Here is a 51,528-nt window from a genome sequence, read left to right on the forward strand (position 1 = left end):
CAGCGCACACGAGCAAGCGGCGACCGAGCTTGCATGGGTGAGGGCGCTTTGCTTGCGAAGCACTGCTTCGCAAGCGCCCGAACGCACAGCCGCCAGCGGCTGCGCCGGGCCCCGGAGGGGGACTTGCAGCGTCCCCCGAAACCGGACCCACCCCGCCATCCCACGGAATGCACGCTGTTGCTGTTGCGTCTGATGTTGCCGGCCAGCGGCCGGCACTACCGCGGGTGCAGGGCGCAGCCCTGCCGATGCCCCTACCGTACCGGGACGTCGTACGCGGTGCCGGGATCCGGTTCGGGCTGCAGGGTGTAGTGCCACCACTCCTGCGGGTAGTTCGCGAAACCGCGCCGTGCCATTGCCTGCACCAGTTGCCGCCGGTTTGCCTGCTGCGTTTCACTCAGCCCGCTCGTCTGCGTATGCGCACGTGGCCCGAAGAAGTCGAAGTCAGTGCCCATGTCCAACGGCGCACATGCACCGCTGCGACAATCCAGCAGGCCCAGATCCACCGTGGCACCGCGGCTGTGGCCGGAGCGCTCGGCGATGTAGCCATCGGCCAGCAGGCGCGGCTTGTCCAGGTCCGGATACTGCTGTGCCTTGCGCGAGAGCTCGCGCGGATCGTTCACCCAGGCCATGAAGGCCTGCACCGAACGCACCGGCCGGTAGCAGTCGTAGAGGCGCAGGCCGAAACCATCGGCGCGCAGGTCCTGTTCCACCTCGGCCAGCGCCTTCGCCACCGGCGCCAGCAGGTAGCACGAAGGCGCCTCGTAGCCGGGCACGCGCGCGCCGGTGAAGTTGTTGGCACCCGCATAGCGGATGTCCAGGTCGATGCGCGGCGACAACGTACGGATCTCCACCAGCCCGGCGCTGGCCGCGTCGGTGGCCGGTAAAACGCGCGGCGGCTCAGCGGCGCCGGTGGTCGCCGCCAGGGCAATCGCCAGTACGAGTGAAATGCAGGTCCTGGAAGTCATAGCTGAAGTCGATGTCCGGATCGATGGCGCGCAGGTCCAGTGCCGGTGCCGGGCCCTCGCCCGGCCGCAGCCACGCCTGTGCATCGTCACCCAGCGTATCCCAGCGCAGCAGCCAGCGCCCCTGCAGCTGCAGCACGGCCCCCTGCAGGCGGGGCGACTTGTCCACGCTGAAGCGCAGGCCGTCCTTGCCTGGGCACAGCGATGCGGGCCCCAGCCAGGGATCGCTGTAGCGTCCCTGCCAACGCGGCAGATCGGAAGCCGACGCCTGCCGCGCATCCGACGTCGGCGGCCGCTGGTGCCCGGTTGCCGCACGAGCGGCCTGGTCCGCCTTCAGTTCGGCCAGGTATTCCATCGCCGGGCGCGCATCATCGGGGGCGGTGAAGCGTTTCAGTGCGGCCTGCATCAATGCGGTGCGCGCATCCTCGCCTTCACCGTTGATCAGCATCACCACGCCCACCTTGCGGTCAGGCAACAGCGCCAGCGACGAGTACATGCCCGACAGGGTGCCGGTGTGCGCCACCTTCCACTGCCCATCCATGTCCGACACCCGCCAGCCATAGCCGTAGCCATGGAAATGCGCGTTGTCCCAACGCCGCTGGCGTTCACCCAGCGCCATCGGCATGTGCAGGGTCCACAGCGTACGGCGCTGCTCAGCGTCCAACCAGCCAGGTGCCAGGGCGGGATCGAGCAGCACCTGCATCCAGCGCGTCATGTCGCGCAGCGAACAGCGGATGCCGCCGGCGGCCATCGAGGGCAGGTCCGGGCTGATCGCCCCATCCGCGTTCACTACCGCGTTGCGATCACCGCGCCAGGCATGCGGCTGCGCCACGTTGCCCACGCGCTTCACCGACCACGTCCCCACCTGGCAGCGGGTCATGCCAAGTGGTTCGAACACCTGCTCGCGCATCAGCTGGTCATACGGCTTGCCACCGGCTGCCGCCGCCACTTCGCCGGCCACCACGTACATCAGGTTGTCGTAGGCGTAGCGGCTGCGGAAACTGCTGACCGGCTTCAGGTGCGCCAGCCCCGCGATGATGTCGGCACGGGTGAACGCGTTCGGCTCCGGCCACAGCATCAGGTCACCGGCGCCCAGGCCCAGGCCGCTGTTGTGGATCAGCAGGTCGCGCACCTGCATCTGCTGGCCAACCCATGCATCGTGCATGCGGAAGCCCGGCAGATATTGCTGCACCGGATCCTCCCAGCGCAGCTTGCCCTGCTGCACCAGCCGCGCCAGCAGCGCGGCGGTCATCGCCTTGCTGTTGGAGGCGATCTTGAACAGCGTGTCCTGGTCGATGCGGCCGCCGTCGCCACGCGCGCCTTCGGCGTGGCGATAGACCACCTGCCCGTTGTCGACCACCGCCATGGCCAGCCCGGGCAGGTGCTCGTGCTGGACCACGGCGGCGACGTCGGCATCGAGGGAGGCGATATCGGTCGGCGAAGCGGACGGTGCGGCCAGTGCCGCCGCGACGATCAGCAGGTGGTACATGCGCGCAGCCCCTCCATTGCCCGCGCCGTCACGGTGGGCGGCGCGGATCGTGGCCTCAGAAGTTCCAGGTCACCACCAGCTGTGTATAGCGAGGGGCCTGCCAGCGCGTCCCGGTGGCGAACGTCGCTTCGCGGTACTGGCCGGGCTGCGCTTCATAGCGCTGGTGCACGTTGATGGTCTTCTGGTTGTTGAACAGGTTGTACACCGACAGCCGTGCACTGAGATCGATGCCCTCCACCGGCAAACGCCAGGTCACGTTGGCGCCCATGGTCCAGGTCCACGGCAGGCGACCGAACGCACCGCGTGGGCTGTACTCGAACTGCCGCTGGTTGTACGGGCCGGAACAGTTGGCCACGCACAGCCAGCCGGTACCACCGCCGCTACCCTCGCTGGAAGTACTGCCACCGGCGATGGAATCGTTTGGCCACATCACGCCGTAGGCAGTGATCGGACCACCGGACTGCACCTGCAGCGTGGTACCGAACGACCATTGCTTGTTCAGCGCGTAAGCGGCACGCAGCTTGAACTGGTGGCGGAAGTCGTTGAACAGCACGCCATAGCGCTCGTTGGTGGCCGGATGGTCCCAGAACTGGACCATGCCGGTGTCGCCGTAGTTGGTATCGGAATTCACCGGGCCTTCGAAATTGCCCTCGCTCTTCGACCACAGGTAGGACGCGTTGAACATCCACTTCTCGTCCCAGGCACGGTCGATCTGGAACTCCAATGCCTTGTAGGTGCGCTTGGGCTTGGAGTAACCGATCACCTCGCCGCTGCCGCCCTTCCGATAGCCGCTGTTGGCGGTGTCAATGGTGATCCAGCCTTCGTTGGCGCAGCCGATGCTCTTGTCGCCCCAGATCGTCAGGCTCTCGCCCGGGTTGGCGATCGGCCACAGCGTGCTGGGGGTCGGGCCGCATGGGGTGTAATTGATGCGGATGTCGTCCAGCGCACGGGTCATACGTCGATAGGTGGCGTTGACGCCCCACGACCATGCCTGGTTGATCATGTTCTGGAAGCCCAGGATGTACTCGTCCTGGTAGACCGCCTTAAGGTCGCGATCCACACTCTGGCGCAGGTCGGCACCGCCGGTGTTCATGCGGGTGTCGGTCGGCCCGATCTGCTGGCCGACGACCGGTGCCATGTACGGTGAGCCGGTCGGCGAGGTTTTCCGCTCCCAGCCATTGAGCACGTAGTAGCTGTACTCGTCGGTCAGGCCACCTGCGAAATTCACGTTGATGTTGTTGGTGACAGGCAGGTAGTAGCGGCCGGCGTTGCCGAACAGCTTGGTGCTGCCATCACCGCGCATGTCCCACGAGAAGCCGACGCGAGGTGCGATCAGGTCATCCATCTTGATGAACGCCTTGCCGGCGGCGGTACGGTTCTCGAAACGGTCCCAGCGCACGCCCAGGTTCAGCATCAGGTTCGGGGTGATGTTCCAGATGTCTTCCACGTACAGCGCATTGGCTTCGGTCTCGAACGTGCCGCCCGACTTGCGGTTGCGCGCACGCAGCATTTCGGTAACGCCAGCCGGTACGTAGGCATTGGCACCGTCCCAGACTTCATCGCCGGGGCGCGCCACGTAGGCGGTGTAGCTCAGTTCGGTCGGGCCGGGGTAGCGGGTGGACTGCTTTGTGGTCATCAGCTCACGGTCGACACCGAAGCGCAGCAGGTGGTCACCCAGCTGCCATTCGAAGTCCAGTCGCGCCACGTCACGGGTATCGTCACGCTCGGCCACTGCCGTGCCCGTGGGGTGGCAGCCTGCGCGCAGGCCCTGCAGCTTGCCCAGGCGCGGGCCGTAGGTACTGTCGGTGAACACGGGGCTGCAGGCCTGATCCAGCGATGAATTGGTGAACGCACGCTGGTTGTTCTGGCCGACCATGGCGCGTGCGGTGAAGTTCTGTCCGAAGTGGCCGGTGTAGGTGGCCGACCAGTTGCGTCCCCCCGTCTCGGTGACCGAATCACCGCCCCATGCACCGAGCTCGTCGGCGTTCCAGTTGTAGCCGTACGACGCATTGGTGACATCGCCCTCATCCGAGAACGCCAGCAGCGCCAGGCTGTGGTTGTCGTTGATGTTCCAGTCCAGCTTGGTGCCCCAGAAGCCGTTGCCGGAATCGTTCTTGAACCAGGTACTGCCATCGGACGAGGTGTTGTGTCCCTTGTCGCTGCGGTCTTCGTACATCGCGAACAGGAACAGCTTGTCCTTGACGATCGGGCCGGAGCCCCACACGTTGGTCTTCAGGAAGGAGTTGTTGTCGCGGCTGCCGTAGGAATGCGGGGTGCCGTCGCGGTGGAAATGATCGCCGCCACTGGCGCGCCACGCACTGGGCTCGGCGGTGACTTCAACACCGCCCTCGAATTCGTTGCTGCCCGAACGGGTCACCGCATTGATCACGCCACCGGTGGAGCGGCCGAACTCGACCGAATAGCCACCGGTCTTGACCTGGAACTCCTTGAAGAAGGCGAACGGCGCGGTGCTGAAGCCGCGACGGGTATACATGTCGGTGACATTCAGGCCATTGATGAAGACCGCATTCTCGGCCACCGATGAACCAGCGAATGACAGACCGCCGAATGACGAGTTGCCGCCGACCACGCCCGGCGCCATCAGCGCGACCGCAGACAGGTCCTGTGCCACCGGCAGCCGCGAGATCTCCTGGCGGTTGATGTTGAAGGATGTCTCGGTGGAGTAGACATCCACGCGGTTGACCACGCGGGTGCCGACCACCTGCAGCGCATCGAGATTGGTGACGCCGCCGCCACTGGCCAGGTTGACCGTGGTGGTTCCGCCTACTGCCACACTGACAGCAATCTGATCGCCCAGCTTCTGGCCATCGCGGCTGAGCTGCAGCTGGTAGTCACCTACCGGCAGCTGGCCGAGGCGGTAGCTGCCGTCGGCGCCGACGGTGACGGTACGGGTCAGACCCGTACTGTTGCTGACCACGGTCACCTGGTCGCCTGCGGTTGCACGGCCAGCAACTGCGCCGCTCACGTTCTGTGCCATCGCGATGCCGGGCAGCACTACGCCCAGACACGCCCCAAGGGCGACGCACAATGCCGCCCGCTTGATGCTGTGAGCCTTCATCCCCTGCTCTCTCCTGCAAGAATTGAATGGTGTGGAATGCGGTGTGTCGCGCTAGCGTTGCCTGGCTGGCAGTACCCGCCACTGGAAGTCGTAGCTCCATTGGTCGAAGTACAGGTTGCCGCCTGCCCACTCGGCCTCGCCGCGCTGCGAGTCGACCGTTTCCGAGCGGAAGTGCTGCTTGGCCGGCACGAAGGGCTGGCCGAAATCATCGTTGAAGGCGATGCGGTAGCCGTCGAGGCCACCCAGGTAGAAGTTGCGCAGGGCCGGCACATCGCTGGCCAGTGCGCCGGTGGTCACGTCCATCGGCAGCCAGCCATACGGCGCCAGGTAGACCTGCCCCCAGTCATGCAGGTTGTTGTAGCCGCTGCCATCGCCGGAGAACACCATGCCCGACTGCCAGCGCGCGGGAATGCCGTTCATGCGCAGCAGCGCGATCAGCAGCAGGGTCTGTTGGCCGCAGTCGGCATGGCCGGCATGCAGCGCGTAATCGCTGATGTTGCTGAGCGTGGAGTATTCGCGCGCACCGGCCCAGGGAATGCGATCCACGGCAGCAAACAGCTTGCGCAGCACTTCATACGGACGTGTCTCGCCCTGCAGTACCTGGTCGGAGAACAGCTTCAGCGCCGGAGTGAAACGCACATGCGGCAGCTGCTCGGCCAGATACGGCTTCAGTGCCGGGTCGGTCGGAGTCGGCTGTACCTTGGCCGGGTCGATCGCGGTATGCCGGGCGAGGATCGTGACCGCGTAGCGGATCTCGAAGCGCGTCGGCTGCCCAGCCACTGCCTTGGCTTCCAGGTAGGCGGTGCGCTGCAGGGTACTGGCCGGTGCCACCCGCGCCTTGCCCGGGGTGCTGCCCAGCCACTGCACCTGTTCCTGCTGCCCGGGGATTTCGCGCGGGTACGGAATCCAGGCCCGTACAGTTTCGCCGGCCGGGACGGCGTCGGCCTTTACCGTGAGCGACTGGGTGAATTCGTAGCGCTGCGGCAGTACCGACGCCTGGCCACTCTGTTCGGCCGCGGCAACCACGCCTGCGTGGTGGGCGTTGAGCACTTCGTTGGGGCCCGGAGGCGGCATCGGTGCATCCGTGCGGCGGCGCGCGCGTGCTTCGTCGCTGAGCAGGAACAGGTTCGAGGGTGCGCGCTTGAAGTACCAACGCTCGCCATCGATATCGAGATGCTCGATCAGGCCGAGCTGGTCCCAGCGCGCGAATTCCTCGTCGGTCAGATCGGGAATCCAGCGGCGCACGGCCGCCTTGGCAGCGGCCTCGTCGAGGGAAAAATCCAGGCGGATGCGGCGCATGCGCTCGCGCTGGAAGGACCCCTCGGTGGTATCGCCTGCCGTTCCCAGCAGCGCTTCGGTATCGCTGAAGCGACCGCTGTCGATCAGGTCGATCACCTGCGTCTGGCGCGCCCGCTGCTGGCTGCTATGCCCATCCGTCGCCTGCGTGGCCGACACCCACAGCAGCAGCACGGCACACAGGCCGGCGGCAGGCAGACGCGGTTTGCGAACGGCAGGATCCACAGCGACACTTCCCCAGCGCGGGTGGTAATGGCTGTGTAACACGGGCCGGGATGTCGGTCAATAATTTATTCTTGCTTTCGTAGCCAAAAGGAATAAATATTCCAACAGGCATTCGAGGAGGGTGTGCACCGCATGAGCCTGGCTTCCCGCGAACGGCACCGGCATTGGCCGCGCCGCTTGACCCTGGCCCTGTGCCTGCTGGCCGCTCCGGCCTTTGCACAGGCGGCCCCACCGCCCGACCCGGGTGCGCCGCTGCCCTATGTGATCGGCCTGCACGAGGCCTACCTCACCCCGCAGTACTGGGCCGCGCGCCTGGACAACGCCGATGCGCCGATTCTGGACCGCGCGCAGATCGAGGCACAGAACGCACGGATGCGGGCGCAGGACAGCCACATCCAGGACATCGCGGCGTTGCCCGCCCAGCTTGATGCGGCGACGGTGCGTACCAGCATCACCGCGCTGTCGAGCTGGCCCACGCGCACCCTCTACAGCGACAAGGGCACGCCCATCGCGCCGGCCCTGCGCAGCGCGATCGAAGCCAACCTCGGCCTTGATGCGATTCCCGCCCAGGTGGCACCGGCCTACGGGCTGGTGGTGAAGCGTGCCGCACTGCGCACCTTCCCCACCCGCGAGCGCGTCTTCAGCACCGTCGGTGACACCGACATCGACCGCTTCCAGGAATCGGCGCTGTTCCCCGGCGACAAGGTCGCGGTGGTTCACCGCAGTGCGGACGGCCGCTGGCTGTTCGTGCACAGCGAGCGCTACAGCGCATGGATCGAAGCCGACGCCATCGCCAGCGGCGACAAGGCCACGGTGCTCGGCTATGGCACGAAGGGCCCGTACCGGATCGTCACCGGCGCCACCGCGCAGACCGCCTACACCCCGGAGGAACCGCGCGTATCGCGCCTGCAGCTGGACATGGGCGTACGCCTGCCGGTGCTGGCCGACTGGCCCGCTTCAGAACCGGTGAACGGCCAGCAGGCGCATGCCTCGTGGGTGGTGCAGCTGCCGGTGCGCGAGGTCGACGGGCGTCTGAAGCTCGTACCGGCGCTGCTGCCGCGCTCGCAGGACACCGCCGCCGACTACCTGCCGCTGACCCCGCGCCTGCTGCTGCAGCAGGCCTTCAAGTTCCTCGGCGAGCGCTACGGTTGGGGCCACGACTACGACACGCGCGACTGCAGCGGTTTCGTTTCCGAGATCTACCGCAGCTTCGGCGTGCTGCTGCCGCGCAATACCAGTGCACAGGCGGTCAGCCCGGCACTGGATCGCCTGCCGTTCACCGAGAAGGTCGGCAAGGCCGCGCGCGACCGTGCGGTCACCGAACTACAGGTCGGCGACCTGGTCTACATCCCCGGCCACGTAATGATGGCCATCGGCCACGTCGACGGCCGCACCTGGGTGATCCACGATACGGCGGGCGGCAGCTGGTTCGGTGCCGACGGCACGCGCGTGCAGGCCCATCTCAATGGTGTTTCGGTCACGCCGCTGGAGCCGATGATGGCCAGCGACACCGTCCGCTACATCGACCGCATCACCAACATCCAGCGCCTGCGGGCCCAGACTCCTGAATGAAGATCACCGCCATCGAACTGGGCATGCTGCGCGTGCCGTTGAAGACACCGTTCAAGACCGCGCTGCGCACAGTGGAAACCGTGGAAGACGTGGTCGTACTGATCCGCACCGACAGCGGCAACACCGGCTATGGTGAAGCCCCGGCCACCGCGGTGATCACCGGCGATACGCACGGCTCGATCATCGAGGCGATCCGCCACTTCATCGCCCCGCGCCTGATCGGCCAGGACGTGGTCAACCTCAACCATCTGTGCACGCTGGTGCAGACCGCGATGGAGCGCAACACCAGCGCCAAGGCGGCGGTGGAGATCGCGCTGTACGACCTGTGGGCGCAGCTGCACGGTGCGCCGCTGTACCAGATGCTCGGTGGCGGCGACCCGGTGATCACCACCGACATCACCATCAGCGTGGACTACATCGACAAGATGGTGGCCGACTCGTTGTCGGCGATCGAACGCGGCTTCGAGTCGCTGAAGATCAAGGTCGGCAAGGACATCGGCCTGGACATCGAACGGGTCAAGGCGATCCATGCCGCCGTGGAAGGCCGCGCCCTGCTGCGCCTGGACGCCAACCAGGGCTGGACCGCCAAACAGGCGGTGCATGCGATGCGTACCCTGGAAGACGCCGGAGTGGTGCTTGAACTGCTGGAGCAGCCGGTGAAAGCGGCCGACATCAGCGGCCTGAAGTACGTCACCGACCGCGTCAACACGCCGGTGATGGCCGACGAAAGCGTGTTCAGCCCCAGCCAGGTGATGGACCTGATCCAGCAGCGCGCGGCCGACATCATCAACATCAAGCTGATGAAGACCGGCGGCCTGTCCAACGCGATCCGCATCGCCGACATCGCCGGCATCTACGGCGTGCCGTGCATGATCGGCTGCATGATCGAATCGAGCATCAGCGTGGCCGCCGCCGTGCACCTGGCCGTGGCCAAGAGTGATGTGATCACCAAGGTCGACCTCGACGGTCCCTCGCTGGGCCAGTTCGACCCGGTCAGCGGCGGCGTGCATTTCAACGAATCGGAGATCAGCATCAGCGACGTGCCGGGGCTGGGCATTACTGAGGTGCGTGGGCTGGAGATGCTGGGGTGATTTCTGCCTTGCGGCTGACGTTGCGTGCCACTGACGTTGGGTCGCGCGTTACTTTTTTTTCGCGAAAAGAAAAGTAACCAAAAGAAACGCTCCGCCGGCCGCGAGCCGACGTGCTGCGCACGTCGGTGCCCTGCGCTCCTCGGTCCGCCGAGGGACGGCGCGGAACTCGCTGCGCTCGGACACCCGCGCCTCTTCGCCCTCGCCGGACCTGCGGTGCTCGGCTCGCTTGAAGGCGGACTCAACGTCAAAAGCAACAACTGCGCTCCGTAACCTCTTCGAGGCTGGAACCCGCTCGACCCATTCCATGACACGCTCTACGCTGCCAGCCGCAACGCGCCCACACATGCCCGGACACCCCGCATGCCGCCCCTGCTGAAGATCCGCACCGAGCGCGGGCAGATGTCGGCCATCGAGCGCCGCATCGCCGACTTCATCCTCGACAACGCGCACCTGCTGCGCGACTACTCGTCACAGCAGCTGGCCAGTGCGCTCGGCATCAGCCAGTCCAGCGTGGTGAAGTTCAGCCAGAAGCTCGGCTTCAAGGGCTACCCGGACCTGAAGTACTCCATCGGCCAGGATGTCGCCCGTGCTGGCGCCGATCCGCAGCAGGCCCCCAGCGAACCCGACAGTGGCGATGACTACCTGCGCCTGGGCGACGCCCTTCGCCGCAGCAAGGCGCAGGCCGAGGAGGAAACCCGCCAGGCCAACCCACGCGGGGAGATCGAGCGCATCGTGCAGCTGCTCGACGGTGCGCCCAAACTCTTTGTCTACGGCCTGGGTGACGACGGCCTGTTCGCGCGCGAGTTCGCCATGCGGCTGTCGCTGCTCGGGCTGCTGGTGGTACCCCACACCGACCCGATCCTGATGCTGGCCAACCTCTCGGCCGCGCGCCCGGGCGATGCGCTGCTGGTGTTCTCCGAATTCGGCAACCTGCCGCAGCTATCGCAGCTGTCGCGCCAGTTCCAGGACATGGGTGGCAAGATGATTTCCATCACCCGCCATACCGCCAACCCGCTGCGCGCGCATGCTGACGCAGCGCTGGTGGTGTGCGCGCACGATCGCACGCCGCAGGTCGCGCAGCTGCTGTACCGTAGCGCCATGCACGCCCTGCTCGATTTCCTGTTCGTGCTGCTCTGCCACACCAATCCGGACCGCCAGCAGCAGCTTGCGGTGAACTTGGAGCGGATCGACCACCTGCTGGATTCCTGACCGGAGCACCTGTTGATGAAATCGCTGGTTCGCCTCGCTACCGCTGCACTGCTGCTTGCTACGGCGGTGTCCGTTCACGCGGCGCCGCTGGATGGCTCGCGCCAGCTGATCGTGGTCACCGGCGAAGGCTGGGACAGCACCCAGGGGCAACTGCAGGCCTATGTGCGCGACGGCAAGGGCTGGCACGCGCATGGACAGGCGTTCCCCGTGGCGCTCGGCCGCACCGGCAGTGCGTGGGGCCTGGGCCTGCACCCGGCGCAGGCCGACGGCCCGCAGAAGCAGGAAGGCGATGGCCGCAGCCCGGCCGGCATATTCGCGCTCGGCAGTGCGTTCGGCTATGCCGTCACCCGCCGCGGCACCGCCATGCCCTACCAGCCGATGCTGGACAGCAGCTACTGCATGGACGTGCCCGCCTCGCCGTTCTACAACCGCATCGTTGATGAAAGGAAGGTCGGCAATGCAGCGGTCAAGGGCTCCACCGAGCCGATGCGGCTGGATCTGCACAACAAGGGCGACGTGCGCTACCGGGAGGGCTTCGTGATCGCCCACAACCCGGACAACCAGCCCGGCAAGGGCAGCTGCATCTTCGCCCATCTGTGGCGCCAGCCCGGCGAGGCCACCGCCGGCTGCACGGCCATGCCGCAGGAACGCATGCAGGCACTGCTGGACTGGCTGCGGCCGCAGGACGCGCCGCGTTTCGTGCTCCTGCCGCGCGCGGAGTACAAGCGCCTGCAGGCGCAGTGGCAACTGCCCGCGCTGGCCGGAGACGTCCGTTGAGCACGCAGGACGAACCGCAGCTGCAGCGCGCGGTCAGCCGCTGGCAGATCGTCGGCCTGTCGATCAACGATGTGATCGGCAGCGGCATCTACCTGCTGCCGGCCGCCACCGTCGCCCTGCTCGGCCCCTTCAGCCTGTGGGGCGTGGTCGCCGCCGGCATCGTCGTGGCCTTGCTGGTGCTGTGCTATGCGCAGGCCGCCAGCTACTTCGATGAACCCGGCGGCAGCTACCTGTATGCACGCGAAGCGTTCGGGCGCTTCGCCGGTTTCGAGATCGGCTGGATGATCTGGCTGACCCGCATCAGCTCGGCGGCCGCACTCAGCAACGCGCTGGCCGATGCCGTCGCGCGTTTCTGGCCGTGGGCCGGCGCCGGCATGGGTCGCATCGCGGTGATCGTGGTGTCGCTGGGCTTCCTGACCGGCGTCAACATCATCGGCGTGCGCTCGGCCGCGCGTACCGGCGTGGTGCTGGTGATCGGCAAGATGCTGCCGCTGCTGCTGTTCGTGGCCATCGGTGCGTTCTACATCGACCCACAGCTGGCCTTCTCCGGCCAGCGTCCGGACCCGCATGACCTGCAGCGCATGGGCGAAGCCGCCTTGCTGCTGCTTTACGCCTACGCGGGCTTCGAGAACATCCCGGCCGCTGCCGGCGAATACCGCAATCCGCGCCGCGATATTCCGTTCGCCCTGATCACCATGATCATCACCGTCACCGTCATCTACGGCGCGGTGCAGGTGGTGGCACAGGGCACGCTGGCCGGCCTGGCCAGCTCGGCCACGCCGCTGGCCGATGCCGCTGCCGGCTTCGGCGGCGAAGCACTGGCGCTGATCCTGACGGTCGGCGCCACCATCTCCATCCTCGGCACCAACAGCAACACGATGATGATGGGCCCACGCTTCCTGTTCGCACTGGCCCGCGATGGCTATGGGCCGAAGATCCTGGCGCAGGTGCATCCGCGCTTCCACACGCCGGCCGCGTCGATCCTGTGCCAAGGCCTGATCGCGCTGGGCCTGGCCCTGTCCGGTTCGTTCGTGCAGCTGGCCCTGCTGTCGATGACGACGCGCCTGTTCGCCTACATCGGCACTGCAGCAGCAGTCCTTGTACTGGCCAAGCGCTATGCGGACCGGCCGGGCGCACTGAAACTGCCGGGTGGCCCGCTGATTCCGGTACTGGCGCTGCTGCTGTGCCTGGCGCTGTTCGCCAGTGCCAGCTGGCAGAACATCGCTGCTGCGCTGGTGGCGTTCGCCATCGGCGCGGTGATCTACAAGCTGCCGCGAAAAGATGCCGACGCCGGATGACCGGTAGCGCCGGGCCATGCCCGGCGGATTGATCTGGTTATCACGCTGCCGGACCGGGCCGTTAACCGCCACGCAGGCAGGATCAGGCTTCGTCCACAACGGAGCCTTCCATGACCGAGTACCAGATTCCCGGCCGCGTACCGGACGACAGCACGCCGCGCGATGCGGTCAGCAACTACTGGCGCGAGCGCTACACGGCCGAGCCGTACTACGACGACCAGCTGTTCTTCGAGGACTACGAGCCGGCCTACCGCATCGGCCACGCCGCGCGTGCGCAGGACATGATCCGCGCCTACGAACAGGTCGAAGCTGAACTGGAGTCGCGCTGGGCCAGCGAGCGTGGCCGCAGCCGGCTGGAATGGGCGCAGGCACGCAATGCCGTGCGCCGTGGCTGGGACGAAGCGCACCTGGCGGACCCGCTGTTGAAGCGATAGCGCCATGCTTCTGTAGAGCCGATACGCTCGGCTCTCGCACCACGTCTGTAACGTCGAGCCATGCTCGACTGAGCCGAGCATGGCTCGGCTCTACACCGGATCGATCACTCCTGTTCCGGCAGCGGCGGCACGATCGCGCTGTGCTTGCTCCCGCCACCACCGGCGGCGATCAGGTCGCGGGTGTTCTTCTGCACGGCCACCGCGCCGAACAGCGACAGTGCATACGCCATGCCGTAGAAGCCCTTCTCGCTCGGTGCCAGCGTGGCATTCCACAGGCCAACCAGCAGCAGCATCAGCGCCGACAGCAACGCGAACCAGCACAGCGCGTAGTACAGGCCACTCACCGGAATGCCTTCAACGCGGTCGCGCACGCTCTTCTGCAGCGACACCGCCGCGAACAGGCCGAACAGCAGCAGGGTCAGGTAGTAGCCCTTCTCGTTGAGCGCCATCGTGGCGTTGAACAGGCCGATCAGGTAGGCCGCCGCACCCAGCATCAGGGCCACCCAAGAGGCGGCGATGAAGGCGGTGGAGGGCTTGTGGGGCATGGCAGTGTTCATTGCAGGTCCTTGGCAGGCAGACGGGCACGCTTTGCCCGGGCGTGCCCACCCTAGACGATCCCGCCGCGCTCGCACAGGGGGCGCAGGACCTTCGGGCCACGACGCTCACGCTACCAGTGGTATACAAGGGACAGCCCGGCCATCCGCATCCCCGCACTGGAGATACCCATGACCCGCACGCCCCTGCTGCTCGCCCTCGGCCTGGTGCCGATCCTTGCCACCTCCGCCTGCAATGCGGCTGACCCCGCCGCCAACGGCGCCCAGACCGCAGCGTACGCAGCCTCCAGCACTGCCGACCAGCGCCCGTTCACCGCCACCGAAATCAGCCGGTTCGACCAGCCGTGGGCGATGACCTTCCTGCCGGACGGCGGCCTGCTGGTCACCGAAAAGCGCGGCAAGCTGCAGCACCTGGACCTGGCCAGCGGCCAGAAGCATGAGATCACCGGCGTTCCGAAGGTCGCTTACGGCGGCCAGGGCGGCTTCGGTGACGTGATCCTGCACCCGCAATTCGCGAGTAATCACGTGATCTACCTCAGCTACGCCGAGGAAGGCACGCTGGACACCCGCGGTGCTGCCGTGGCCCGGGCCACGCTGGCACTGGATGCCAACGGCGGTGGCCAGCTGAAGGACCTGAAGGTGATCTGGCGGCAGAGCCCCAAGGTCAGCGGTGAGGGTCACTACGGGCATCGCCTCGCCTTCGGCCCGGACGGCAAGCTGTGGATCAGTTCCAGCGAGCGGCAGAAGTTCGGTCCGGCCCAGGACATGGGCAGCAACCTCGGCAAGATCATCCGCCTCAACGATGACGGCAGCCTGCCGGCCGACAACCCGTTCGCCTCGCAGGGCGGCGTGGCCGCGCAGGTGTGGTCGCTGGGCCACCGCAACATCCTCGGCATGGCCTTCGACGCCAACGGCAAGCTGTGGGCACACGAGATGGGCCCGGCCGGCGGCGACGAACTGAACCTGATCGTGCGCGGCGCCAACTACGGTTACCCGATCGTCTCCAACGGCGACCATTACGACGGCCGACCGATTCCTGACCACGAGACGCGTCCGGAATTCGCCGCCCCGAAGGTGACCTGGACGCCGGTGATCTCGCCGGCCGGCTTCGTGATCTACAGCGGCAACCTGTTCCCGCAGTGGAAGGGCAGCGGCTTCATCGGTGGCCTGTCGTCGACCTCGCTGGTGCGTGTGGCCTTTGATGGCGACGGCGCGCGCGAAGCTGAGCGCTTCAGCATGGGCGAGCGCATCCGCGAAGTGGAACAGGGTCCGGATGGCGCCCTGTGGCTGCTGGAAGACGGCAGCAAGGCGCGCCTGCTGAGGCTCACCCCGAAGACCTGATGCCCCGGTAGTGCCGGCCGCTGGCCGGCACCTGGATCCTTCCGGCATCCGGCGGTTGCCGGCCAGCGGCCGGCACTACCCTGCCAAACGGCCCCGCACGCGGGGCCGTCTGCGTTTACTGGATGGTGATGACCTTCACCTCGGTCTTCGTGCAGGCCTGGTCCAGGCACTGGCCGCTCAACCACACCTGGCCGCTGCCGATCATCACGCCCTGCTGGTTGACGAACACCTTGCCGAAGTCCTGCCCGGACACCGCCTTGACCACCTCCGGCGTGATGATCTTCTCGTAGTTGCGCTGGAACTCTCCGGGGCCGGAGATCTTCTTTCCGCCGCTGATGTTCAACGGGAATCGCACTTCCTCGACCACCGCAGCGCGATCCCCGCCAACCACGGCGGTCTTGAACGCATTGAAGACCTTCTCGAACTGCGCGGCATCGCCAAGCAGCGACTCGATGCGCGCACGCGCATCCTCGGCGGGCGCCCCGCCTGCCGGTGCGGGCGGTGCTAAGTCGGCGGGTCCAGCAGCCGGCGCTGTCGGTTCAGCGGCAGGCGTCGCTGCCGCGCCGGCCTCCATCGGCGGCGGCGCATCCGCCGCAGGCTCGGCCGGCGGTGCCGCCGGCTGCGAACAGGCGGCCAGCATCAGGGCGGGAATCAGGTAGGCCATCCGGCGCATGCGCGCACTCCATCGAAACAGGAAGCCCGATGGTAGCGCCGCCACAGTGACGGCAACAAAAAGGGGACGGAGGGGATTAAGTCGTTTGTGCCACTAACGACTTAATCCCCTCCGTCCCCTTTTTCTTCAATCAGGCCTTCAGCAGTTCGAACTGCACCGCTTCGCCAGCCGCCGAGGACGCGCACACCCACAGGTCGAACAGGCCCGGCTCGGCACGCAGCACGCCGTCGCGGCCGGTAAACGCCAGCTGCTCGCGGGTCAGGGTGAACACCACGTCGGTCGACTCGCCCGGCTGCAGTGCCACCTTGCGGAAGTCCTTCAGTTCGCGCACCGGACGCACGCGGCTGGCCACACGGTCGTGGATGTACAGTTGCACGACTTCCTCGCCAGCAACGCTGCCGGTGTTGGTCAGCGTGGTGGTGATGGTCAGGGTGTCGTCCCAGCCGAGCTGTGCAGTGCTCAGCTGCGGCACGCCGTAGGCGAAGGTGGTGTAGCCGATGCCATGGCCGAACGGGTACAGCGGTTCGTTCGGAATCTCGCGCCAGCGGGCCTTGAACTCCGACATCGTCGGCAGTTCCGGGCGACCGGTGCGCGGGTGGTTGTAGAAGTACGGCTGCTGGCCGGACACCTGCGGGAAGCTGACCGGCAGGCGGCCGGACGGGCTGTAGTCGCCGAACAGCACATCGGCCACGGCATGGCCGGTCTGCGTGCCCAGGTACCAGGTCACCGCCACAGCCTGTGCATTGCGCACCGCGCCCTGCAGCGCCAGCGCGCGGCCATTGCGCAGCAGCACCACCAGCGGCTTGCCGGTCATCGCCACGGCCTCGGCCAGCGCCTGCTGTGCCGGCGGCAGGGTAATCTCCACGCGCGACTGTGCTTCACCGCTGTAACGCTGCGGTTCGCCCAGCGCCAACACCACCACGTCGGCGCGCAGCGCGGCAGCCACCGCCGCTTCGGTACCGCCCGGAATGGCCGCTTCCAGTTCGCAGCCCGGCACGATTTCCAGCAGCGCTTCGTCGCCGATGGCGGCACGCACGCCGGTCTCCAGGTCCACGTAACGCTGCTTGTCGCCGAACAGCGTCCAGCAGCCTTCGATGTTCTCGCGGTCCTGCACGAACGGGCCGATCAGCGCGATCTTCTGCCCGGTCTTCTGCAGCGGCAGCACGTTGTCACGGTTGTTCAGCAGCACGATCGAACGCCGCGCGGCGTCGCGCGACAGTTGGTCATGCGCGTCGAGGTACGAGGTATCGGCTTCGCGTGCCGGGTCAAGCGAACGGTACGGGTCGTCGAACAGGCCGATGGTTTCCTTCAGCCACAGGATGCGCCGCACGCCCTCATCCAGCACCGCCATCGGTACCTCGCCGCTCTCGACCAGGCCCGGCAGGTGCTCAGCATAGAAGCCGCTCTGCATGCTCAGGTCCAGGCCGGCGGTGAACGCCTTGGCGGTGGCATCGCGGTCGTCGGCGGCATAGCCGTGGGCGACCAGCTCCATGTCGGCGGTGTAGTCGGAGATCACCACGCCCGGGAACTTCCATTCGCCGCGCAGGATGTCGGTCAGCAGTTCAGCGTTGGCACTGGCCGGCACACCGTTGATGTCATTGAACGAGGACATCACGGTGATCGCGCCGGCGTCGAAGGCGGCCTTGAACGGTGGCAGGTGCACGTCGCGCAGGGTCTGCGGCGAGATGTCCACCATGTTGTATTCCATGCCGGCCATCACCGCGCCGTAGGCGGCGAAGTGCTTCGGCGTGGCCAGCAGCGAATCGGCGGCGCGCAGGTCGCTGCCCTGGAAGCCGCGCACGCGGGCGGCGGCGAACGCACAGCCCAGCACCACGTCCTCACCGGCCCCTTCGGCGCCACGGCCCCAGCGCTGGTCGCGGGCGATATCCACGGCCGGGGCGTAGGTCCAGTGCAGGCCAGCGGCCGTGGCCTCGATGGCGGTGGCGCGCGCGGTGCGCTCGGCCAGGTCCGGCTCGAAGCTGGCGGCCTCGCCCAGCGGAATCGGGAACACGGTGCGCATGCCGTGGATGACGTCGGCGGCCAGGATCACCGGGATGCCCAGGCGGCTCTCCTCGGTGGCGACCTGCTGGATGCGACGGCCCAGCTCGGCGCCCACGCCATTGAACAGCGAGCCGACCTTGCCCTCGCGCACCTGCTGCAGCACCTGGTCGGCATTGCGCACGTTGGCTTCCGGGTTCACGTCCGGGGCGAACGGGCGGACCATGTCCGCGAAGACACCCAGCTGGCCGACTTTTTCCTCGACGGTCATCTGGGCAATGAGGGATTCGATGCGATCGGAGGCCACCGGCAGTCCTTGATGAAAACGTTTACAAGCCCGGCATTCTAGCGATCCCGGGCCATTTGGCGAGAGGTTTCTTCATTCAGTTTCAGCCACCAGCGGGGTCCGTATGGCTCCGCCGGGGCCACCGCAGCTTACTCCGAGCCGGCCAGCTGGCGCTGCCCGGCCATCAACATGGCGTCGCTGGAGGCTTGGAACACCCGCAAGCCGAACGCCGGCAGGATCGCCAGCAGGTGGTCGAAGATGTCCGACTGCACGGCCTCGTACTCGCCCCAGGCGGTGCTGCGGGTGAAGCAGTACAGCTCCAGCGGCAGGCCCTCGGTGGTCGGCTGCAGCTGCCGCACCAGCAGGGTCATGTCGGTATGGATGCCCGGATGGCTGCGCAGGTAGCGCTCCACATACGCGCGGAACGTGCCCAGGTTGGTCACCCGGCGGCTGTTGACCTCGGCCATGCCCTGCTCGCGCAGGCGCCCATTCCACTGCCCCAGTTCCTGTTCCTTGTCGCGCAGGTAGTCGCGCAGCAGCGCGAACTGGCCGAGGAAGGCCAGGTCGCCCTCGTCCAGGAAGCCGACGCTGTGCTGGTCCAGGTACAGCGCGCGCTTGATCCGGCGGCCACCAGCCTCCTGCATGCCGCGCCAGTTCTTGAACGACTCGGTCACCAGCTTCTTGGTCGGGATGGTGGTGATGGTCTTGTCGAAGTTCTGCACGGTGATGCTGTGCAGCGCGATGTCGATGACGTCGCCGTCGGCGTTCTGGCTGGGCATCTCGATCCAGTCGCCGATGCGCACCCGGCCATCGCCGCTGATCTGCACGCTGGCCACCAGCGACAGGATGGTGTCCTGGAAGATCAGCATCAGCACCGCCGTGGCCGCGCCCAGGCCGGTGACCAGATAGCGCAGGTCGACGCCTGCCAGGGTGGCAACGATCGACAGGCCGGCGATCACGAAGAGGACGATCTTGGCGACCTGCAGGTAGCCCTTGATCGGCTTGTTGCATGCCTCGGGGCGGCGCTCGTACAGATCGTTGGCCGCATCCAGCGCATGCGAGATGGCCAGCACCACGGTCAGGATCGCCCACGCCTGGCAGGCGCCGATGATGAAGCTGACCAGGCCCGGCGGCAGGTCCGGCACGATGCGGATGCCCGAGGCGATCACCTGGCTGGGCACCACGTTGGACAGGCGCGAGATCACCCGCATCAGGTGGCTGCCGCGGCCGGTGTCAGCGCCGGGGAGGCGGCTGAGCAGGCGCCGCAGGCCACGTAACAGGATGCGCTTGGTCACCCAGTTGGCCAGACCAGCGGCGATCAGCAGCGCCGAGATCATCAACGCCAGGTAGGCGCCGGGATAGGGTTCCAGTGTGTTCTGCAGCCGTTCCAGCCACTGTACCGCCACCACCGCGTCCACCATCGGTTGTCTCCTGTCTGTTTCGTTGTTGCCAAGGTTGCCGGCCAGCGGCCGGCACTACCGGGGTTGTCGGCCAGCGGCCGGCACGACCGGGTCAGTCCCGCGTGCGTTCGATGATCACGCCCACCGCGCGCGCGCCGCGCACTGCGCCCGGCTTGCTCAGCTTCAGGCGCAGCCACTTCACGTCGAATTCGTCCAGCACGATCTGCGCGCAGCGCTCGGCCAGCGTCTCGACCAGGCCGAACTCCGACTCGCGCACGAACTGCTCCAGGCGCTTGCTCACCGCCTTGTAGTTCAGGGTATGGGCGATGTCGTCGGTGGCCGCGGGGCGACGGTTGTCGAAGCCCATTTCCAGGTCGAACACCAGGTCCTGGCGGATCCGTCGTTCCCAATCGTAGATACCGATCAGGGCGTCGATCGTCAGCCCCTCGATGAAAACCTTGTCCATTGCGCTTACCCGCCCGAATACAGGGGGCCATGGTAACGGCACGGCGGTGAGCCTGCCCGGAACGGGCGATGGATGGCCGGCGCGGGGCGGGCCCGGAAAAGACAAAGGGCCCCGCTAGCAGGGCCCTTTGGTACAACCGTTTGTCCCCAGGGGGAGCTGGAATCCAGCCGCGAGTCCCGGTGGCGCAGGCACGCAGATTAGGCAAGGACCAGATCGCCGGTCAAGGCCAAATCCGACAGGACAGGTCAGGTATTCGTCCGAGGCAAAACGCAGAAAATCAGCCGCGCGGACAAGGACGTTCCCTGATGGTCGCCGCCGCCCACTCTCGCGAACATCGATCCCTCCTTCACCACCGCACATGACGATGGCTCCATACGATGTACTGCGGCGCGCGTTGTCAGCGGAGCGTCTGTCTACTTACGAGAGAATCGCATCGACCTGCGGCCCCGACGTCACAGCCGAATCCCTCTACCTCTGGAACATGCGGCTGTGCAGTGCACTGATGATGCCGGTCCATCTGTGCGAGGTGGTCACCCGCAACGCCGCGGCAATGGTTCTTGTTCGGCAGCACGGTCCACGTTGGCCCTGGAATGATGCCTTCAGACGCAGGCTGCCAACTTCGTCCAGTACTTCTCCACGCACGGCACTGGAACAACTTGCCAGTCGCGCAAGCGATACACCTGAAATCGTCGCCAGCCTGCCTATGGTGTTCTGGCAGCAGCTATTCACATGTCGCTTCGATTCCACGCTGTGGATACCGGCACTCAGCGGAGTCCTGCGCCATGCGCCTTGCGCCCACCCCAGTGTCATCCGGAAAGCCATCCACGCGGATATTGGCCGCATCCGCCACCTGCGCAACCGCATCGCCCATCACGAGCCCATCCTCGAGCGCGACATCGGCGCCGACCTGGCCGCGATCGGGCGGCTGATCCATGCCCGCTGCCCACACACCCTGGGCTGGCTGCAGCGCCATGAGCGGGCGACAACCGTGCTGGCGGCGTCGCCGTTGGCAGTGCATCGGTAATGCGTCCGCCGGGCATGGCCCGACGCTATCGGTTCACACCGCCGGCAGGGTCGCCATGTCCCAGCGCGGGGTCACATCCACCTTCGGCGGGCTGTGCTGGCCAGCCTGCAGCCGCAGCGCGCCAGCGAAGGCGATCATCGCGCCGTTGTCGGTGCACAGTGCAGGCCGCGGGAAGCAGGCGCGGCCGCCGAGGCGCTCGGCCATCTGCTGCAGGCGGGCGCGCAGGCGCTTGTTGGCACCTACACCGCCGGCAACCACGATCACGTTCGTCCCGGCCGCTTCCAGCGCGCGCTCGCACTTGATCGACAGGGTCTCGACCACCGCGTCCTCAAAGCCCCGGGCAATATCGGCGCGGGTCTGCTCGCTCTGGTCGCTGTCGCGCCAGGCCATCAGGACCTGGGTCTTCAGGCCGGAGAAGCTGAAATCCAGCCCCGGGCGGTCGGTCATCGGCCGCGCGAAGCGGTACGCGCCCGGCGTGCCCTGCTCGGCCAGCCTGGCCAGCTGCGGGCCGCCCGGGTACGGCAGGCCCATCAGCTTGGCGGTCTTGTCGAAGGCCTCGCCAGCCGCATCGTCCAGGGTTTCGCCCAGCAGCCGGTACTGGCCGATCGCATCCACCGCCACCAGCTGGGTATGGCCACCGGACACCAGCAGCGCCACGAACGGGGCCTGCGGCGGGTCGTCTTCCATCAGCGGTGCCAGCAGGTGCCCTTCCATATGGTGTACGCCGACGGCCGGGACCTCCAGCGCCCAAGCCAGTGATCGGGCCACGCCCGCACCCACCAGCAGCGCGCCGACCAGGCCGGGACCGGCCGTATAGGCGACGCCATCGATATCGCCTACACCCAGACCGGCGTCGGCCAGGGTCTGGCGCACCAGCGGCAGCAGCTTGCGGACGTGGTCGCGGCTGGCCAGCTCGGGCACCACGCCACCGTATTCGGCGTGCAGGGCGATCTGGCTGTAGACCGCATGGGCGCGCAGGGCTGCGCTGCCGGCCAGGTCGGTGTCATACACCGCCACGCCGGTCTCATCACAGGAAGATTCGATGCCAAGGACTCGCATGCCTGCTATTATGACGCCCCTGCCGTCCCCTCGGGGAGCGTGCAGATCTCACTGCTTTCGAACCGCCGGCCCGTATTCAGGGTTGGCCGCTTGCAGTTTGTCGATTCGCCGCTATAATGTGCGGCTCGCCGGGCGTGACCCGGTTCTACTGTGTCCCGGAGATTCCATGCCCAGCGTCAAAGTCCGCGAGAACGAGCCCTTCGAGTTTGCTCTTCGCCGCTTCAAGCGCACTTGCGAAAAGGCCGGTGTGCTGGCCGAAACCCGCAAGCGCGAGTTCTACGAAAAGCCGACCCAGGAGCGCAAGCGCAAGGCCGCCGCTGCTGTGAAGCGTCAGCTGCGCCGCTCGTCGCGCGACGTCACCAAGCGTCAGCGCCTGTACTGATCGGACGCATCTTCATTGCGGCGGGCCTGCCCGTTGCGATGGAGCCGAAGCCGGCACGCGCGAGCGTCGCCGGCTTTTTGCGTTTCCGGGTTCGGGCATCCGCCCCGCCCCACCTACCACCACGAGGTTCCTCATGAGCATGAAGCAGCAGCTCACCGAAGACATGAAGGCCGCCATGAAGGCGGGCGAGAAGCACAAGCTGGGCGTGATCCGCCTGATCAACGCTGCCATCAAGCAGCGCGAAGTCGACGAGCGCATCGAGCTGGACGACACCGCCGTGATCGCCGTGCTCGACAAGATGGTCAAGCAGCGCAAGGACTCGGTCAGCCAGTACGAAGCCGCCAACCGCGAAGACCTCGCCGAGATCGAGCGCGCCGAGATCGTGGTCATCGAAGCCTACCTGCCGGCCAAGATGGGCGAAGCCGAGATCGTGGCCGCCATCCAGGCCGCCATCGCCGAGACCGGCGCCTCCGGCCCGGCCGATATGGGCAAGCTGATGGGCGCCCTGAAGCCCAAGCTCGCTGGCCAGGCCGACATGGGCCTGGTGTCCAAGCTGGTCAAGCAGCAGCTGGCGTAATCCGGCAACGGGGTCGGATCCCTTTCGCAACGCGAAAGGGCTCTGGCCCCATTGATGTACCCGTTTCACCGCACCTTCGTCGGTCGCCTGCTACAACCGCACACATGGTTGAACCCGAGCTCAACGTTCCCGTGTCCCTGCACAAGTATCTCAAGCGCCTGCAGGACAGCTTTCCGATGGCGGTGGCCAAGCGCTTCATCGACGTCGACGTGCTGACCCAGGCAGCCTCCGTCTCGTTCTACGCCCTGCTGTCGATGGCACCGCTGCTGGTGCTGCTGCTGTGGTTGACCGCTTCGCTGTACCCGCCGGCACAGCAGGCGCTGGTCGACCAGATCAGCTCGGTGGCCGGCAGCAGTGCTGCGATCGTGGCCGAGACCGTCCTGAAGAACGCCGACAACCAGCCCGACGTCGGCTCGTTGGCAGGGCTGTGGAGCACGCTGCTGCTGTTCGTGGGCGCCACCGCCGTGTTCGCGCAGCTGCAGAACGCACTGAACCTCATCTTCCGCACCAGCGGCGAGCGCCTGGAGGGCCTCAAGGCCTGGCTGCGCAAGCGCGTGTTCTCGTTCGGCGTGGTGCTGGCCCTGGGCTTCCTGCTGATCCTGTCGATGACTGCCACCACGGTACTGCAGGTGGCCTTCGCGCAACTGCCCTCGATCCTCCCCGCGCTGGGTTACGTCACCAGCCTGCTGCTGTACGCGGTGGGGTTCGCTTTCATGTACCACTACCTGCCCGACCGCCGCGTGGCGTGGCGCCAGGCCTTCATCGGCGGTGCCATCACCTCGGCGTTGTTCGCACTGGGCCGCTACGGCATCGGCGTCTACATCGCCACCGTGGCCCCCGGCAGTGCCTACGGCTCGATGGGTGCGCTGGTGATCTCGCTGGTCTGGATCTACTACGCCACCGTCGTGTTCTTCGTTGGCGCCCTGATGACGGCGGTGATCGATGAGCGCCTGCGCGCGCGCCATCACCTGGCCGCAGCCGGCATCGATCCGGCAACCGCCAGCCAGGTGCCCGACAGGGGGTAAACTAGGCCGACCGCCCCCGGTTCCGTCGCGTGGTCCTGCACCGCGCCCTGCCCTGTTGCCCATGGCCCGTATCCCCGACGCTTTCATCGACGACCTGCTCGCCCGCACCGACATCGTCGAGGTGGTGGGCAGCCGCGTGCCGTTGAAGCGCCAGGGCAAGGAGTACGCCGCGCGCTGCCCGTTCCATGACGAGCGCTCGGCCTCGTTCACGGTCTCGCCCACCAAGCAGTTCTATCACTGCTTCGGCTGCGGCGCGCACGGCACCGCGATCAGCTTCCTGATGAACTACGACCGCCTCGAGTTCCTCGACGCGGTGGATGAGCTGGCCAAGCGTGCCGGCATGGAAGTACCGCGCAACGAAAACCCGCGCAGCCCCCAGCAGCAGGACGACAGCCGCGAGCTGTACTCGGCGCTGGACGCCGCCACCAAGTTCTTCCAGAAGAATCTGGAAGGCAGCCAGAAGGCACGCGCGTATCTGGAAAGCCGTGGCGTGGACGAAGCGAACCGCGCGCGCTTCCAGATCGGCTACGCCCCGGATGGCTACAGCGGCCTGCGCGATGCGCTGGGCAAGGACGAGCGCCGCATGAAGCTGCTCGACCGCGCAGGCCTGTTCTCCAAGAATGATCGCGGCCACGTCTACGACAAGTTCCGCGACCGGGTGATGTTCCCGATCTTCGACCGTCGTGGCCGGGTGATCGCCTTCGGCGGGCGCGTGTTCGAGAAGGACGACGGCCCCAAGTACCTCAACTCGCCCGAAACCGCGCTCTTCCACAAGGGCCGCGAACTGTACGGCCTGTGGCAGGTGCGCCAGGCCAACCAGAAGATCGAGCGGTTGATCGTGGTCGAGGGCTACATGGACGTGGTCTCGCTGTTCCAGTTCGGGGTCACCCAGGCGGTGGCCACGCTGGGTACGGCGACCACGCCGGACCACGCCGAGCTGCTGTTCCGCAACGCACCGGACGTGTTCTTCTGCTTCGACGGCGATGCCGCCGGCCGCCGCGCCGGCTGGAAGGCGCTGGAGTCGGTACTGCCGCGCATGAAGGATGGCCGCCAGGCCTTCTTCCTGTTCCTGCCCGATGGCGAGGATCCGGACACCATCGTGCGCAAGGAAGGCGCCGAGGCCTTCAACGAGCGCCTGAAGCAGGCCACGCCGCTGTCGCAGTTCTTCTTCGATGAACTGACCCGCGAGATCAACCTGGGCACGCTGGACGGCAAGGCGCGCCTGGCCGAACGCGCAAAGCCGATGCTGGCGCAGATTCCCGACGGTGCCTTCGGCGACCTGATGAAGCAGCAGCTGGCGCAGCTGACCGGGCTCGGCGGCAACGCCCCGTCTGTGCGCGCACCGATGCCGCAACGCCAGCCACAGCGGGCGATCCAGCCGGTGGCCAAGCGCAGCCTGGTGCGAGGCGCGATCGCTGTGCTGCTGCAGCAGCCCTCACTGGCGCTGACCCTGGGCGGCCAGCACCACTTCCAGGGCCTTCGCCTGCCCGGTGTGGAACTGCTGCTGGAACTGCTGGGGCTGGTCGAACAGCGCCCGGACATCAGCACCGGCGCCCTGCTGGAACACTTCGACGGCCGCGAGGAACAGGCGTCGCTGCATACGCTGGCCGCTCAGACGCTGCCCGGCACCGAGGCCAGCTGGACCCAGGAACTGCACGATGCTGTGGCGCAGTTGGAGAAACAGCTGCTGGTGCAACGCTTGGAGGAGTTGTTGGCAAAGCAGCGCCAGCAGGGCCTGGATGATACTGACAAGTACGAACTGCGCGAGCTGCTGAAGGCGCGCGCCGGACTGCGCCTGTAGCGGCAGAACGTTTTCACGGAGAGGACCATGCTGCTGCGCCTGACCTGCCTGCTGTTGTTGTCGCTCTGCCCGCCACTGGCGGCCCTGGCCGCAGATGGCCCGCTCAATGAAGTCCGCCCGGGCCTGTATGCCGGTGGCCAACCAAGCGCCGCACAGCTGCAGGCCTTGGCCGCACGGGGCGTACGCACGGTGATCGACCTGCGCCAGCCTGGCGAGGACCGGGGTTTCGATGAAACCCGCGCGGCCGAATCGCTGGGCCTGCGCTATGTGCGCATTCCGGTGGCCGGTGCCGAGGGGCTCGATGCCGCCAACGTGCGCGCCGTACACCAGGCCCTGCGGCAGAGCCAGGGGCCTGTGCTGCTGCACTGTGCGTCCGGCAACCGCGCCGGCGCCGTGCTCGGCCTGGTCAACGCACGCTACGAACATGCCAGCCCCGAACAGGCCCTTCAGCTGGGCCAGCGTGCTGGCCTGACCTCGCTGGAAGCCGCCACCCGCCAACGCCTGGCCACGCCATCCATTTCGCCCTGACTCCACCGCACCAAGGACTCTGCCCACCATGACCCGCTGGTGGTCGCGCCTGCGACCGGACAACTTCACCCTCGCCCTGCTGTGCACCGTCGGTCTGGCCTCCCTGCTGCCGATGAAGGGCGCCGCCGCCATCGTCCTGGACGATGTCACCACGGTCGCCATCGCGGCACTGTTCTTCCTGCATGGCGCGCGCCTGCCGCGCGAGTCGATCATCGGCGGCCTGCTGCACTGGCGGCTGCACCTGACCATCCTGGCCTGCACCTTCCTCCTGTTCCCGCTGCTGGGGCTGATGTTCAAGCCACTGTCGGGCTGGCTGCTGACTCCGGAGCTGTACCTGGGCGTGCTGTTCCTGTGCACCCTGCCGTCCACCGTGCAGTCGTCCATCGCGTTCACCTCGATGGCGCATGGCAACGTGCCCGCAGCGGTGTGCAGTGCTTCGTTGTCGAGCATCCTCGGCGTATTCCTGACCCCGCTGCTGCTGACCGCGCTGGCGGGCACCTCCGGCGGCGTGCACGACCCGCTGCATGCCATCGGCGGCATCATGCTGCAGCTGCTGGTGCCGTTCGTGGCCGGCCACCTGCTGCGGCCGTGGATTGCCGGCTGGGTGGAGAAGCAGCGCGCGCTGCTGCGCTACACCGACCAGGGCACGATCCTGCTGGTGGTGTATTCGGCGTTCGGCGAAGCGGTGACCGAAGGGTTGTGGAGCAAGACACCGCTGCTCTCGTTGCTGGCCGTGGCCGTGGTGGCTGCCGTGCTGCTCGGCATCGCCATGCCGCTGATCACCTTCATCGCCCGCCGGCTGCGCTTCAACCGCGAGGACGAGATCGCCATCGTGTTCTGCGGTTCGAAGAAGAGCCTGGCCACCGGCGTGCCGATTGCCAAGGTCCTGTTCGCCGGCGGCAGCCTCGGCGCCATCGTGCTGCCGGTGATGATCTACCACCAGATCCAGCTGATCGTCTGCGGCGTGATCGCGCAGCGCTACGCGCGACGCAAGCCCTGACCCGATGGGGAGATCATCCACGCATGGCGTGGATCTACTGTAGAGCCGAGCCCACGCTCGGCTGACACCTGTGATCCGGAGTAGATCCACGCCATGCGTGGATGGCTTGCCTGACGCTACGGATCCACCAGCGTCCCGACGCTCAGTTCCGGCATCCATACCCACAGGTCGTATGGCCGTTCCGCCCCTGCAGCAACCCGCGGCCCCGTGGCAACCTGCTCTCGAAGTGGCCGCGCCATGCAACCGCCCGCGCATCCCCACGTCTGACCACGTTGCGCACCCAACCGCACGCTGTAGATATCCAGGTCCCGCAGCTGGGAGGCCATCGGCTGCCTCTGCATTTCCGGCGGCATACCTTCCGGCCGCCTCAGCATGGCGTGGACATTGCCGGTCAGCACCAGCATGCGTGCATTGTCTGGCAACCCTCGATAGAGCCGCCGCAACTCGGCTGCCATGAGGTCATCGCGTACCTGGTTGCCGCCCTTGCTGGCGTTGACGTCATAGCCAACGACGTCGATCACACGTCTCTGCGACTTCAGCACGCGCAGGCTTTCGATCATTGCCAGCATGTCGCGGCTGCGACGGCCGTCATGCTGGTCATCGCGCACGGTCCAGAACGCACGCCCGCGCAGATGCTGGCGTGCCTTCTCCCCGCCATCGGAAGCCAGGTAATCGCGCAGCGTGGGGGTTTCCCCGCGTGGCAGTTCCAGCGCCAGCAGGACCGGCCCGGCGCGGCTGTAATCGTCCACCAGCTGCCGCACCAGCAGCGGCGTCTCGCGGGTTCCATGGAATTCGCCCAGCACCAGCATGCGGTGGTCGGCAGTGTGGTGGCGGATCTGCGCGGCGGTGTCGTCGGCATGCGCGGTCACGACCATGCCCAGCGCCAGAATCAGCGCGGTGGTCCAACGGAAGATCGTATGCATCCCTGCTCGCTCCTTTCCTTTGCGGTCAGGAACAGCAATGGCGACGCCGCTGGAAGAGATCAAGTGTAGAGCCGAGCCCACGCTCGGCTGCTCTTCCAACCACCCCTCAGCCGAGCATGGGCTCGGCTCTACAGGTGGCGCTTTACAACCAGGGCAGGATCCAGTGGTCCACCAGCAGGAACGCGAACAGCGCCATCAGGTAGACGATGGAGTAATAGAACATCTTCATCGAGAACAGCTCATCCGGCGGGTTGAGCATGCGCCAGGCGTACCAGAGGAACACGGCGTTGAGCACGATCGCGCCGCCCAGGTAGAACGCACCACTCATGCCCACCAGGTATGGCAACAGGCAGACCAGCGCCAGCACCACCGAATACACCATGATCTGCTTGCGGGTGTGCACCACGCCGTGGGTCACTGGCAGCATCGGGATCTCCGCCTTGGCGTAGTCCTCGCGGCGGAAGATCGCCAGCGCCCAGAAGTGCGGCGGGGTCCAGATGAAGATGATCAGCACCAGCAGCGACGAATACGCCCAGTCCGACGAACCCTGCATGCCGGTCACCGCGGCCCAGCCCAGCATCGGTGGCATCGCGCCGGCCAGGCCACCGATGACGATGTTCTGCGAGGTCGCACGCTTGAGGTACACGGTGTAGATCACCGCGTAGCCGATCAGCGAGGCGAAGGTCAGCACCGCGGTGATCAGGTTCACCCACAGCACCAGAATGGTCATCGACAGCACGATCAGCACACCGGCAAACACCAGCACCTGCCATGGCTTGACCTTGCCCACCACCAGCGGACGCCACGAGGTGCGCGCCATCTGCGCATCGATGTGCGCGTCCAGCAGCTGGTTGATGGCGGCTGCGGCCGAGGCCGCCAGCCAGATGCCGAGGAAACCGAGCACGCCGGCGCGCACCTGCTCCCAGCTCGGCACGCCCGGAATGGCCAGGACCATGCCGACCAGCGCGGTGAACACAATCAGGGCGACGACCTTGGGCTTGGTCAGGTCCCAGTACTGGCGGTAATTGGAAAACATGGAATCAGTCCGGGGCACGCAGGCGGGCCAGCAGGCTGACCAGCACGAACAACAGGGCAACGGCCACGCCGTTATGGGCCACGGCCACTTCCAGTGGCAGCGCCAGCTTCACGTTGAGGATGCCGAGCGTGACCTGCAGCACCAGCAGCGCGATCAGCGCGCTGGCCCAGCCACGCATGCTCGGCAAGCGGAACAGGCGCACGCCCAGCCACAGCAGGTAGACGGCCACCACCACGGCGAACAGGCGGTGCGCCATCTGGATGGCAATACGCGAGGCACCATCCAGCACGCCCCCCTCGTAGTCCACGCCGATCCCGCGCCACAGGGTGAAGCCTTCGACGAAGTTGTGCTGCGGCCACCACTGGTTGGCACAGCGCGGGAAGTTGTCCAGCGAGGCGCTGCCGCCGCCGCAGGCCAGCGCCGCGTAGTTGGCACTGACCCAGCCGCCCAGTGCGATCTGGGTGACCAGCACCGCCAGGCCGATGCGCAGCAGCCACTTCAGCTTCGGTGCCTCGGCCAGGGTGATCGGCATGTGCGTGGCACGCCAGGCCATCCAGGCCAGCAGCGCGAACATCAGCATGCCGCCCAGCAGATGGCCCATCACCACGATGGGTTTGAGCAGCAGGGTCACCGTCCACATGCCCAGCAGGGCCTGGAAGATCACCACCGCCAGGGTCAGCAGTGCAGCTCGTGCCAGGTCGATGTTGCTCCAGCGCAGCGCGGCGATCAGCAGGATCGCCTCGCCGATCAGGGCCAATGCGCTGGCGGTGCCATGCCAGCCCATCATGTACAACGGTATGCCAGCGGCCACCAGCACGCAGGCGGTCACCACCGCCGTGCTTCCGAATCGCCGCTTGCGCGTGGCCAGCAGCGCCAGGGTCAGGATCTCGATGCCCAGTGCGCCGGCCAGGAAGCGGTGCACCTGTTCACGCCAGGCCTTGTGGGTCTCGAGCGGGCGGATCTCCGCCGCCGGGTGGCCGATGGTCTCTTCCACGTGCTGCGGCCAGGTGGCCTGGCCATAGCAGGTCGGCCAGTCCGGGCAGCTCAGGCCGGCATCGGACAGGCGCACGAAGGCGCCGAACATGATCGTGCTCGCCGTCATGATCATGGCGAACCACGCCAGGCGGTGGAAATTGCGGTGCAGCGCCGGACGCGCGGAAAGGCTCATCAAACGGGACTCACTTCAGTTTCAGCAACGTGGCCATGTCCTTGCGCAGGCCACCCAGGTCGGTGCCCGGGGCATGACGCATGATCACGAAGCCGTTCGGATCGATCACGTAGACCGGCAATCCCGCCGGATCATCGACGCCAGGCAGCGCCGCGCGCAGGGCTGGCGACGGAGCCAACGGCCGCAACGCGGGCAGCGAGGCGATCGACGCCGGTGGCGTTCCCAGCCACAGAATCTCGACATTATCGGCGTTATGGCCGAACAGCTGCCACACCTTGCCCAGTCCCTGCGACAAAGTGACGCACTGCGCGTCGCAGGCGCCGGACGGGGCCACCAGCAGGCGCCAGGTCCGGGCCTCGGGATTCCACGGATAAGGCTGGCCGCTGGCCAGGGTGGGCGCCTGCTGGCGCAGGTCCACCGGCGGCTTCAGCAGCTGGCCGGCATTGCGGTGCCCGGTCGGCCCCCAGCCGGTGAAGCGCAGCACGGCGGCCAGCGCCATCGCCCCGAAGAACACGGCAAACAGCAGCACCAGGGTCCGGCGGCCGGAACCGCGCGCCTGCGGGGACGTAGCAGTGTTCATGTGGGGCATTTTCTCATGGTTGGGTAAACGATGCCGGTAGTGCCGGCCGCTGGCCGGCATCCAGGAATCCGAGTGCGTGCCGGCCAGCGGCCGACACTACCCGGCGATGGGCCGTCTCCTGCGCCGCTCCAGCACCAGCGCCACCACCAGCACGGTCAGGGCCAGGCCGAACCACTGCACGGCGTAGCCCAGGTGGCGTTGCGGCGGCAGCGTGTTCGGCAGCAGGTCCAGGTCGCGTTCGTCGCCGAAGGGCAGCGCCGGGTCCAGCCGCAGGACGCGATCGGGCAATGCCGGCAGGCCAAGCGCCACCGCCAGGCCCTCGGCGGGCAAGCGGCTGGCCAGCCAACGCCCGGCCTCATCGGTAGCGGAGAACGCCGGGCCCAGGGCCAGCCCCGCTGACGGCGGCGGCGCGAGCAGCCCGCGCACGGCCACCGGCGAAGGCGGCGACGGCACCTCCGGAAGCGTGCGATCCGGCGGCAGCGCGCGCCAGCCCAGATCGACCAGCAGCACGCTGCCCTCGTCACTGCGGAACGGGCGATAGATCTTCACGCCCGCGCGGCCGTGCCGGGTCTGGTTGTCCAGCAGCACCACGCCGGGCAGGAAGCGGCCATGGTCGGCCACGCCGTGCAAGGCGCCGGGGGCTGCCAGGGCCTGCGCCAGCGGCAGCGCTTGGGCCACAGCGGGGCCCTGCGCATCCAACATTGCCTGTTTGGCATGCATGCGTTGCAGCTGCCACAGCCCCAATGCGGTGAAAGCGGCCATCGCCAGCACGGCCAGCAACCATCCGAGCACGCGCGTGTGCTGGCGCATCATGACAAGTCCGCGCAAACGCGGTCAGATAGGCGCATCCACCCTGCCCTCGAGCCGCGCATGAGTGATTCGCTGAAGACCCTGCTGGTAATCGCGTTTCTGATCGTCATCGTCTGGAATCTGGGCGCCGGCCTGTACTACCTGCTGGTCGACCGCGGCCAGACCAAGCGCACGGTCAACGCGCTGACACGTCGCATCGCGGTGTCGGTGGCATTGATCGTACTGGTGATCGTGAGCATCTACATGGGCTGGATCAAGCCGCACGGCGTCGGCGGCTGAGGCCACCGATGCGTGCGCGGTCAAAGCACGTAGACGAACAGGAACAGCATCAGCCACACCACGTCGACGAAGTGCCAGTACCACGCGGCGGCTTCGAAACCGAAATGGTTGTCGCGGGTGAAGTGTCCCTTGGCCGAACGCAGCCACATCACGATCAGCATGATCGTGCCCAGCAGCACGTGCGCGCCGTGGAAGCCGGTCAACATGAAGAATGTCGACCCGTAGATGCCGGAGCCGAGCGTCAGGTTCAGTTCCTTGTAGGCATGGATGTACTCCTCCGCCTGCAGGGTCAGGAAGCCTAGCCCGAGCACCACGGTCAGGCCCAGCCAGATCAGCAGCTGGCGGCGGTTGCCGGCCTTCAGCGCGTGGTGGGCGATGGTCAGGGTCACGCCGGAGGTCAGCAGGATCAGCGTGTTGATCAGCGGCAGGCCCCAGGCCGGGATGGTCTGGAAGGCACCACCGATCGCCGCCGGGCCGTTGGTCGGCCATCCGGCGGAATAACCCTGCCAGAGCAGCTCGTTGGTCATCACCCCGCGGCCTTCGCCACTGAGCCACGACAGGCCCAGGTTGCGGGTGTAGAACAGCGCGCCGAAGAAGGCGCCGAAGAACATCACCTCGGAGAAGATGAACCAGATCATCCCCATCCGGAACGAGCCATCGACCTGGTGGTTGTAGTTGCCGGCCTGCGATTCGCGCACCACGTCGCTGAACCACCAGAACAGGGTCAACACCAGCATCGCGATGCCGATGTAGAACGTCCAGCGCCCCCAGCTGGCATCGTTGAGCCAGCTGGCCACGCCCACCATGGTCACCATCATCGCGATGGACCCCACGAAGGGCCATTTGCTCTGGGCCGGGACGAAGTACACGTTGGCGTCGGTCGGTGTCTGGGCCATGTCGGTATCCGGGTCAGGGTGCGGCGTGCGCGCCGTCCGAGGTGGCGGCCGGGCCCAGCCGATCGGACAGCGCGTCGTTGCGGTAGAAGGTGTAGGACAAGGTGATCGTCTTGATCTCCGGCGGCAGGTCCGGATCGACGATGAAACGCACCGGCATGTCGCGCTTCTCGCCGGCCTGCAGCGTCTGCGCGGTGAAACAGAAACACTCGGTCTTGCTGAAGAAGCCAGACGCACGCGCCGGCGCCACCGAAGGCACCGCACTGCCGACCACCGCCTGCTGGCTGTCATTGCGGGCGAAGTACAGCGCCTCGTTGAGTTCGCCGGGCACCACGTCCATGGTCAACTGCTCGGGATGGAACGACCAGGGCAGGCGCGAATTGACGCCGCCATCGAATTCCACGCGCACGGTGCGCTTGCCGGCCGCCGCGCCTGCACTGGCTTCGCCACCGGGGCCGCGTTCCAGGCGCACACCGAACACCTTCTCGCAGGCAATGCGGTACAGCGGCACCAGCGAGAAGGTCAGCAGGAACACCGCCACCGCCACACCGATCAGGCGCGGCAGCCCCGCACTGCGAGACGGTGTGCTGGCTGGCGCCTCGCTCATCGGCCGATCACCCCGCTGAGGATGAAGCCGACGTAGACCAGCACCGCGATGGCGCCGACCCACATCGCCGTGCGCCTGGCGCGCTGGCGTTGCTGTTCGATGACTTGGCGTTGGGCTTCGCTCTGGCTTTGGCTTTGGCTTTGGCTTTGGCTTTGGCTTTGGCTTTGGCTTTGGCTTTGGTAGAGCCGACTGTTAGTCGGCTGCACTTCGCGAGTCGACTGACAGTCGACTCTACCGATCGGCAGCGGGCTCTCGTTATGCATGCCCCACCTCAATGCGTGATGTCGTCATGCGCCAGATCCCCCGGGCGGATGGTCGGCGGCGTGGTGAAGGTGTGCGCCGGTGCCGGCGACGGCAGCGTCCACTCCAGCCCGCGTGCACCTTCCCAGCTGCGTGCTTCGGCCTTCTCACCGTTGCGCAGCGACGACAGCAGGATCGCGGCCATCATGAACGGGGTGACGAACATGCCGAACGCACCGATCGAGCTGATCAGGTTCCAGTCGGCAAACGCCACGCTGTAGTCGGGAATGCGGCGCGGCATGCCGGCCAGGCCGAGGAAATGCTGCGGGAAGAACAACAGGTTGACGAATATGATCGACCACCAGAAGTGCACCTTGGCCCACTTCTCGCTGTACATCCGCCCGGTCCACTTCGGCCACCAGTAGTACACCGCGGCGATCAGCGCGAACACCGCACCGGTCACCAGCACGTAGTGGAAGTGGGCGACCACGAAGTAGGTGTCGTGGTACTGGAAGTCGGCGGCGACGATCGCCAGCATCAGGCCGGAGAAGCCACCGATGGTGAACAGGATGACGAAGGCCACCGACCACAGCATCGGTGCCTCGAACGTCAGCGAGCCACGCCACATGGTGCTGACCCAGTTGAACACCTTCACGCCGGTCGGGATCGAGATCAGCATGGTGGCGAACATGAAGTAGATCTCGCCGCCCAGCGGCATGCCCACGGTGAACATGTGGTGGGCCCAGACGATGAACGACAGGAACGCGATCGCGGCGGTGGCGTACACCATCGCCTGGTAGCCGAACAGCGGCTTGCGGCTGAAGGTCGGGATGATCTCGCTGACCACGCCGAAGGCGGGCAGGATCATGATGTAGACCTCGGGATGGCCGAAGAACCAGAAGATGTGCTGGTACATCACCGGGTCACCGCCACCGGCGGCATTGAAGAAGCTGGTGCCGAAGAACTTGTCGGTCAGCAGCATGGTCACCGCACCGGCCAGCACCGGCATCACCGCGATCAGCAGGAAGGCGGTGATCAGCCACGCCCAGCAGAAGATCGGCATCTTCAGCAGGTCGATGCCCGGCGCGCGCATGTTCAGCACAGTGGCGATGATGTTGATCGCACCCATGATCGAACTGATGCCGGCCACGTGGATGGCGAACACGCTGAAGGCCACGTTGTAGCCGCCCTGCAGCGACAGCGGCGGATACAGCGTCCAGCCACCCGCCGGCGCACCACCGGGCAGGAACAGGGTCAGCAGCAGCAGGCTGAAAGCCACCGGCAGCAACCAGAACGACCAGTTGTTCATGCGCGGCAGCGCCATGTCCGGCGCGCCGATCTGCAGCGGGATCATCCAGTTGGCCAGGCCGACGAAGGCCGGCATCACGCCACCGAAGATCATCACCAGCGCATGCACGGTGGTCATCTGGTTGAAGAACTCGGGCTTGACGAACTGCAGGCCCGGCTGCGCCAGCTCGGCGCGGATCACCACGCTCATCGCCGCGCCGATGATGAACATGATGAAGCTGAAACCGAGGTACAGCGTGCCGATGTCCTTGTGGTTGGTCGAGAAGAACCAACGCTCGAAGAAGCTCTGGTGGTGATGGTGATCGTCGTGCCCAACTGCCGAGTGCGCCATTGCAAAACACCTCTCAGAATCGGTTGTCACCACGGCCGCGAGCGGCCGCGGGCTTTACATCACGCGCCGCTGGCCGCGCTGGCAGGCGCGCTGCCCGCTTCGGCAGCAGCAGGCGCAGCCGGTGCCCCCCCCGCCGGTGCAGCCGGTCCGGCAGGTGCCGCAGGCGTGGCAGGCTCGGCGGGCGGCGCCGGCTTGCGCTGCGCCAGCCACTTCCTGAAGTCCTCCTTGGACACCGCCTCGACCACGATCGGCATGAAGCCGTGGTCCTTGCCGCACAGCTCGGCGCACTGGCCGCGGTAGACACCGGGCTGCTCGATGCGGGTCCAGGCTTCGTTGATGAAGCCGGGGATGGCGTCCTGCTTCCAGCCCAGCGCCGGCACCCACCAGGCGTGGATCACGTCGTCGGAGGTGATGACGAAACGCACCTTGGTATCGACCGGCAACACCAGGCGGTTGTCGACATCCAGCAGGTAGTGCGGATGGCTTTCGCGGGTCGGCACGATGCCGCTCTGCCGCACGCGGTCGGACTCGCGGTCCAGGCGGCTGGTGAAGGTGACGTTCTCGCCGAGGTATTCGTATTTCCACATCCACTGGTAGCCGGTGACCTTCACCGTCATCTCGGCATCGCGGGTGTCGTACATCTTGATCAGGTTGGCGGTGGCCGGCCAGGCCATCACGATCAGGATGATCACCGGGATCACCGTCCAGATTACTTCGGCCTTGGTGTTGTGGCTGAAGGTGGCGGCGACCGCGCCCTTGGATTTGCGGAACTTGAAGATGGCATAGGCCATCGCGCCGAACACGATGACGCCGATCACCGTGCAGATGATCAACGAGAGATTGTTCGATTCCCAGGCCAGGCGCGAGGTCTGGGTCACCCCCTTGCCCATGTTCAGCTGCCACGGCTTCGGATCGGCCGCCTGGGCCCAGGCCAACGCCGGCATCAGTCCCCCGGTCGCCAGCACTGCGGCAACCGCGTTCACGCACTTCGTGCCCCACCTGCTGCTTTGCTTCATTGCCTAGACCCTTAGCGTCGTCGGTTGCCGCCATCGCTGGCGGCGAGCAAGCTTTCAAGTGTCTCTGCAAGCGTCTGACGTTCGGCCGGCGCGAGGAAACTCCCCACCTCCACCTGCCGGCCGCTGGACGCCAGCCGGACCCTCTCATCGTCGGTGAGCAGGCGCACCCAATGGGGGTGGGCCCGGAACACCGGCGATCCACCGGGTACGGGGATGACCTCCACGTACGCCGGCACTACCCGGATCTCCTCCTGCCGTTCACCGCTGCGCCACAAGGCACGCAGCGCCGCCGCCAGCACCAGGCTGTACAGCAGCGCGAACAGGGGGGCGAACGCATTGCCGGCCAACCACCCGAGGGCGGACACCAGCCACATCGCACCCGACAACACGGTGAACAACAGGACGAACTGCCGGGCATCGAGCGCCCGTGGGGGACGCAGCCGCAGCTGCGTACCTGACCCATCCGGAGCTGGAAGCACCTCGATCATGTCGCAACCGCGTTCCTGCCGCGGGAAACGTCCCGATGGTAGCCCCGCCCTCTCGCCGGTAGCAAGGGTGCATTCACACATTTTCCGATGCTGCAACACAGCATGAGGTCGGCGGCACGGATGACGAATTCAGCACAAATATTGCCGAGCTTGCTGAACACGCTGAATGCACCGCAGCTAGGGACTATCAGCGCGTCATGAAGGTGTCTCCGCGGCACTTCCGATGAGCTCAAAAATGATTAAAATCGCCAAGTTTTCCATTGGCCGGACCGGCATGAACGCACCTTCCTCCTCCCCTGCCGCCCACGACGCTCCGCGTCCCGGCGCGCTGCTGTCGCCGGAACTGCCGGCGCCCCCCAACCCGTTCCGCCAGGCCATCACCGATGCCTGGTTGAAGGACGAGGCGAGCCACGTGCGTGAACTGCTGGCGCAGGCCCGCCTGCCCGCCGAGGAACAGGCCAGGGTGCAGGCGCTGGCCGCCGACCTGGTCGGCCGCGTGCGCGTGCGTGCCAAGGACCAGGGCGCCATCGAAGCCTTCATGCGCCAGTACGACCTGGGCAGCGAGGAAGGCGTGCTGCTGATGTGCGTGGCCGAGGCACTGCTGCGCATTCCGGACCAGGACACCGCCGACAAGCTGATCCGCGACAAGCTGGCCGATGCCGACTGGGAAAAGCACCTGGGCGGCAGCGACTCGGTGCTGGTCAACGCCTCCACCTGGGGCCTGATGCTGACCGGCAAGCTGGTGCAGATGAACGACGCCACCCGCGCCGATGCCCCCAGCGCGTTCAAGCGCCTGGTCGGCCGCGTCGGTGAGCCGGTGGTGCGTCTGGCCGTGCGCCAGGCGATGAAGATCATGGGCCACCAGTTCGTCATGGGCCGCACCATCAGCGAAGCGCTGTCGCGCTCGCACAAGGGCGACAACGCGAGCTACCGCTATTCTTTCGACATGCTGGGCGAAGGCGCGCTGACCATGAAGGACGCGCTGCGCTACCTGGAAGACTACCGTCGTGCGATCCACGCCATCGGTGGCGATCACAAGGCACGCGGCGGCCGACCGGACGGCGACGTCAACAACGCCCCGGGCATTTCGATCAAGCTGTCGGCACTGTACCCGCGCTACGAGCACGCCAAGCGCGAGCGCGTGCTGAAGGACCTGGTGCCGGGCGTGCTGGAACTGGCACAGCTGGCCAAGAGCTACGGTATCGGCTGCACCGTCGACGCCGAAGAGTCCGACCGCCTGGAACTGTCGCTGGACATCATCGAGCAGGTGTTCTCCGACGCCTCGCTGTCCGGCTGGGATGGCTTCGGCGTGGTCGTGCAGGCCTACCAGAAGCGCACGCCGTACACGATCGACCACTTGGCCGACATGGCGCGCCGCGCCGGTCGCCGCCTGCAGGTGCGCCTGGTCAAGGGCGCCTACTGGGATGCCGAGATCAAGCGCGCGCAGATCGAAGGCTATCCGGGCTACCCGGTGTTCACCCGCAAGCAGAACACCGACGTGTCCTACCTGGCCTGCGCCAAGCGGCTGTTCACCCATGCCGACGCGATCTACCCGATGTTCGCCACGCACAACGCGCACACCATCGCCGCGGTGCGCAGCATCGCCAACGGCGGCGTGTACGAGCACCAGAAGCTGCACGGCATGGGCGATGACCTGTACGCCGAAGTGGTGCCGGCCGACCGCCTGGGCCTGCCGTGCCGCGTATATGCGCCGGTCGGTTCGCATGAAGACCTGCTGCCGTACCTGGTGCGCCGCCTGCTGGAAAACGGCGCCAACTCCAGCTTCGTCAACCGCATCACCGACGAGCGCGTGCCGATCGCCGACCTGATCCGCGATCCGGTCGAGATGGTCGCCTCGTTCGAATCGATTCCGCATCCCAAGATCCCGCTGCCGGTTGACCTGCTGCGCAGCCAGAACCACGACAGGAAGAACTCCATGGGCGCCAACCTCGCCAACGACAACGAACTGCGCGCCCTGGCCGAGCAGATCAACGCGGCCGTCAAGCCGTGGCAGGCCGCTCCACTGGTACCGGGTGCCAACCCGGCCGGCGCCGCGCTGCCGGTGACCAACCCGGCCGACACCCGCGAAGTGGTCGGCCAGTGGCTGGCCGCCGATGCCGCCACCGTGCAGAAGGCCCTGGCCAACGCCGTGGCCGCACAGCCGGCCTGGAACCGCACCCCGGCCGCCAGCCGCGCCGCCATCCTCGAACACGCCGCCGACCAGCTGGAAGCGCGCATGCCGGAGTTCATGGCGCTGTGCGTGAAGGAAGCCGGCAAGAGCCTGCCCGACAGCATCGCCGAAGTGCGCGAAGCCGTGGATTTCCTGCGCTACTACGCCAAGCAGGCGCGCGAGCAGTTCAGCCACGCCGAGAAGCTGCCGAGCCCGACCGGTGAATCCAACGAGCTGCAGCTGCACGGCCGCGGCGTGTTCGTCTGCATCAGCCCGTGGAACTTCCCGCTGGCGATCTTCCTGGGCCAGGTGGCCGCTGCACTGGCCGCCGGCAACAGCGTCATCGCCAAGCCGGCCGAGCAGACCAACCTGATCGGCTACTACGCGGTGAAGCTGCTGCACGACGCCGGCGTGCCGGCCGAGGTGGTGCAGTTCCTGCCGGGCGACGGTGCCACCGTCGGTGCCGCGCTGACCGCCGACCCGCGCGTGGCCGGCGTGGCCTTCACCGGCTCCACCGACACCGCCCGTGCGATCAACCGCGCGATGGCCGCGCGTGACGCCGCCATCGGTGTGCTGATTGCCGAGACCGGCGGCCAGAACGCCTTCATCGCCGATTCGTCGGCGCTGCCGGAACAGCTGGTCAAGGACGCGATCGGTTCGGCCTTCACCTCCGCCGGCCAGCGCTGCTCGGCCGCGCGCGTGCTGTTCGTGCAGGACGACATCGCCGACAAGGTGATGACCATGCTGGCCGGTGCGATGAAGGAACTGAAGGTCGGCAACCCCGGCCTGCTGTCCACCGACGTCGGCCCGGTGATCGACGCAGATGCGCTGAAGATCCTGCAGGACCACGCTGAGCGCATGGACCGCGAAGCGCGCCTGATCGCCGCCGCCGAGCTGTCCGCCGAAACCGCCAACGGCACCTTCTTCGCACCGCGCGCGTATGAACTGAAGGACCTGGGCCAGCTGCAGAAGGAAGTCTTCGGTCCGGTCCTGCACGTGATCCGCTGGAAGGGCGACCAGCTCGACGCGGTGATCGACCAGATCAACGCTACCGGCTACGGCCTGACCCTGGGCGTGCATTCGCGCATCGACGAAACCGTTGACCGCATCAGCAACGGCGTCCACGTCGGCAACGTGTACGTCAACCGCAACCAGATCGGTGCAGTGGTCGGCGTGCAGCCGTTCGGCGGCCAGGGCCTGTCCGGCACCGGCCCGAAGGCCGGCGGCCCGCACTACCTGCTGCGCTTTGCCACCGAAAAGACGGTGACGGTGAACACCACCGCCGCCGGCGGTAACGCCTCGCTGCTGACCCTGGGCGACTGATCGCCCGGTTGATGCAGTGAACGAAAAACCCCGCGAAAGCGGGGTTTTTTATGCCTTGCTTCCTGTAGAGCCGGGCCCACGCTCGGTTTTTCCGGCTGTAGCGCCGAGCCCACGCTCGGCTTTTCCGGCTGTAGCGCCGAGCCCATGCTCGGCTTTTCCGGCTGTAGAGCCGAGCCAATGCTCGGCTTTTCTGGCGCAGCCGAGCGTGGGCTCGGCTCTACAGAGGCAAGGCGACACTGAACCGATTGTCCGCCCGCTTCGCCAGCTCGCCCTGCACGCGCGCGATGCGCGCTTCCAGATCGCCCTCCAGCAGCACGTGTTCGACGCCCCGCGCCTGCAGCTCGCGCACGTACCACGCATGCTGCTGCGCCCGGAAGGCTTCGCCCACCCGAGTGCCGTCCTGGTCGAACGGGATATCTGGCGCACACAGGAACAGCAGGTCATACGGCCGCAATGCAGCCTGCCGCAGTGCCTCCGGCGCCGTACCAGACATCCAGCCGCTGTAGCCCAGCGTCACCAGCGGCGTGGTATCGCAGAACAGCCAGCGATGCGCCCGCCGCGCAACCTTGTCTTCATGCTGCGGCTGGGCCATTGCGATGCGAAGCAGATCCTCGGGCTGCAGTTTGCCGCCCTGCTGCTCCCACAGCGTGCGGCCGAACTCCGGCACCCAGGCGGTGTGCAGGCGCTCGGCCATCACCCGCGCCAGCGTGGTCTTGCCACTGGACTCGCCACCAATGAAGGCCACGCGCTGCACGTATCCGGCGTACACCTCCGGTGCGAGACCATGGCGGTGCGCGTGCGGATCGGCGCGCAGCTGGGTGCCGCACGCCTGCCCGACGTCCAATGCGCGTTCGAGCCGCTCATGGCGTACCGGCGCACCGAAGTGCGTGGCCAGCGCCTGCGCGAAGCCGTCACCGTAGTCCTCGCCGGTGAATACGGCCTGCACCGGGCCACCGAACAGGTGCTGGCACAGCCAGGCGGTGAACATGCGCTGCACTTGCTCGCTGTCGCTGTCGTGCGGCAACGCGCGTGGCGGCACGCCATGTTCGGCACACAGGGCTGCCAGCCGCGCATCATCCAGCACCGCTACCGTTGCCCGGGGGAAGCGCGCACGCAACCAGCGTTCGCGGCGAGCAGCGCTGTAGCCGGCAAAGCCCGGCTGCGACCAGCCGATCACCAGCAGCTGCTGGCAGCGCGTGGCGGCGAAGTCGATCAGTCGTTCATGGCCGAGATGCATCGGGCAGAACTTGCCCACCACCAGGCCGCGTGCAACGCGCTCAGGCAGCGGCATTGGCCGCCCTGGCCTCGTCCCGCATCAGGTGCCGCCAATGGCGCAGTGCCACCAGCGCGTTGATCCAGAAACCCACGTACAGGATCGAGGTCAGATGCAGGCCACGGCTGTAGTACAGCGGCACCGCCACGGTGTTCACCAGCAGCCACACCCACCACGATTCCAGCTTGCGCCGCATCATCAGGATCTGCGCGATCACACTCAGCACCAGCACCGCCGAATCGATGTATGGCGCGTAGGCATTGGTCAAGCGGGTCAGCATCCAGCCGTAGCCGAACGTGGCCACCACCGCCAGCGGCGCCAGCCAGGCCCAGGCACGCGGTCGCAGGGAAGTGATCGGCAACGGCGCACCATGATCGCCGCGCAGCCACTGCCACCAGCCCAGCACGCTGATCGCGATGAAGAAGAACTGCAGCACCATGTCCGCGTACAGGTGCGAGCGTTCGAACACGGCAGCAAACAATGCACAGCCGACGATGCCCAGCCACCAGGTGTGCACGTTGTTGCGGCCGGCCAACAGGATCGAGCCGGCGACGGCGATGTTGGCGGCCAGCTCCAGCTGGAAGTTCGGGTCGGACAGGTTCATCGCGCCATTGTCGCGTAGATCCGCGCCCTGCGTCGTCGGTCCAATAGATCCACAGCACGCGTGGATGGAATCAAGGCCGCGCGCGCACCAACAACCGCTGTCTCTCCCCGCTTCCCCAACGTCCTGGCTGCAGGCCGGCTGAAGAGAGCAACGGCGCAAGCCAGTCAGGCGGAACGATGTCCCAGATCACGCCATCGAACGGATGCGGCCATGGGGTTCCCTGAGGATTCGGCGAATGCAGGAACAACGCACTCTGAGCGGTATCCGGCGCCAGCGTCACCCAACACTGCACATGCTCCCGCTCGCTCGACGCAACCCGTTCAAGCAGCCGCAGGAGCCCTGCGGCAACGGCGAAGCGATCACTGATATGGCGATTGCCGCGCCCCATCCAGTCAAGATGCGTGTGCCAGTAGTCGAACCATTCCGACTCCAGCACGCGATCCAGAGTCGCGTTCGCCTTGGCCTCTTCCCGAGCCCAGTATCGGATCATCCGCTTCTGGTAGCGACGATCAACCATTTTGTATTCGCCTGCACTGCGTAAATCCCGGCAAGGTGGCAGGCAACCCCAATAAAGTCACGAGCCGGAAGCGTCATCCATGCATAAAAAAAGGCCCCGCCTGCGCGGGGCCTCCTTCGTACTGCTTCAGGCAATCGCCCGAATCAGAACTTGTACTGCATCGACGCCGCCAGCACGTCGCCGCTGACCTTGTACTTGCCGGTCACGGTGTTGGCAGTGGCCGAGGTCGAGGTGATGTTCGGATCCTTGGTGAACAGGTGGGTGTAGCCCACGCTGTATTCCATCTTGTCCGAAGCGGCGTAGGTCAGGCCCAGCGACAGCCACTTGCGGGTGGTGTCCGGCACGCGCACGTCGCGGTGGGCGTCGGTGGTCGGAGTCTGGTCGTAGGCCAGGCCGCCACGCAGGGTCAGCTTGTCGTTCACGCGGAAATCGGTACCGATCGACGCGAAGGTGGTGTCGCGGTAGTGGAACGGCAGCACGCTGTCCGGCTGGTTGGAGTCATAGTCGACGGTGACCTGGTCGAACTTGCTCCACGCCGTGCGCGTGACCTCGGCCATGATCTGCCACTGGTCGTTCACGCGATGGGTGAAGCCCATGGTGGCGCTGGCCGGCAGGGTGATGGTGGCGCGGCCGTTGCTGTCGATGAAGGTACCCGGGGCGGCAGTGGCCAGGAAGGCGGCAGCGTTCTGCGGGATGGTGAAGTCGGCCTTGCCGTCGGTGATCTTGTGCTCGACCTTCGAGCGGTAGCTGAAGGCGATGTTGGTGCCTTCCACCGGGGTGACCGTCATGCCCAGGGTGTAGCCGACCGACACTTCGTCGCCCTTGATGCGCAGGTAGCCATCGGCGGTGCCCGGGGCGAAGCCCTGTTGGGCCATGGCCACGGCAGCCTGGCGCGAGGCAGCAGCGGCCTGCGCAGCGGTGCCGCCGGCAGCCAGGACGCGCGCCGCAGCCGTGCGCTGGGCGCTGGCGTTGATCGCGGTGCCGGTGTCGACAGCGCTGGTCAGGTCGACGTTCAGGCGCTCAGCGAACACCGAAGCACCGAACGACAGGTACGGGTTGACGTCATAGGAGAACGCCACGCCCAGGTCGATCGCCTGCAGCTCGGTCTTGACGCCATTGTAGCGGCCGACCCAGTCGCGGTCGTATTCGGTCTTGAAGCCGAACGGCACGGTCAGCGACGCACCGAAGTGCATGTTGTCGTTCTCGCCGAACGGCACGTGGAAGTACGCGGCCGGAACCGGGGCGATCATGCCGGCGTCGCCGCCGTTGCCACCGGAAATCGGCGCGCCGTTGCCGTACTGGCCCTGGCCGCGGAACTTGGCGCCGAAGCTGATGGCGCTGACGTCGCCCTGGACCAGGGTGCCGTCGAGCAGGCGCATGGAGGCCGGGTTGGTGGCGATGACCGAGGCGTCACCTTCGGTCGAGGTGGAGCCGGCGAACGCGCGGCCCAGGCCCTTGGCGCTGTTTTCCTTCAGCTGGAAGGCGGCAGCATTGGCATCGGCGGCGGCCAGCGCACCGGCAACGCCGACGGCCAGCAGGGTCAGTCGGGCAATGGTGGAAGCGGTTTGCATCGTAGTTCTCTCTCTCCGGTAAGCGGTGATGGTGCTCTGAGTGCGCCTGCGCCCGCCAGGTCCTGGGACCCATCGGAGCGCGCCGGATTCCCCTCCCGACATACGACGCCGTATGCGAGTATTACCCAGAGCCGTTAATGAAACAATAACGGTGCGGTCGGTTTTCCCGTCTCGAAAGCTGAACAGGACAATCCCCGCCGCAAGCGCCCGCACGCTAGGCTAGTGCCATGTTCGTCTCCCTCCCGTCCCGCAAGAAGGCGGCCCTGCGCTGGGCCACGCCCGTGCTGTTTGCGGCACTGTGGTTGGCGTTCCTGTGGTCGATCTCGCGGCCGGACGATGCCCGCGGCAGCCTCTGGCTGGACTGGGGCGCCCTGTCCACCGGCCTGACCCACCCGCTGGACTGGTGGGCGACCCTGCAGGACGGCAGCGTGCTGCGCCTGTTCACCGCGCTGTTCCTGCACGCCGACTGGTCACACCTGCTGGGCAACCTGGTGTTCCTGCTGATCTTCGGCCTGCCCGCCGAGCGGGTGCTGGGGCCGTGGCGGCTGCTGCTGCTCTTCCTGGTCGGCGGCGCAGTGTCGAACCTGGTGGCGATCTACACCATGGGCAGCCCGGACCAGATCATCATCGGCGCCAGTGGCGCGGTGTCGGCCCTGATCGGTGCGTATCTGGCCCTGTTCCCTGGCGCGCGGCTGGGCGTGGTGATCCCGCTCGGCCTGTTCCTGGAGTTCGTGCGCGCGCCGGCCTATCTGTTGATCGGCGTCTGGGCGGCACTGCAGGTGGTGTTCGCCCACATCGGCCCCAGCTTCGGCATGGTGGCCTGGTGGGCGCACATCGGCGGCTTCGTGTTCGGCGTGGTGTACGGGGTCTACGTGCGGGCGGCCATCGCCCGCCGACTGCGCAAGCGCCACGGCTTCTGACCGCCCGGGTAGTGCCGGCCGCTGGCCGGCATTTGTTTTCTTCTTCCGCCCTTGAGCCGACGCCGGGCATGGCCCGGCGCTACCTCACGGCTTCGCTGGGGCCGGTGCGGGCTTTGCTTCCGGCTTTGCTTCCGGCTTAGGTTCGACCTTCGCTTCCGGCTTCGCCGCAGCGGCCTTCGCGGCCTTGGCCGCATCCGCCTTCTCGGCCTCGGCCTTCAACCGTGCGGCCACCGAACCGGGGTTCTTGAGCTCAGCCAGCGCGTCGTTGATCGGGCCATCGCCCGGCAGCACCGCACCGGCGAGGTAGCCCTCGGTGCCTTCGTCGTCGCCGCGCAGATGGCCTGGCAGGGTGGCTTCGCTGTAATCGCTCAGGCTGGCCGGCAGGGCATCCTCCGCCGACGTAGCGGCGGGCTTCAACTCAACATCCGGCACGATGCCGGTGGCCTGGATCGACTTGCCGCTGGGCGTGTAATAGCGCGCGGTGGTCAGCTTCACCGAATCGCCGTTGTCCAGCGGCAGCACGGTCTGCACCGAGCCCTTGCCAAAGGTGCGGCTGCCAACCACGCGGGCGCGCTTGTTGTCGCGCAGCGCGCCGGCGAGCACTTCCGAGGCACTGGCCGAACCGGCATCGGCCAGTACCACCACCGGTGCACCCTTCAGCAGGTCGCCTGGGGTCGCGTCGAATCGGGCATCGCTGATGCTGATGCGGCCACGGGTGCTGACGATGTTGCCCTTGTCGAGCAGATCGTCGGCTACCTGCACGGCGGCCGTCAGCAGGCCACCCGGATTGCTGCGCAGATCCAGCACCAGGCCCTTGAGCTGGCCACCGGACTGCTTCTGCAGCTGCTGCACGTGCTTCTGAAAGTCCGAGCCGGTATCGGCCTGGAAGGTGCTCAGGCGGATGTAGCCATACCCGGGTTCCAGCAGGCGGCTGCGCACGCTGGTCACGCGGATGGTCTGGCGGGTGAGGCTGACATCGAACGGCTTCGGCTTGCCTTCGCGCACGATGGTCAGCACCACCTTGCTGCCGGCTGGGCCGCGCAGCGGTTCACTCGCATCGATGGCGCTGATCGGCTTGCCGTCGATGGCGATGATCAAATCGCCGGCAAGGATGCCGGCCTTGGCTGCCGGCGTGTCGTCGATCGGCGCGATCACCTTCATGCTGGCGTTGTCCGGCTGCTGCTGCAGCTCCACGCCGATGCCCTCGTAGGCACCGTTGGCCTGCTCGTCGAAAGCCTGCGCGTCTTCCTTGTTGAAGTAGGTGCTGTGCGGATCAAGGTCGAGCAGCAGGCCACGCACGGCTGACTGCATCAGCTTCTTGTCATCGACCGGGTCGACATAGGCGGCGCGCACCGCGTTGTACACGGCCACGAACCGGCGGATGTCCTCCAGCGGCACCTTCGAGGTCACCGCCTCTTCGCTGTTCGCTGCCTGCCCGCTGGTTTCCTGGCTTGGGGCGGGCGCGGTCTGCTGCGCCCAGGACAGCGCTGGCAACAGGGCCAGCAAGAGGGTGGCGGTACGGGCTGCGCGCATGGATCACTCCTGTCGACGGTGGCATGGTGCCCAAGGCACATGCGCCGATTATGCGCGAAGCACAGCTAAATTCCCGTTGAATCCGGCCCGTGCGTAACGAGCCGGATTCAGCGCCGCTGCAGCCAGCTATCCGGGTTGACCGGCTGCCCGCCACGACGCAGCTCGAAGTACAGCGCGGTGACACCCTGGCCGCCGGAATTGCCGACCTTGGCCACTGCATCACCGCGGCTGACCCGCGCGCCAGCATCCTTCAGCAGGGTGTCGTTGTGCGCGTACAGGCTCATGTAGCCGTTGCCGTGGTCGACGATCAGGATCATGCCGTAGCCGGTCATCCAGTCGGAGAACACCACGGTGCCATCGGCCACGGCGGTGACCGTGCTGCCAGCCGGTGCGCCGATCAGCACGCCACTGCTGGTGCGGCCATCGGGCAGCTTGCCGCCATACCGGGCCAGCAGGTTGCCGGACAAAGGCCAGCCCAGGCCGCCCACCTTCGGCGCCGGTGCCGATGCGACCGCAGGCGGTACCTTGGTCGGTGGCGGTGGCGGCCGGCCCTGTGCGGCGGCCTGGCGTGCAGCACGTTCGGCGGCGGCCTTCTCCACTGCCGCACGGCGTGCAGCCGCGCGGCGCTCGGCCTCGGCACGGGCAGCGGCCGCTCGCAGGTTGGCCAGCAATGTTTCCAGCGCCTTGGCGTCCTGGCCCAGCGCCTGTTCCTTCTCGCGCTGGTCCTTGAAGCGTTCGTCCAGCGAGGCCACGGTCTTGGCGCGATCGCGACGGTCGGCTTCCAGCGCGGCTGCCTGCCGCTTCTGGTCCTGCTGTGCACCCTGCAGCTTCTGCTTGCGCTCGGCGATCTGCGCCTGCAGCGCTTCCAGCTCTTTCAGGTCGGCTGTCAGCGTGGTGATGCGCTGCGCACGCTCGCGCTGCAGGTAGCGATGGTAGGCCAGGGCACGATTCGCATCGGCCACGGTATCCTGCGACAGCAGTAGTTTCAGCGGTGCGTGGTTGCCCAGCTGATAGGCAGCACGCAGCAGCCCGGCCAGTTCGCGGTGCTGCTGGGCGAGGTTGCCCTGCAGGGTACTGCGGCGCTGCTCGGCTTCGGCCAGGGCCTGGGCCTGCTCGCGCAGCGCGGCTTCGGTCTGCGCGAGCGCTCGGCCGGTGCGTGCCACCTTCTCGTCGGCCTCGCGCAGCTGCTGCGACGCCTGCCCGCGCTGGCCCTCGATCTGCCGTCGCTCCTGCGCCACGCCCTTCAGCTCACTGCGCAGTTTCTGCAGCTTGCGCTCGGTCTCGCGGGTGGTCTGTGCGGCACCTGGCAGCGGCAAGGCCAGCGCCAGGGCCAGCCCCAGCAGCAGGCAGCGCCCGCCGCGGGCAGCGGCGATGTGATGTCGGCGTGATGGGAAGGCATTGTCGCGCAAGGGCTTTCCAGTGACTTCAGGCAGTTGCGGGGGCTACCGGGGAATGGTGACATCTCCGCACGCGGCCTGCCAGCCGCACATCCATCGAGGTCGCCATGAAAACTGTTTCCATTCCGCTGCTGTTGGGCGTGCTGCTGGCCACCGGGCCGGTCTGTGCGCAGGAGAACATCAGCAAGGTCAACGGCAGCATCAGCGCCGAACCCGGCCAGCGATACGGCAAGCTGGACACCGTCAACGGTGGCATCCGCGTCGGCGAAGGCGTCGAGACCGGCAGCATCGACACCGTCAACGGCGGGGTCAAGGTCGCCGACGGCGCGCGCACCGGCAAGATCGAAACGGTCAACGGCGGCGTACGCCTGGGCCGCGAAGTGATCGCCAGCGGCGGCGTCAGCACCGTCAACGGCAGCATCTTCACCGATCGCGGCAGCCAGGTCGAAGGCGGTGTCGAGACCGTCAATGGTGGCATCGGCCTGGTCGAAAGCCGCGTCGGCAAGGATGTGGAGACCGTCAACGGTGACATCACCGTCGGTATCGGTTCGCAGGTCAACGGCGGCGTGCATGTGCGCAAGCCGAACTTCAGTGTCTCGCTGACCGCCAGCCGCAAGCCGCGTGTGATCATCGGCCCGAATGCCGTGGTCAAGGGTCCACTGCAGTTCGAACGCGAGGTGGTGCTGTACGTGCATCGCACTGCGCGCATCGGCCCGGTCACCGGCGCCGAGCCGATCCCGTTCGACACCGAAACCGCTCCGGCGGACTGAGCGCACCGCGCCTTCGGGTTCGGTGATACTCGCTGACACCGGTCGTGCACGACGCGCGGCCGCCCTTTGTTACCCAGGAATCGACGATGCCCCGCAAACTCCTCCTGTGCCTGGCCGCTGCGGCCGCGCTCAGTGCCTGCAAAGGCGAAGACACTCCGGCGCCCGCGCCGGCCACCGACACCGCAGCTGCCAAGCCGGCCGCGCATGCGTTCTCCCCGGAGATCAATGCCGGCGACTTCGCCGAGATGGTCAAGACCCTGGCTTCGGATGAGTTCGAAGGCCGCGCGCCGGGCAGCAAGGGCGAAGAACTGACGGTCAACTACATCCGCGACCAGATGCAGCGCATCGGCCTGCAGCCCGGCAACGGCGACAGCTGGTTCCAGGATGTACCGATGACCGAGACCACGGCCGATGAATCGACCGTGCTGAAGATCACCCAGGGTGGCAAGACCACCGAACTGAAGTTCGGCACCGACATGGTGGTCGGCACCCGTACCGGCCAGGCCGAGGTGAAGGTCGATGCCAGCGACCTGGTGTTCGTCGGCTATGGCGTCGATGCGCCGGAGCAGAAGTGGAACGACTACGCCGGCCAGGACTGGAAGGGCAAGACCGTCGTGATGTTCGTCAACGATCCGGGCTTCCATGTCGACGACGAGAAGCTGTTCGACGGCAAGCGCATGACCTACTACGGCCGCTGGACGTACAAGTTCGAGGAGGCTGCCCGCAAGGGGGCCGCTGCCGCGCTGATCGTGCACGACACCGCCGGCGCGTCCTACGGCTGGGACGTGGTGAAGAATTCCTGGGCTGGCCCGCAGTACGACCTGCCGGCCAAGGATGACCCGGAAGCCCGTATTCCGGTGCAGGGCTGGCTGAGTGCCGACGCGGCCAAGGCGCTGTTTGCTGGAGCCGGCCTGGACCTGGCGCAGGCCTACAAGGATGCCAGCAAGCGCGGTTTCAAGCCGGTGCCGCTGAAGGCCACCGCTGCGGTCGACCTGAAGAGCCAGATCGCACAGAAGCAGTCGCGCAACGTGGTGGGTGTGTTGCCGGGTGGCAAGCGCGCTGACGAGGCGGTGCTGTACATGGCGCACTGGGATCACCTGGGCAAGCATGAGGGCGAGACCGGCGACAACATCTACAACGGCGCCGTCGATAATGCGACCGGCGTCGCCGGTATTCTAGAAGTGGCCGAAGCCATGGCGCACCAGGATCCGAAGCCGGAGCGCTCGGTGGTGTTCTTGGCGGTGACCCTGGAAGAATCCGGCCTGCTGGGTTCGAAGTACTACGTTGCCCATCCGACTTTCCCGCTGGACAAGATTGCTGGCGTGATCAACATCGACGCGATGTCAGTGGCCGGCCGTGCCAAGGACGTGACCGTCACCGGCTTCGGCAGTTCGGAGCTGGAGGACATCCTCAAGCCGCTGGCCGCTGCCCAGGACCGCACGCTACATGGTGAGACGTCGGTGCAGAGCGGCTTCTACTTCCGCTCGGACCACTTCAACTTCGCCAAGGCCGGCGTGCCGGCCCTGTACGCCGATGGCGGCGAGGACCTGCGCGAGGGCGGCGTTGACGCTGGCCGCAAGGCCGCAGCCGACTACGGCGCCAGCCGTTACCACGGCCCGAAGGACGAGTTCGACGCGTCCACCTGGAAGCTGGACGGTACCGTCGAAGACCTTCAATTGATGTACGGCGTGGGCAAGGAACTGGCCGGTGGCGATCGTTGGCCGAACTGGTACGAAGGCAACCCATTCAAGGCTGCCCGCGACGCGATGATGAAGAACAAGGCTGCGGCCGCTGCAAAGTAGGGTCGAGCCATGCTCGACTGAACATCGTTGAGGTCAAAGCGGCGCCCCGTGGGGCGCCGCTTTTTTTGTGCGCTCTGCCATTGGTGGGTGCCAACCTTGGTTGGCACCGCCTTCCGCGGGGACCATCTCGCCCACGCATGGCATGAATCTACCGGGCGATGTAACGCCATCGGGTTGCCGGCCAGCGGCCGGCACTACCGGCGTTTGCTACGCACAAAGAAAAACCCCGCTGCGTAAGCAGCGGGGTTTTGGGTGTAAACCCTGGCGATGACCTACTCTCGCATGGCTTGAGCCACACTACCATCGGCGCAGCTGCGTTTCACTTCCGAGTTCGGGATGGGATCGGGTGGTGCCACAGCGCTAATTTCACCAGGGAGACGGTTGCAGCAGCGCTTGCAGCGCCAGCTTCGCGATCTTGCCCTT

At 66.8% G+C, this 51,528-nt stretch carries 46 protein-coding genes and 1 rRNA gene; 19 read left to right on the top strand and 28 right to left on the bottom strand.

Annotation, left to right across the window (positions count from 1 at the left end; translation table 11 throughout):
* Positions 1-251: 251 nt before the first annotated feature.
* The 4 genes from BN1263_RS12255 to BN1263_RS12270 are packed head-to-tail and all read right to left on the bottom strand — an operon-like array spanning position 252 to position 7,051.
* Complete coding sequence (locus BN1263_RS12255) at positions 252-965, bottom strand: M15 family metallopeptidase (RefSeq protein ID WP_058981446.1); 714 nt, start codon at positions 963-965, stop codon at positions 252-254.
* Positions 898-2,451 (bottom strand): serine hydrolase domain-containing protein, encoded by a 1,554-nt coding sequence (locus BN1263_RS12260; protein ID WP_058981449.1) that lies wholly within the window; start codon positions 2,449-2,451, stop codon positions 898-900. Before BN1263_RS12260 ends, BN1263_RS12255 begins: the two co-directional genes overlap by 68 nt.
* A gap of 55 nt (positions 2,452-2,506) precedes the next feature.
* Positions 2,507-5,530 carry a TonB-dependent receptor gene (locus tag BN1263_RS12265; RefSeq protein ID WP_058981451.1) on the bottom strand — a complete coding sequence of 1,008 codons (3,024 nt, stop codon included), beginning with the start codon at positions 5,528-5,530 and terminating at the stop codon, positions 2,507-2,509.
* A gap of 51 nt (positions 5,531-5,581) precedes the next feature.
* Entirely contained in the window at positions 5,582-7,051 is a 1,470-nt protein-coding gene (locus BN1263_RS12270; protein WP_058981452.1) for a transglutaminase-like domain-containing protein, read from the bottom strand.
* Positions 7,052-7,183: 132 nt separating this feature from the next.
* On the opposite strand from BN1263_RS12270, the gene BN1263_RS12275 reads away from it, so the two are divergent.
* The 6 genes from BN1263_RS12275 to BN1263_RS12300 all read left to right on the top strand — a co-directional run bounded on the left by BN1263_RS12275 (position 7,184) and on the right by BN1263_RS12300 (position 13,432).
* Positions 7,184-8,623 (top strand): C40 family peptidase, encoded by a 1,440-nt coding sequence (locus BN1263_RS12275; RefSeq protein WP_058981454.1) that lies wholly within the window; start codon positions 7,184-7,186, stop codon positions 8,621-8,623.
* A complete protein-coding gene (locus BN1263_RS12280; protein WP_058981456.1) occupies positions 8,620-9,714 on the top strand; it encodes a dipeptide epimerase in 1,095 nt (364 codons plus the stop codon). Before BN1263_RS12275 ends, BN1263_RS12280 begins: the two co-directional genes overlap by 4 nt.
* Positions 9,715-10,074: 360 nt before the next feature.
* Positions 10,075-10,923 (top strand): MurR/RpiR family transcriptional regulator, encoded by an 849-nt coding sequence (locus BN1263_RS12285; RefSeq protein WP_058981458.1) that lies wholly within the window; start codon positions 10,075-10,077, stop codon positions 10,921-10,923.
* Between the two features lie 15 nt (positions 10,924-10,938).
* The gene (locus tag BN1263_RS12290) at positions 10,939-11,700 is read left to right on the top strand and encodes a L,D-transpeptidase family protein (protein WP_058981460.1); all 762 of its coding nucleotides are present in this window, start codon (positions 10,939-10,941) and stop codon (positions 11,698-11,700) included.
* Entirely contained in the window at positions 11,697-12,998 is a 1,302-nt protein-coding gene (locus BN1263_RS12295) for an APC family permease (RefSeq protein ID WP_058981462.1), read from the top strand. Before BN1263_RS12290 ends, BN1263_RS12295 begins: the two co-directional genes overlap by 4 nt.
* 110 nt (positions 12,999-13,108) lie before the next feature.
* Positions 13,109-13,432: a hypothetical protein gene (locus BN1263_RS12300; protein ID WP_019662206.1), complete on the top strand. Its 324-nt coding sequence runs from the start codon at positions 13,109-13,111 to the stop codon at positions 13,430-13,432.
* 104 nt (positions 13,433-13,536) lie between these two features.
* Here BN1263_RS12300 and yiaA read toward each other — a convergent pair whose 3' ends face one another.
* Positions 13,537-13,989, bottom strand: coding sequence for an inner membrane protein YiaA (gene yiaA, locus BN1263_RS12305; protein WP_058981464.1), 453 nt, complete (start codon positions 13,987-13,989; stop codon positions 13,537-13,539).
* Positions 13,990-14,157: 168 nt separating this feature from the next.
* On the opposite strand from yiaA, the gene BN1263_RS12310 reads away from it, so the two are divergent.
* A complete protein-coding gene (locus BN1263_RS12310) occupies positions 14,158-15,327 on the top strand; it encodes a PQQ-dependent sugar dehydrogenase (protein WP_058981465.1) in 1,170 nt (389 codons plus the stop codon).
* 115 nt (positions 15,328-15,442) lie between these two features.
* Here the strand turns inward: BN1263_RS12310 and BN1263_RS12315 are convergent, their stop codons facing one another.
* From BN1263_RS12315 to folB, 4 genes are all read right to left on the bottom strand, one after another.
* Positions 15,443-16,000 carry a hypothetical protein gene (locus BN1263_RS12315; RefSeq protein ID WP_058981468.1) on the bottom strand — a complete coding sequence of 186 codons (558 nt, stop codon included), beginning with the start codon at positions 15,998-16,000 and terminating at the stop codon, positions 15,443-15,445.
* A 130-nt stretch (positions 16,001-16,130) separates the two neighbouring features.
* Positions 16,131-18,305, bottom strand: coding sequence for a glycoside hydrolase family 3 N-terminal domain-containing protein (locus tag BN1263_RS12320; RefSeq protein WP_058981470.1), 2,175 nt, complete (start codon positions 18,303-18,305; stop codon positions 16,131-16,133).
* A 128-nt stretch (positions 18,306-18,433) separates the two neighbouring features.
* Positions 18,434-19,705, bottom strand: a complete 1,272-nt coding sequence (locus tag BN1263_RS12325) for a mechanosensitive ion channel family protein (RefSeq protein ID WP_058981473.1) — start codon at positions 19,703-19,705, stop codon at positions 18,434-18,436.
* Between the two features lie 91 nt (positions 19,706-19,796).
* Complete coding sequence (folB, locus tag BN1263_RS12330; RefSeq protein ID WP_005407807.1) at positions 19,797-20,150, bottom strand: dihydroneopterin aldolase; 354 nt, start codon at positions 20,148-20,150, stop codon at positions 19,797-19,799.
* Between the two features lie 358 nt (positions 20,151-20,508).
* Here folB and BN1263_RS12335 point away from each other — a divergent pair, with 358 nt between their 5' ends.
* The gene (locus BN1263_RS12335) at positions 20,509-21,174 is read left to right on the top strand and encodes a hypothetical protein (RefSeq protein ID WP_058981475.1); all 666 of its coding nucleotides are present in this window, start codon (positions 20,509-20,511) and stop codon (positions 21,172-21,174) included.
* A 33-nt stretch (positions 21,175-21,207) separates the two neighbouring features.
* Here the strand turns inward: BN1263_RS12335 and tsaD are convergent, their stop codons facing one another.
* Positions 21,208-22,233 (bottom strand): tRNA (adenosine(37)-N6)-threonylcarbamoyltransferase complex transferase subunit TsaD, encoded by a 1,026-nt coding sequence (tsaD, locus tag BN1263_RS12340; RefSeq protein ID WP_058981476.1) that lies wholly within the window; start codon positions 22,231-22,233, stop codon positions 21,208-21,210.
* Between the two features lie 166 nt (positions 22,234-22,399).
* On the opposite strand from tsaD, the gene rpsU reads away from it, so the two are divergent.
* The 6 genes from rpsU (at position 22,400) to BN1263_RS12370 (ending at position 27,546) form a co-directional block, all read left to right on the top strand.
* The gene (gene rpsU / locus BN1263_RS12345; protein ID WP_002808376.1) at positions 22,400-22,615 is read left to right on the top strand and encodes a 30S ribosomal protein S21; all 216 of its coding nucleotides are present in this window, start codon (positions 22,400-22,402) and stop codon (positions 22,613-22,615) included.
* A gap of 133 nt (positions 22,616-22,748) precedes the next feature.
* Positions 22,749-23,192, top strand: a complete 444-nt coding sequence (locus BN1263_RS12350) for a GatB/YqeY domain-containing protein (RefSeq protein WP_005415013.1) — start codon at positions 22,749-22,751, stop codon at positions 23,190-23,192.
* 104 nt (positions 23,193-23,296) lie between these two features.
* Positions 23,297-24,217 (top strand): YihY/virulence factor BrkB family protein, encoded by a 921-nt coding sequence (locus tag BN1263_RS12355; protein ID WP_019662215.1) that lies wholly within the window; start codon positions 23,297-23,299, stop codon positions 24,215-24,217.
* 61 nt (positions 24,218-24,278) lie between these two features.
* Positions 24,279-26,018, top strand: a complete 1,740-nt coding sequence (dnaG, locus tag BN1263_RS12360; RefSeq protein WP_058981478.1) for a DNA primase — start codon at positions 24,279-24,281, stop codon at positions 26,016-26,018.
* Positions 26,019-26,045: 27 nt separating this feature from the next.
* Positions 26,046-26,546 (top strand): protein tyrosine phosphatase family protein, encoded by a 501-nt coding sequence (locus BN1263_RS12365; protein ID WP_058981480.1) that lies wholly within the window; start codon positions 26,046-26,048, stop codon positions 26,544-26,546.
* Positions 26,547-26,574: 28 nt separating this feature from the next.
* A complete protein-coding gene (locus BN1263_RS12370) occupies positions 26,575-27,546 on the top strand; it encodes a bile acid:sodium symporter family protein (RefSeq protein WP_058981482.1) in 972 nt (323 codons plus the stop codon).
* A gap of 116 nt (positions 27,547-27,662) precedes the next feature.
* Here BN1263_RS12370 and BN1263_RS12375 read toward each other — a convergent pair whose 3' ends face one another.
* From BN1263_RS12375 to BN1263_RS12395, 5 genes are all read right to left on the bottom strand, one after another.
* A complete protein-coding gene (locus tag BN1263_RS12375; RefSeq protein WP_058981484.1) occupies positions 27,663-28,469 on the bottom strand; it encodes a hypothetical protein in 807 nt (268 codons plus the stop codon).
* A 142-nt stretch (positions 28,470-28,611) separates the two neighbouring features.
* Entirely contained in the window at positions 28,612-29,505 is an 894-nt protein-coding gene (gene cyoE, locus BN1263_RS12380; protein ID WP_005407798.1) for a heme o synthase, read from the bottom strand.
* Positions 29,506-29,509: 4 nt separating this feature from the next.
* Complete coding sequence (locus BN1263_RS12385) at positions 29,510-30,673, bottom strand: COX15/CtaA family protein (RefSeq protein ID WP_058981486.1); 1,164 nt, start codon at positions 30,671-30,673, stop codon at positions 29,510-29,512.
* 10 nt (positions 30,674-30,683) lie between these two features.
* A complete protein-coding gene (locus tag BN1263_RS12390; protein ID WP_058981487.1) occupies positions 30,684-31,253 on the bottom strand; it encodes a redox-active disulfide-containing membrane protein in 570 nt (189 codons plus the stop codon).
* Between the two features lie 96 nt (positions 31,254-31,349).
* Positions 31,350-32,066, bottom strand: coding sequence for an SURF1 family protein (locus tag BN1263_RS12395; protein WP_058981489.1), 717 nt, complete (start codon positions 32,064-32,066; stop codon positions 31,350-31,352).
* Positions 32,067-32,123: 57 nt separating this feature from the next.
* Between BN1263_RS12395 and BN1263_RS12400 the strand changes: the two genes are divergently transcribed.
* Positions 32,124-32,342 (top strand): twin transmembrane helix small protein, encoded by a 219-nt coding sequence (locus BN1263_RS12400; protein WP_049416782.1) that lies wholly within the window; start codon positions 32,124-32,126, stop codon positions 32,340-32,342.
* Between the two features lie 20 nt (positions 32,343-32,362).
* On the opposite strand, the gene BN1263_RS12405 is transcribed toward BN1263_RS12400, so the two are convergent.
* From BN1263_RS12405 to BN1263_RS12430, 6 genes are read right to left on the bottom strand one after another with little or no spacing between them, the layout of a single operon-like run.
* Positions 32,363-33,238, bottom strand: coding sequence for a cytochrome c oxidase subunit 3 (locus BN1263_RS12405; RefSeq protein WP_005407793.1), 876 nt, complete (start codon positions 33,236-33,238; stop codon positions 32,363-32,365).
* Between the two features lie 13 nt (positions 33,239-33,251).
* Positions 33,252-33,842 carry a cytochrome c oxidase assembly protein gene (locus BN1263_RS12410; protein WP_058981491.1) on the bottom strand — a complete coding sequence of 197 codons (591 nt, stop codon included), beginning with the start codon at positions 33,840-33,842 and terminating at the stop codon, positions 33,252-33,254.
* Positions 33,839-34,105 (bottom strand): hypothetical protein, encoded by a 267-nt coding sequence (locus BN1263_RS12415; protein WP_058981493.1) that lies wholly within the window; start codon positions 34,103-34,105, stop codon positions 33,839-33,841. The genes BN1263_RS12410 and BN1263_RS12415 overlap by 4 nt, the downstream gene beginning before the upstream one ends.
* 8 nt (positions 34,106-34,113) lie before the next feature.
* On the bottom strand, positions 34,114-35,721 hold the full coding sequence (gene ctaD, locus BN1263_RS12420) for a cytochrome c oxidase subunit I (protein WP_058981495.1): 1,608 nt from the start codon (positions 35,719-35,721) through the stop codon (positions 34,114-34,116).
* A 59-nt stretch (positions 35,722-35,780) separates the two neighbouring features.
* Positions 35,781-36,737 (bottom strand): cytochrome c oxidase subunit II, encoded by a 957-nt coding sequence (coxB, locus tag BN1263_RS12425; RefSeq protein ID WP_058981498.1) that lies wholly within the window; start codon positions 36,735-36,737, stop codon positions 35,781-35,783.
* A gap of 11 nt (positions 36,738-36,748) precedes the next feature.
* Positions 36,749-37,225, bottom strand: coding sequence for a DUF2244 domain-containing protein (locus BN1263_RS12430; protein ID WP_004153894.1), 477 nt, complete (start codon positions 37,223-37,225; stop codon positions 36,749-36,751).
* Positions 37,226-37,499: 274 nt separating this feature from the next.
* Here BN1263_RS12430 and putA point away from each other — a divergent pair, with 274 nt between their 5' ends.
* Positions 37,500-40,718, top strand: coding sequence for a bifunctional proline dehydrogenase/L-glutamate gamma-semialdehyde dehydrogenase PutA (putA, locus tag BN1263_RS12435; protein ID WP_058981500.1), 3,219 nt, complete (start codon positions 37,500-37,502; stop codon positions 40,716-40,718).
* A 217-nt stretch (positions 40,719-40,935) separates the two neighbouring features.
* On the opposite strand, the gene BN1263_RS12440 is transcribed toward putA, so the two are convergent.
* The 4 genes from BN1263_RS12440 to BN1263_RS12455 form a co-directional block, all read right to left on the bottom strand.
* Positions 40,936-42,009 carry an AAA family ATPase gene (locus BN1263_RS12440; RefSeq protein WP_058981501.1) on the bottom strand — a complete coding sequence of 358 codons (1,074 nt, stop codon included), beginning with the start codon at positions 42,007-42,009 and terminating at the stop codon, positions 40,936-40,938.
* Entirely contained in the window at positions 41,996-42,595 is a 600-nt protein-coding gene (pnuC, locus tag BN1263_RS12445) for a nicotinamide riboside transporter PnuC (RefSeq protein WP_049416799.1), read from the bottom strand. The genes BN1263_RS12440 and pnuC overlap by 14 nt, the downstream gene beginning before the upstream one ends.
* 70 nt (positions 42,596-42,665) lie before the next feature.
* Positions 42,666-43,112, bottom strand: coding sequence for a hypothetical protein (locus BN1263_RS12450; protein ID WP_058981502.1), 447 nt, complete (start codon positions 43,110-43,112; stop codon positions 42,666-42,668).
* A gap of 143 nt (positions 43,113-43,255) precedes the next feature.
* Positions 43,256-44,683 carry an outer membrane protein transport protein gene (locus BN1263_RS12455; RefSeq protein ID WP_058981503.1) on the bottom strand — a complete coding sequence of 476 codons (1,428 nt, stop codon included), beginning with the start codon at positions 44,681-44,683 and terminating at the stop codon, positions 43,256-43,258.
* A 227-nt stretch (positions 44,684-44,910) separates the two neighbouring features.
* Between BN1263_RS12455 and BN1263_RS12460 the strand changes: the two genes are divergently transcribed.
* A complete protein-coding gene (locus tag BN1263_RS12460) occupies positions 44,911-45,603 on the top strand; it encodes a rhomboid family intramembrane serine protease (protein ID WP_019662230.1) in 693 nt (230 codons plus the stop codon).
* A gap of 84 nt (positions 45,604-45,687) precedes the next feature.
* Here the strand turns inward: BN1263_RS12460 and ctpA are convergent, their stop codons facing one another.
* Both ctpA and BN1263_RS12470 read right to left on the bottom strand, forming a co-directional pair.
* Entirely contained in the window at positions 45,688-47,136 is a 1,449-nt protein-coding gene (gene ctpA, locus BN1263_RS12465; protein ID WP_058981504.1) for a carboxyl-terminal processing protease CtpA, read from the bottom strand.
* Between the two features lie 107 nt (positions 47,137-47,243).
* Positions 47,244-48,545 (bottom strand): murein hydrolase activator EnvC family protein, encoded by a 1,302-nt coding sequence (locus BN1263_RS12470; RefSeq protein ID WP_058981514.1) that lies wholly within the window; start codon positions 48,543-48,545, stop codon positions 47,244-47,246.
* Between the two features lie 95 nt (positions 48,546-48,640).
* Here BN1263_RS12470 and BN1263_RS12475 point away from each other — a divergent pair, with 95 nt between their 5' ends.
* A complete protein-coding gene (locus BN1263_RS12475) occupies positions 48,641-49,303 on the top strand; it encodes a DUF4097 family beta strand repeat-containing protein (RefSeq protein WP_058981516.1) in 663 nt (220 codons plus the stop codon).
* 86 nt (positions 49,304-49,389) lie between these two features.
* Positions 49,390-51,105, top strand: a complete 1,716-nt coding sequence (locus BN1263_RS12480; protein WP_058981518.1) for a M28 family metallopeptidase — start codon at positions 49,390-49,392, stop codon at positions 51,103-51,105.
* Positions 51,106-51,364: 259 nt separating this feature from the next.
* Here BN1263_RS12480 and rrf read toward each other — a convergent pair.
* Positions 51,365-51,479 (bottom strand): 5S ribosomal RNA (rrf, locus tag BN1263_RS12485).
* Between the last annotated feature and the right edge of the window lie 49 nt (positions 51,480-51,528).

Origin of the sequence: Stenotrophomonas thermophila (genome assembly GCF_001499715.1) — a bacterium.
GTDB lineage: Bacteria > Pseudomonadota > Gammaproteobacteria > Xanthomonadales > Xanthomonadaceae > Stenotrophomonas > Stenotrophomonas hibiscicola.

Bases quoted from the DNA above. Each gene is read 5' to 3' on its own strand.
- BN1263_RS12365 (WP_058981480.1), top strand. From the start codon at position 26,046: ATGCTGCTGCGCCTGACCTGCCTGCTGTTGTTGTCGCTCTGCCCGCCA.
- BN1263_RS12315 (WP_058981468.1), bottom strand. From the start codon at position 16,000: ATGCGCCGGATGGCCTACCTGATTCCCGCCCTGATGCTGGCCGCCTGT.
- coxB (WP_058981498.1), bottom strand. From the start codon at position 36,737: ATGAAGCAAAGCAGCAGGTGGGGCACGAAGTGCGTGAACGCGGTTGCC.
- BN1263_RS12460 (WP_019662230.1), top strand. From the start codon at position 44,911: ATGTTCGTCTCCCTCCCGTCCCGCAAGAAGGCGGCCCTGCGCTGGGCC.
- BN1263_RS12285 (WP_058981458.1), top strand. From the start codon at position 10,075: ATGCCGCCCCTGCTGAAGATCCGCACCGAGCGCGGGCAGATGTCGGCC.
- BN1263_RS12265 (WP_058981451.1), bottom strand. From the start codon at position 5,530: ATGAAGGCTCACAGCATCAAGCGGGCGGCATTGTGCGTCGCCCTTGGG.
- BN1263_RS12405 (WP_005407793.1), bottom strand. From the start codon at position 33,238: ATGGCCCAGACACCGACCGACGCCAACGTGTACTTCGTCCCGGCCCAG.
- BN1263_RS12395 (WP_058981489.1), bottom strand. From the start codon at position 32,066: ATGATGCGCCAGCACACGCGCGTGCTCGGATGGTTGCTGGCCGTGCTG.
- BN1263_RS12355 (WP_019662215.1), top strand. From the start codon at position 23,297: ATGGTTGAACCCGAGCTCAACGTTCCCGTGTCCCTGCACAAGTATCTC.
- BN1263_RS12255 (WP_058981446.1), bottom strand. From the start codon at position 965: ATGACTTCCAGGACCTGCATTTCACTCGTACTGGCGATTGCCCTGGCG.
- BN1263_RS12455 (WP_058981503.1), bottom strand. From the start codon at position 44,683: ATGCAAACCGCTTCCACCATTGCCCGACTGACCCTGCTGGCCGTCGGC.
- BN1263_RS12390 (WP_058981487.1), bottom strand. From the start codon at position 31,253: ATGAACACTGCTACGTCCCCGCAGGCGCGCGGTTCCGGCCGCCGGACC.
- BN1263_RS12290 (WP_058981460.1), top strand. From the start codon at position 10,939: ATGAAATCGCTGGTTCGCCTCGCTACCGCTGCACTGCTGCTTGCTACG.
- BN1263_RS12475 (WP_058981516.1), top strand. From the start codon at position 48,641: ATGAAAACTGTTTCCATTCCGCTGCTGTTGGGCGTGCTGCTGGCCACC.
- BN1263_RS12410 (WP_058981491.1), bottom strand. From the start codon at position 33,842: ATGAGCGAGGCGCCAGCCAGCACACCGTCTCGCAGTGCGGGGCTGCCG.
- dnaG (WP_058981478.1), top strand. From the start codon at position 24,279: ATGGCCCGTATCCCCGACGCTTTCATCGACGACCTGCTCGCCCGCACC.
- rpsU (WP_002808376.1), top strand. From the start codon at position 22,400: ATGCCCAGCGTCAAAGTCCGCGAGAACGAGCCCTTCGAGTTTGCTCTT.
- BN1263_RS12400 (WP_049416782.1), top strand. From the start codon at position 32,124: ATGAGTGATTCGCTGAAGACCCTGCTGGTAATCGCGTTTCTGATCGTC.
- putA (WP_058981500.1), top strand. From the start codon at position 37,500: ATGAACGCACCTTCCTCCTCCCCTGCCGCCCACGACGCTCCGCGTCCC.
- BN1263_RS12385 (WP_058981486.1), bottom strand. From the start codon at position 30,673: ATGAGCCTTTCCGCGCGTCCGGCGCTGCACCGCAATTTCCACCGCCTG.
- BN1263_RS12300 (WP_019662206.1), top strand. From the start codon at position 13,109: ATGACCGAGTACCAGATTCCCGGCCGCGTACCGGACGACAGCACGCCG.
- BN1263_RS12440 (WP_058981501.1), bottom strand. From the start codon at position 42,009: ATGCCGCTGCCTGAGCGCGTTGCACGCGGCCTGGTGGTGGGCAAGTTC.
- BN1263_RS12275 (WP_058981454.1), top strand. From the start codon at position 7,184: ATGAGCCTGGCTTCCCGCGAACGGCACCGGCATTGGCCGCGCCGCTTG.
- BN1263_RS12480 (WP_058981518.1), top strand. From the start codon at position 49,390: ATGCCCCGCAAACTCCTCCTGTGCCTGGCCGCTGCGGCCGCGCTCAGT.
- folB (WP_005407807.1), bottom strand. From the start codon at position 20,150: ATGGACAAGGTTTTCATCGAGGGGCTGACGATCGACGCCCTGATCGGT.
- BN1263_RS12335 (WP_058981475.1), top strand. From the start codon at position 20,509: ATGACGATGGCTCCATACGATGTACTGCGGCGCGCGTTGTCAGCGGAG.
- pnuC (WP_049416799.1), bottom strand. From the start codon at position 42,595: ATGAACCTGTCCGACCCGAACTTCCAGCTGGAGCTGGCCGCCAACATC.
- BN1263_RS12280 (WP_058981456.1), top strand. From the start codon at position 8,620: ATGAAGATCACCGCCATCGAACTGGGCATGCTGCGCGTGCCGTTGAAG.
- BN1263_RS12325 (WP_058981473.1), bottom strand. From the start codon at position 19,705: ATGGTGGACGCGGTGGTGGCGGTACAGTGGCTGGAACGGCTGCAGAAC.
- BN1263_RS12350 (WP_005415013.1), top strand. From the start codon at position 22,749: ATGAGCATGAAGCAGCAGCTCACCGAAGACATGAAGGCCGCCATGAAG.
- BN1263_RS12415 (WP_058981493.1), bottom strand. From the start codon at position 34,105: ATGCATAACGAGAGCCCGCTGCCGATCGGTAGAGTCGACTGTCAGTCG.
- BN1263_RS12450 (WP_058981502.1), bottom strand. From the start codon at position 43,112: ATGGTTGATCGTCGCTACCAGAAGCGGATGATCCGATACTGGGCTCGG.
- ctpA (WP_058981504.1), bottom strand. From the start codon at position 47,136: ATGCGCGCAGCCCGTACCGCCACCCTCTTGCTGGCCCTGTTGCCAGCG.
- BN1263_RS12370 (WP_058981482.1), top strand. From the start codon at position 26,575: ATGACCCGCTGGTGGTCGCGCCTGCGACCGGACAACTTCACCCTCGCC.
- BN1263_RS12430 (WP_004153894.1), bottom strand. From the start codon at position 37,225: ATGATCGAGGTGCTTCCAGCTCCGGATGGGTCAGGTACGCAGCTGCGG.
- tsaD (WP_058981476.1), bottom strand. From the start codon at position 22,233: ATGCGAGTCCTTGGCATCGAATCTTCCTGTGATGAGACCGGCGTGGCG.
- BN1263_RS12260 (WP_058981449.1), bottom strand. From the start codon at position 2,451: ATGTACCACCTGCTGATCGTCGCGGCGGCACTGGCCGCACCGTCCGCT.
- ctaD (WP_058981495.1), bottom strand. From the start codon at position 35,721: ATGGCGCACTCGGCAGTTGGGCACGACGATCACCATCACCACCAGAGC.
- BN1263_RS12310 (WP_058981465.1), top strand. From the start codon at position 14,158: ATGACCCGCACGCCCCTGCTGCTCGCCCTCGGCCTGGTGCCGATCCTT.
- BN1263_RS12375 (WP_058981484.1), bottom strand. From the start codon at position 28,469: ATGCATACGATCTTCCGTTGGACCACCGCGCTGATTCTGGCGCTGGGC.
- yiaA (WP_058981464.1), bottom strand. From the start codon at position 13,989: ATGAACACTGCCATGCCCCACAAGCCCTCCACCGCCTTCATCGCCGCC.
- cyoE (WP_005407798.1), bottom strand. From the start codon at position 29,505: ATGTTTTCCAATTACCGCCAGTACTGGGACCTGACCAAGCCCAAGGTC.